Genomic DNA, 57,671 nt, shown 5'->3' with positions numbered 1-57,671 from the left:
ATACTTACAGGTCAGTAAAGCCCGCGGCAACACCGGCGGCCCGGACGGCGCGGCCGCCCACCGCCCGCAGGTACGCCAGCAGTTCCGGCGGCTCGTGCACCTCGAACTCGCAGCCGAGCATGAGCAGCCGCGCGGCCAGCCACTCCAGGGTGTCGGCGTGCCCGTGCAGCTCGCAGCTGTGCCCGTCGACGGGCCGGACGTCGCCCGGAGCGGCGCCGAGCCGCTCGATCGCCTCCTCGGCCGGCAGGCGCAGGGTGGCCCGCACCTCGTAGGTGGGGGCGAGCGAGTAGATCTTGCGGGTGATGAAGGCGGCCGCGTCCGGCTCGGGCGGCTCACGGAGCGCGAACCGGACGCCGGTCGGCCGCGGGGCGCTGAGCCGGTCGACGCGGAAGATCCGCCAGTCGTCGCGGTCGTTGTCGTACGCGAGCAGATACCAGCGGCGCCCGCCGGCCACCAGGCGGTAGGGCTCGACCAGCCGGCTGGACCGGCTCCCGTCGTTCGCCTGGTAGTCGAAGCGCAGGCGTTCGCGGTTGGCGGCCGTCCAGGCGAGCACCGCCAGGTTCTGCGGATCGACGCTCGGCCCGTTCGCGGCCGTCATCGACACCGTGGCGGCCCCGAGCGCGCCGACGCGCTGCCGCAGGCGCGCCGGCAGCACCTGCTCCAGCTTGGCCAGAGCGCGCACGGAGGCCTCCTCCATGCCGTCCACCGGCTGCCCGGCCGCCACGCGCAGGCCCACCGCGATGGCCACCGCCTCCTCGTCGTCCAGCAGCAGCGGCGGCATGGCCTTGCCGGCGATGAGCCGGTAACCGCCCGCCGCCCCCATCGTCGCCTGCACCGGGTAACCGAGCTCGCGCAGGCGGTCGATGTCGCGGCGGACCGTTCGGGGGCTGACCTCCAGCCGTTCGGCCAGCTCGCTGCCGGGCCATTCGCGCGGGGTCTGCAGCAACGACAGCAGCGCGAGCAGCCGTGCGGGGGTGTCGCTCATGACTCCAAGTATGGGCGTCATCTAGGACATGGATCGACCTAGATGGCTCCTACTGTCGGCACGTCATCGCGACCGCAGGAGGACAATCATGGGCACCGAGATCCGCCCTTTTCACATCGACATCCCCCAGGCCGACCTGGACGACCTGAACGACCGGCTGGCCCGTACCCGGTGGTCCCGGCAGCTGCCGGGTGAGGGCTGGAGCCGCGGCGTCCCCGCCGCGCACCTCGAGGAGCTGGCCGCCTACTGGCGGGACGGCTACGACTGGCGCCGGCACGAGGCGCGGCTGAACGGGTTCCCGCAGTTCATGACGGAGATCGACGGTCAGGACATCCATTTCCTGCACGTGCGCTCCGCCGAGCCGGACGCCCTGCCGCTCATCCTCACGCACGGCTGGCCGAACTCCTTCGTGGAGTTCGCCGACCTGATCGAGCTTCTCACCGACCCCCGCGCGCACGGCGGCGACCCCGCCCAGGCGTTCCACGTCGTCGTGCCGTCGCTGCCCGGATTCGGGTTCTCCGCGCCGCCGCGCGAGACGGGCTGGGACGTCACGCGCGTGGCGCGGATCTGGGCGGAGCTGATGCGCCGCCTCGGGTACGACCGCTACGGCACCCAGGGCGGCGATTACGGCGCGTACGTCGCCCCGGAGGTCGCCACGGCCGACCCGGAGCACGTGATCGGCGTCTACGTCATCAGCGGGCTCGGCTTCCCCACCCAGGACGACGTCCCGGAGATGACCGAGGACGAGCGGGCGGCGTTCGCGCGGCTGCAGGAGCAGGACTGGATGAACGGCGTGGACCACCACGGGCTGCTGCGCGCGGCGCCGGCGACCTTCGCCTACGGCTGGCACGACTCCCCGGTGGCGGCGCTGGCCTGGATGACGCAGAAGTTCAAGGAGTTCACCGTCGCGGCCAAGACGCCGGAGGAGGTGATCGACCGCGACCTCTTCCTCACGAACGTGAGCCTCTACTGGCTCACCGGGACCTTCGGCACCTCGTCCTGGCCCTACTACGAGAGCACGGGGCTCGGCTGGCCGAAGGGGCAGACGGTGGTGCCGACCGGCGTCTACAGCGGGCCGCCCGGGATCCGGCGGCTCGCCGAGCGGCACAACACCATCCTGCACTGGCCGGAGGACAACACGGCCGGACACCACTTCGTCGCCATGGAGCAGCCCGGCCGCTTCGCGGCCGACCTGCGCGCGTTCTTCGCCAAGGTCCGCTGACCCTTCCTGGTGCGGCCGCGCCGGTGACGCGGCCGCACCAGGGTCAGAGGAGTTCGACGTACCCCTCGGTACCGTTGACGCGGATGAGCCGGCCGTCCTCGATGCGCCGGGTGGCGTTCTCCACGCCGACGACCGCGGGCAGGCCGTACTCCCTGGCGACCACGGCGCCGTGGGTCATCACCCCGCCGACCTCCATCACGACACCCTTGACCGAGACGAACAGCGGCGACCAGCTCGGGTCGGTGTAGACGGTGACGAGGATGTCACCCTCCTCGACGTCCGCCTCGTCCATGCTCAGCACGATGCGGGCGCGCCCCTCGACGACGCCCGACGACACGGCGATGCCCGCCAGCGCGCCTTCGGGCAGGGCGCCGGTGTCGTACTCGCCGGAGATCACCTCACCCTCGGAGGTGATGACGCGCGGCGGCGTCAGCTTCCGGTCCTCCTCGAACGCCTCCCGCCGCTCGTCGATGAGCGCGGGGTCGATCCTCCCGGTCCGCACGACCTCCCTGAACTCCTCCAGCGACAGGAAGTACACGTCCTGCGGGTCCCTGATCACCCCGCGGGCGACGAGCTCGGCGGCCTCGGCCAGCAGCGCCCGCTTGTACAGCTCGTAGCGCTGGAGCAGGGCGTGCTTGGAGTACTCGCGGTAGCCGATGAAGTGGCGGATGAGGCTCATCTGCCGGGCCGCCTTCTTCGCCTTCCGCTCGCCGCCCGGCAGCGCCCTGAGGCGTTCCAGCAGGCCGGCGATGGTGCTCTCGGCCTCGGCGCGGCCGCGTTCGACCTTGCGGGCGCGCTCGCCGGGCGCGAAGTTGCGGACGTTGCTCAGCAGGAGCGGGACGAGCTGGGTGGGGTCCTCGCTCCACCGGGTCCGGGTGATGTCGATGTCGCCCGAGCAGTGCATCCCGTACGTGCGCAGGTAGCCCTCAAGGGCGCGGCGGGCCTCGGGACCGCCCTCCAGGCCGTCGAGCCCGATGAGGAGCGTGTCCCGGCCGGCGCGTTCGAGGTGCTCGACCACCGCCGGGTACGGGCGGACGGCGTCCGCGACGGCCAGCAGGTCGAGGCCCATGGCGGCCACCACGTTGTGGTCGGCGGACTGGGCGATGGCGTCGGCGGCGTTCTGCACGCCGAGCCAGGCCTTCATGCGCTTGTTGACCCAGTTCACCGCCTGGATGCCGACGAAGGCCGCCGCCACGCTGCGCGGGTCGAAGGTGAGCCGGGCCAGCACGTCGTGGTCGTCCAGGATGTACGCGAACAGCTCGTCCCCAGACTTGCCCGCGATGCCGCGGCGCAGCTCCTCGACCGTCCGCTCGTTCTCGGCGATCAGCTCGGGCACGGCCTCGGTGTCGTCCTTGCCGGACATCTTCAGATATTGGCGGGCCATCGGCAGCAGCCCGCCCTCGCCGAAGTCCAGCATCGAGGTCTTGCCGTGGGCCAGGTCGCGCACGAAGTCCTTCCTGGTCAGGACCTGGCGCAGGGCGTTGGCCATGAGGACGTCCACCTGGCCGAGGCTCTTGAGCGTGACCGCGCGCGCCCACGACGAGGACAGTTCGGGCGAGACGTCCTTGTAGAACCGGCTGCCGGACACCGTTCCCGCCGAGCGGCCCAGCCGGTCGTGCAGGAGCGCGAACAGCGACAGGCCCAGGGGCTTGAAGGCGTCGGTCATCATCTGGCGGTGGCCGTACGACATGAAGACGTGGTTCTTGCCGTCGGCCGTCCCGGGCACCGGGTAGAGGGTGGTGATCGGGCGGCTCTGCAGGATCTGGAACTCGCCGCCGGCCAGGCCCCACTCGATGTCCTGCGGGCGGCCGAAGTGGCTCTCGATGCGGCGGCCGAGGCGTTCGAGGCGGAGGATCTGCTCGTCGCTCAGGGTCTGCACGTGCCGGCGGGCGGGCTCGATCTCCCGCTCCTCCGTGCCGCCGTCCGGGGAGGGGCGCAGCTCGATGTCCTGGGTGACGACGTTGCGCGCGGTGATCTCGCCCGCGCGTACGCGGTAGTTGTCGGCGTTCGCCACGCCCGACACGAACGCCTCCCCGAGGCCGAACCCGGCGTCGATCGAGACCACCTTCCGGTTGCACGTCACCGGGTCGGCGGTGAACATGATGCCCGCCGCCTCGGGGAAGACCATCTGCTGCACGACCACCGACACGCGCACCGCGCGGTGCTCGAAGCCGCTCTTGATCCGGTACGCCACCGCCCGGTCGGTGAACAGCGACGCCCAGCAGCGCCGCACGCTCGCGAGCACCGCCGGGGCTCCCCTGACGTTCAGGTAGGTGTCCTGCTGCCCGGCGAACGAGCTGGACGGCAGGTCCTCGGCGGTGGCGCTGGAGCGCACCGCGCAGGGCACGTCGCCGAGCTCCCCGAGGCGGCGCAGGATGTCGTCCTCGATCTCGGCCGGTACGGGCAGCGTCTCGACGGCCTCCCGGAGGCGGGCGGACGCCTCGGCGATCCCGGCACGGTCGTCCGCGCGCAGCCCGGAGAGCCCGTCGATCAGCGCGGCGATCGTCGCGTCCGACTCGACGACCGCGCGGTAGGCCTCGGTGGTGACGCAGAAGCCCGGCGGCACCCGCACCCCCTCGACGGCGGACAGCTCGCCGAGGTTGGCCCCCTTGCCGCCGACCAGGGGGAGAAGCGTCTTGTCGATGTCGTGGAAGCCGAGCACGTAGGCACCCATGGCGTGTTCCCGTCTGCCTGTCATGGCCAATTAGGATACAGAGCTGACCTGTATCTTAATCCTCCGCGACCGCGGCGGGACCCCCGGGGTGGCTCAGGTACGCGTCGAGCCCGGCGGCGCCGGTCAGCATGGCGCGACCGCGGGCCGTCAGCCGGGTCTGCCAGTCCCGCAGGGTCGCCTCCAGGGGCGCGATCCCCCCGGCGGAGCGCACCTGGGCGAGCAGCGGGGCGATCTGCTCCAGCAGGTAGCCGCCGCGTCTGAGCTGGTGGGCCAGCCGGGCGTCGCGCACGTCGGCGGCCGTGTAGACGCGGTAACCGGTTTGAGGGTCACGGCGCGGATTGACCAGCCCGGCGCGCTCCCACTTGCGCAGCGTCGCGGGCCTGATGCCGAGCCTCCTGGCCAGCGGGCCGATGAAGGTGACGCCACCGGGCCCGGGCCGCTCCACCGGCGCCGGCACTCCGGGCCTCTCCTCCGCCGTCAGGTCGCGCAGCGCCCGCTCCACGGCCTGCAGCGTCCGGCGGTCGTCGAGCAGCTGCGCGTGGCTCTCGTCGACGAGCCGCAGGGCCTCCTCGACCGCGCCTCCGTTCACCTCCCGCATGATCGAGGTGGCCGTCTGGTGGCCGTGGCCGGGGATCAGGGTGAGGAAGGCGCGCAGGGCCTCCCGGTGGACGGGGGTATAGGTGCGGTAGCCGTGGGGAGTGCGCGCGGCCGGCGGGAGGATGCCCGCCTCTTCGTAGTTGCGGATCGCCTGCGTGGACAGGCCGTGCTCGCGCGCCAGATCCACGGGCCGGAGTCGCTCGCGGGGCATGGGCAAAGTTTACACAGAAGGTTCAACGATACGGTTGAAGGCATGGAATCCGCGATCCTTCACTCCGGCTGGCCCTTCGAAGGCGCCGCGATCACGAAGCTGCTCAGATCGTTCCCGGCTCCGCCGCGCCTGCTCGGCCTCGGCGAGCCCACGCACGGCGAGGAGGCGTTCCTCCGGCAGCGCAACGAGGTCTTCCGCCACCTCGTGGAGCACGAGGGCCATCGGTCGATCGCGATCGAGAGCGACTGCCTCGCGGCGCTGGTCGTGGACGCGTACGTCACGGAGGGCGTGGGGACGCTCGACGACGTCATGCGGCGCGGCTTCAGTCACGGGTTCGGCGGCTCGGCCGCCGACCGGGAGCTCGTGAGCTGGATGCGGGAGCACAACCGGCACCGGCCCGCGGCCGAGCGGATCCGGTTCTTCGGCTTCGACGGGCCGCTCGAGCTGGCCGGGCCCGGCAGCCCCCGTCCGGCCCTCGCCGGGCTGCACGGCTATCTCGCCGCCCACCTCGACGTGCCGTCCTTCGACACCGTCGACCGGCTGCTCGGCGCCGACTCCCGGTGGACGAACCCCGACGCCACCATGGACCCCGCGCGGTCCGTCGGCCGCTCGCCCGACGCCGTCGAGCTGCGCCTCATGGCGGACGACCTCGTGGCCCTGCTCACGGCGGAGTCACCGCGCCTGATCGCCGCGACCTCGCGGGAGGCGTGGTGGCGGGCCTGCCTGTTCGGGCGTACGGCCACGGGCCTGCTCCGCTACCACGCGGGGATGGCGGACACGTCGCCGGCCCGGGTCATGCGCCTCATGGGGTTGCGGGACACGATGATGGCCGAGAACCTCCTGGCCCTCGCACCCCGCTACGGCCCGGCGCTGGTCCACGCCCACAACCGGCACCTCCAGCGAGACAGGAGCGTCTGGCAGACGGCGGGCTGGCAGGGCGGCGACCTGCTGCTGGAGTGGTGGAGCGCCGGCTCGATCGTCGCGGCGCAACTGGGCGACGCGTACGCCTTCATCGCCTCGACCTCGGGCGGCGCGGCGACCCCTCCGGACACCCTGGAAGGCGTCCTGCACGCCGCCCTGCCGCACGACGGTTACCTCATCGCCTCCGAACGCCTGGCCGGGGCGCTGGAGGGCATCGAGCTGACTCCCCAGACCGACACGAGCTCCGGCTACTTCGCCCTGGACCCCGGCCAGGTGCACACGACCGACGGCATCCTCTTCCTCAAGAACATCCCACCGACCGGGTAACCCCGCCCCTCCGGGGCCCACCCATGCGCCTGCTCCCAAGGGACCCCAGCCACGCACCCTTTCTCCCGAAAGGACCTCAGCCGAAATACGGCGGGGAGTCACTGCTCCCCCGGCCGCCGTGCCGGGGCAGGGGCGGGCCCGGCGGTGCCATCGGCGAAGCGGGCCGGCCGGAACGGCGCCAGCATCGGCGACTCCTCGCCGTACACCTCCCCCGCCACCTCCCCCATGAGCAGCGGCGCCAGCGTGACCCCGCTGTGCGTGGCCACCGTGTACACGCGCCGCTCCGCGTCCGCGAAGCCCGCCACCGTGAGCCCGTCCCCCGGCATCGCCCGCCGGCCGACCACCGCCCGCTCCACCATGGCCCCGTCCACGGCCCGCAACACGCGCGCCATCAGGGCCAGGATCGAGTCCTGGACGTCGCCGGGCACCGGGACGGCCGGGTCCGCCCGCCCGTCCAGCGGCAGCGACTGCAGCAGCAGCCGCCCGCCGCCATCCGGCCGCAGGTTGAGCCCGTCGGAGTGGAGCACGCGGGACAGGCGGGCGGGCACCGGGGTCGTGGTGACGAGGAAACCGTTGGTGACCGCGCCGGACACGGCCGGGTCGAGCATGGGCACCTCGGCCCCGGCCAGCGCCGCCACCCCCTGCGTCCAGCGCCCGGCGCAGGTGACCACCACGTCGCCGTCGAAGGCCCGCCCGTCGGCCGCCGTCACCGTGACGCCCGATGACGAGGTCTCGATCGCGGTCACCTCGGCCCCGCACGCCAGCGCGGCCCCGGCGTCGCGGGCCTCGCCGAGCAGGCTCCCGAGCAGCCGCAGCGGGTGCACGTGCGCCTCCTCGGGGAAGAACACGTACTCGGCGCCGGGAGGCGGGGGCACCAGGTCGGGCTCCAGGGTCAAGGCGCGGGCGGCGGTGATCCGCTCGACGGGGTAGCCCATGCCGGCCAGCCGCTGTACGCGGGCCTCCAGGCGTTCCTTGTGCTCGTCGGAGGTCGCGCACTCGAGGTTGCCCGTGGGGAAGAACCAGTCGCCGGGGAGCCGGTGGTGCGCCCGGACGGCGGCGTGGTTGAGGTCGAAGTACTCCTTGGGCGTCTTGTCGTTGGCGTTGACCCACGCCAGGGACGTGGAGGTCGTGCCGGATCCCGGAGTACGCGCCTCCAGGACGGTGACCTGCGCGCCGCGCCGGGTGAGTCCCGCCGCGACCGCCGCTCCGACCACCCCCGCACCGATGACGACGACTCGCACGCTGACTCCTTCCGCTTCCGCTTAGAGGTCAATAGTGACCGTCCGTGCTCTCTCAGCCGGCGCGCAGGACCCGAAAGCGATCGGGTTCCGCCGGATCTCGATCGACGACCTGGACCGGCGTCCAGGCCCATTGCCAGACGCTGATGCCCGGCGTGCGGGAGAACCGGATCTGCCCGCGGGTGCCTTCGACTGCGACGCGCGGCCAGGATTCGGCGGTGCGCGCCCGGTCCGCGCCGTGCGAACGCAGCACCTCGGCCAGGACCGTGATCGTGTCGTAGCCCTCGAAGGCGACGAAGGAGGGCGCTTCGGCCAGCCGCTCGCGCAGGGCCGTCTCGACCCGCGTACCGAGGGGGCCGAGACGCTCGGGCAGGTAGCGCAAGAACGGGATCGCGGCGCCGTCGTCGCCCAGCGACCTCGCCCATTCGGCGAACTCCGGTTGCCCGGCCGGAGCACCGATCATGATCCCGGCGAGGCGCCGGTCGCGGCGGACGGACTTGACGATCGGCACTGCCGGCTCCGGGTGGCCGACCAGAAGGAGGAGGGCTGTCGCGCGATTGCCGGCGAGTTCGTCGCACACGGCCGCGGGGGTGAGCGCGCGCATGTCGAGTTCGATGACGGTGCCGCCGCGTGGAGCGAGGTGGTCCCGCAGGATGCGGGTCCCGGATGCCCAGTAGACGCTCGGGTCGGCTGCTACGGCGATGCGGCTGTGGCCCGCGCCGAGGAGGAAGTCCGCGTAGATCCGCCAGCCGTGGGACTGCGCCGGGGCCAGGCGCGCGACCCATCGCGTCGGCTGTTCGGTGAGCGTGTCGAGAACCGCCGACGAGCAGAGGAACGGCAGGCCGAGGGCGTCGGCCCGGGCGGCGGCGGCGCGCGCGACGACGCTGTGATACTCCCCCGCCAAGGCGGCCACGCCCAGGCGCGCCAGTTCGTCCACGGCCGCCGCGGCCTTCCGCGGATCAGCCGCGGTGTCTCGGACCACCAGCTCGAGTGGGCTTCCGGCGATCCCGCCGGCGTCGTTGACCTCGCGAACGGCCAGCTCTAGTCCGGCGAGCAGGTGCCGGCCCGCCTCGACCCAGCCCGGCCGGGTCAGCGGAACGAGAGCGCCGATCTGGACGGGTGATCCGCCGGCCCGCTCCGCTCCAGGTGGCGATGGTGGCGTATTCATGCGTCGGCGTCTCCCGCGTGGTGATCTTCGGTTGCAGTATGCCCGGGCGGCTGGTGGCGGCGTTCACACGGTCACAGGCCGATGTCGGCCTTGGCGCCCATGTAGGAGCCGGTCGGTCAGTGGCACGAACCGGACGGCGGTGGGCCGCTGGTCATGCGGGGCCCACGCCGAACATCGCGTGCTCGGCGTGGTCGAGCGCCAGCCGTACCGCCCCGAGCGCGACGGACTCGCCGCCCAGCTCCGAGCTCTCCACACGGACGGGGAACAGGCAGAGCTCGGCGAGTTCCTCGCGCAGGGGCGCGGCCAGCAGTTCGCCCGCGCCCGACAGGCCGCCGCCCAGGACGACCAGTTCCGGGTCCATCGTGAGCACGGCGGCGCCGACGCCCTTGGCGAGGTCGCGGGCGAAGGCGCGGACGATGGCCGCGGCCTCCGCGTCGCCCTCCCGCACGGCCTCGAACACCCGCTTGGCCGCCTCCCCGGAGGGGGCGTCCCCGCCGTAGGCGAGGAATCGGTCGAACGCGGTGTACCACCCGAAGGCGCGCATGACGCCGATCTCCCCCGCCGCGCCGTTGCGGCCCGCGTGCAGCTTGCCGCCGATGAGCAGGCCCGCCGCGACGCTGCGCCCGGCCAGCAGGCAGATCACGTCCTTCGCGCCGACGGCGGCGCCGCACCAGTGCTCGGCCAGCGCGGCCAGGTTGGTGTCGTTGCCCACCAGGACCGGGCCGTCCGCGAGGCCGTCGAGCGCGGCGGGCAGGTCGACGCCCGCCCAGCCGGACAGCCGGTCGCTGATCAGTATCCGGCCGTCGGCGGGGTCGACCACGCCCGTCGTGGCCACCCCCAGCGCGCGTACCTGGCCGGGCTCGACGCCGACCGCGCGGAGCGTCCTGCGCACCACCGACCTGGCCGCCGCGATCCTGTCGGCGGTGCCGGTCTCGGGGGTGACGACCGTGCGCCTGCGGTCGACGATGCGCCCCTTGAGGTCGGCGGTGAGCGCCAGGACCTTGTGCGGGCCGATGTCGAGGCCGACGACGTGGCCGGCGTCCGCGCGGAAGCGGTAGCGCTTGGCCGGCCGGCCGACCGGGCGCGGATCCCCGACCTTGATGCCGACCTCCTCGACGAGTTCGTCGAGCCCGGCGATGACGTCCTCGACGGTCGCCCGGGAGATGGAGGTGGTCTTCACGAGCTGCGTCAGGGTCAGCTCGTCCGCGGCGTGCAGCGTGCGCAGCACGGCGGCGGCGTTGAGGCGGCGCAGGAGCGCCGGATCCTGTCCGGTCAAGGTCACGATCCGATGGTAGGGCATTGCGAATTATTTGAGGAACTACTAAAAATAAGACCCACCCGCGGCGCGGTGCCGCCGGTCGGCCACCCCCTAGAGAGGACCCCAGGTGAACAAGGCCATCGTGCTGGCCACCGCTGCCCTGACACTCGCCGCGTGCGCGCCGGCGGGGTCACAGCAGCCAGTGGCGAACGGCAAGAAGGAGATCTCCTTCCTGGTGTTCGAGACGCCCAACCTGACGCCGGAGTACTGGGACGCGGCCATCAAGCGCGTCACCGACAAGCACCCCGACATCGCGGTGAAGAAGCTCGTGGCGCCGAGCGCGGGCGAGCGCAACGCGTACGCCAAGCAACTGCTCGCCTCGGGTCAGCTGCCCGACGTCATGCAGGCCATCGCGCCCAGCGGGCTCGCGGAGAGCGGCAACCTGTACGCCTGGAGCAAGGAGGAGCTGAAGAACTACGCCCACCCGCGCTCCAACCCGCTGGGCGGCAAGATCTACCAGCTCCCCTACAACTCCCAGCCGACCCCGCTGGTCTACTACAACAAGAAGCTCTTCGCCGAGGCCGGCGTCGACGCGCCGCCGAAGACCTACGCGGAGCTGCTCGACGTCTCGGCCAGGCTCAAGGCCAAGGGAATCAACCCGTTCGTGGTGGGCGGCGGCGGCAAGGACGCGTTCGCGGCCGGCTACATCTGGATCGCGCTCGTCGGTGCCGACGTCTACGCCCGGCAACCGGACTTCCTCGTCAAGCGGCGCGCCGGGCAGGTCAGGTTCGGCGACCCGGCCTTCGTCAAGGCGACCCAGAAGTTCGCCGACCTGGTCGGGAAGGGGTACGTCGACAAGGCCGGGCTGTCGCGCGACTACCCGTCGACCGAGAAGGCGTTCCTGGACGGCAAGGGCGCGATGTACCCGATGGGGTCCTGGTTCGCCGCCGCAGCCGACGCAGGGGCCGACGCAGGGAAGCCGCCCTTCGAGATCGGCGTCTTCGCCTGGCCCACCGACGACGGCCAGGTGGTGGTGCCCTCGTACACGGGCGGCGGCCCCATCGTGAACGCCCGATCCAGGAACCTCGAGGCGGCCAGGACGTTCGCGCTGGAGTTCAATCAGGACGCCGCCAACAACGACGTGCTCGTCCAGAGCGACGCGGCCATCATCGCGATCAACGGCTATCGGCCGCCGCCGATGGGCCCGGTCTACAACGCCACGCTCGAGGTGTTCAAGGCGGGCAAGGCGGTCAACGCCTTCACGGTCGAGACCGGCGACGACTCCCTGCTGCCGGGTGTGGGCGACAAGGTGTTCGCGCTGGCCCAGGAGATCATCGCGGGCAAGACCGACGGCGCCGCGGCGGCGAAGGCGCTGGACGCGGAATGGGTCAAGGCGGGCGGCCGGTAGATGTTCCTCGACAAGCGGGCCGCCGCGCGCACCGCGGCCGTCCCCTTGCAGCGGCTGACGTACCTGCTGAGCTTCGTCGCCCCGGGCGTGCTGGTCTACGCCTGCTTCGTGCTCGCGCCGATCCTGCTCAGCTTCGGCTACAGCCTCACCGATGCCAGCCTGTTCGCCACGCGGACGCGCTTCGTCGGGCCGGACAACTACCTGCGCTTGCTGGCCGACCCGTCCTTCCTGACCTCGTTGAAGGTCACCACGATCCTGACGCTGATCATCGTGATCGTGCCCAACGTGGCCGGCGTCGGCGTGGCCGTGCTGCTCGACCGCGCGGGCTGGCTCTACCGGGCGCTGCGCAGCGTCTTCTTCGTCCCCGTCGTGCTGAGCTCGGTGGTGGTGAGCGTGGTGTGGATGGCCATGCTGCAGGACGAGGGCCTGATCAACCGGCTGCTCGGGATACGCGTCGGCTGGCTGTCGGACCCCGACCTGGCGCTGTACTCCATCGGCTTCATCATCAGCTGGCAGATGCTCGGCTTCTGCTCGGTGGTCTACCTGGCCGCGCTGCAGGGCGTGCCCCAGTCGCTGCACGAGGCGGCGGCGATCGACGGCGCGGGCTCCTGGACCCGCTTCCGCAAGGTCACCTGGCCGCTCCTGGCGCCCGCGCTGACCACGAACACGGTGATGCTGCTGATCACCGGGTTCAAGGCGTACGACCACATCCAGGTGCTGACGGCGGGCGGTCCGGGGCTGGGCACCACGGCGACCGTGGCCTTCAACGTCATCCAGGTCGGCTTCACCGCCAACCGCACGGGCGAGTCCTCGGCGATGGCGATCCTCATGCTCGTGATCGTCGCGACGGTCTCCGCCGTCGCGCTGCGCCTGCTCAACCGCAGGGAGGTGGACCTGTGAAGTGGCTGCGCCCGCTGGTCTCGATCGTGGTGGCCGGCGCGTTCTTCCTGCCGCTCTACCTGGTCGTGGCCAACGTCTTCAAGCACGGGCCGGACATCACCGCCTCCCCGGCGGCGCCGCCGATCCCGCCGACGCTGGACAACCTCACGCAGGCGCTGACGCGCCCCGACCACCTGTTCTGGAACGGGCTGATCAACAGCGTCTCCGTGACCCTGCTGTCGATCGTGATCCTCACGGTCGTGTCGGCCATGCTGGGCCACTACATCTGCCGCACCCCGTCGCGCTTCGCGCGGATCACGCTGCTGGTGCTGCTGGCCGGGCTGATGATCCCGCCGCAGGTGATCCTGGTGCCGGTCACGCAGGTGCTCAACCTGACCGGCCTGATGGGCACGATCAGCGGGCTGGTGCTGTTCAACGTCGGTTACTACGTGCCGTTCGGGGTGTTCGTCTTCTCCGGTTTCATCCGGGCCATCCCGGTCGAGCTGGAGCAGGCCGCCTCGATCGACGGGGCGGGCCCGTTCGGCACGTTCTGGCGGGTGGTCTTCCCGCTGCTGCGCCCGGCCACGGCCAGCGTGCTGATCTTCCTGGGCGTGTGGATCTGGAACGACTTCCTCAACCCGCTCATCATCCTCGGCCCGGCCGGCGGCACCACCGTGACCGTGGGCGTCTACCGCGCGCTCGGCCAGTTCCAGCGGGACTACGGCGACATGTTCGGCCTGATGGTGCTGTCGGCCCTGCCCATCCTCATCTTCTACTTCGCACTGCAGAAGCACTTCGTCAAGGGACTCACCGGGGGAGCGATCAAAGGATGATCAATTTGAGGGACCACATCGGGGAGGCCCTCGACCGGCCGATCACCCTGGCGGTGGTGGGCGCGGGCGCGCGCGGCACGGCCTACGCCGAGCTGGCCGCGCGCCGGCCGGACCGGGCGCGGGTCGTGGCGGTGGCGGAGCCGCGCGCGGCCGCCCGGCAGGAGTTCGCGGTACGCCACGCGCTCCCGCCCGAGCGGGTCTTCCGCGACTGGAAGGAGCTGGCCGGCCTCGGCAGGATCGCCGACGCGGTGATCGTGGCCACGCTGGACGCCGATCACCTGGCGCCGGCCGAGGTCTTCGCCGAGCAGGGCTACGACATCCTGCTGGAGAAGCCCATCGCCCCCACCGAGGCGGACACGGTGGCCATCGGCGAGGCGGCCGCCCGTACCGGCGCCCTGATCGCGATCTGCCACGTCATGCGCTACACCCCCTACACGCGCAGGTTCCGCGAGGTGCTCCCCCGGATCGGCGACGTCGTGAGCGTGGAGCACCTGGAGCCGGTCGGGTGGTACCACTTCGCGCACTCGTTCGTCCGCGGCAACTGGCGGCGCGCGGACGAGGCCACGTTCGCGCTGCTGGCCAAGTCGTGTCACGACATCGACTGGCTGGGCCACGTCGTGGGGCGCAGGGCCGAGCGCGTGTCCTCCTTCGGCGGGCTGCGCCACTTCCGCGCCGAACGGCGGCCTCCGGGCGCCGCCGACCGGTGCCTGGAGTGCCCGATCGAGCCGGAGTGCCCGTACTCGGCCGTGCGGCTCTACCGCGACGGGCTGCGCGACGGCGGCACCAAGCAGTACTTCACCCGGGTCATGACCGGCGGCCCGCTCACCGAGGAGGCGGTCACCGCGGCGCTGGCCGAGGGCCCCTACGGGCGCTGCGTGTACGCCAGCGACAACGACGTGGTGGACCACCAGGTGGTGACCATCGAGTACGAGGGCGGGGTCACCGCGTCGTTCACGATGACCGCGTTCACGCCGCTGGAGAACCGGCACACCAAGCTGTTCGGCACCGCGGGCCAGCTGACCGGCGACGGCCGCTTTATCCGCATTTATGACTTTTTGTCGGAAGAAACGACGATCATCGACACCTCGCTGGACGGCTCCAGCGCGGCGGAAGGTCACGCCGGCGGCGACGCCGCCCTGATCGAGTCGTTCGTCACCGCCCTGCACGAGGGGCGGCCCGAGCTGATCCTGTCCGGGATCCAGGAGAGCGTCGACAGCCACCGCGTGGTCTTCGCCGCCGAACGGGCCCGCCGTACCGCGACCGTACAAACCCTCTTGAACGGAGAGCACCCCCTATGAGGCACCGCGCCCTGCTCGCCCTCGCCGTGCTGACCACCTCGGTGGTCGGCCTCACCCCGGCGCCCGCCCAGGCCGGCGCGTCGGAGTGGCAGGACATCCGCAAACTCCTGTCGGCCATCGACGACGCCTACACCGCTCCCCCGGCCCTCAACGCCGTGCAGACCGCCCGCTACACCGCCGGCCTGCTCCTGGGCAACGGCGACCTGCACGTCACGTCCGACGCCCGCGACCAGCGGCAGACGTACTACCTGTCCAAGTCCGACTTCTGGCACAGCGGCAACGGGCAGCTGCCGTTCGGCACGATCTCCATCGGCCCCGCGCACGCCGCGGCCACCCCCGCCGCCAAGGACACCCTCGAGTGCACCGCCGCCTGCGTGATCGACGGAGACCCCGAGACCCGCTGGGTGTCGCGGACCGGCGCGAGCGCGTCCGACCCGCAATGGGTCACCGTCGACCTGGGCGAGGTGAAGACGGTCGACCGCTGGGTGGTCAGGCACAACGGCTACCAGGGCAGGGCCGCCAACTTCCAGGCGCTCAACACCCGGAGCTTCGCCCTGCAGAAGAGCGACGACGGCGTCACCTGGACCGACGTGGACACGGTCACGGGCAACACGGCCGAGCTGACCGACCGGACCGTGCCCGCCTTCACCGCCCGCCACGTGCGCCTGCTGGTCACGGGTGCGGTGCGCGACCCCGCCGACCCGAACCAGAAGGCCTTCGTCCGCGACCTGCAGTTGTTCGAGGGCCAGAGGAACGTCCTCACCGGCGCGCTCGGCGACGACCCGGCCTACCGCCAGCGGCAGGACATCCTCAACGGGGAGGTCCGCGGCTCCCAGACGGTTGACGGCCGGGTGCTGAGCACCCGCACCTGGACCGCTGACGGCGAGAACCTGCTGGTCACCGAGTTGTCGATCCCCGACGGCGCACAGCCGCTGCCGCTCCAGGTCGACCTGACCGTGCCCGCCGGCACGACGGGCGTCGCCGGCGACGGTCAGGTGTGGATCACCCGCACGACCGGCGCGGACGGCGAGAGCGGCTGGGTGTCCAAGGCGGCCGCGTCGGCCAGGGTCATCGGCTCGCGCACCCCGGTCACCGCGAGCACGCCGTCGGGCAACCTCGCCCGTCTCGCCTTCGAGCTGGCCCCCGGCCGGCCCGTGCGGCTGGTCACCACGCTGCACGGCAACGGCGGCTACGCCAACCCCACGCCGCTGAACGACTTCGTCACCGAGGCGGTGGACCGGGTGCACGGCCTCGACGGCCGAGACCTCGACCGGGCCCGGTCCGCGCATCGCGAGTGGTGGAAGCGGTTCTGGCTGAAGTCGTACGTCGACACCGGCGACCCGACCCTCAACAAGTACTACTACGGCGCCCTGTACGCGATGGGCGCCGCCAGCCGCGCGGGCTCGTTCCTGCCCGGCACCTATTCGCCGTGGCGCACCATCGACCAGACCGGCGGCTCCAACCGCTACTGGCTGAACTACAACACCCAGGCCCCGTTCTACGGCGTCTACTCCGCCAACCGGCCCGAGCTGGCGGCCCCCTACTACAAGACGGTGGTGGCCGAGCTTCCCTACCAGCGGAACACCACGCATGCCGCCGGGTACAAGGGGCTGACCTTCAGCCGGACCATCTACCCGTACAACCAGACCCGTCCCGCCCCCGCCGAGGTCCCGGTGACCGGCCCCAAGTCGCCGAAGAAGCTCGCCGACCAGAAGACCAACGGCACGTTCGCCGCCATCCCGTTCCTGTGGAACTGGGAGTACACCCGGGACGAGGAGTTCCTGCGCACCACGGCCTACCCGTTCCTGAAGGAACTGGGTGAGTTCTGGATGGATTACGTGGTCAAGGGCGACGACGGCAGGTACCACGTCCTGAACAGCGCCGTGAACGAGGGCGGCGACGACGTCGACTCGACCTACGACCTCGGCTACATCCGGCGGACGCTGACCGCGCTGATCGAGTACAGCCGGGTGCTCGGGGTGGACGCGGAGCTGCGGCCGGTCTGGCAGGGCTACCTGGACGACCTGGCGCCGTACCCGACGGCGACCATGGACGGCCTGGACGTCATCCTGCTCGCCACCAAGATCGAGAACCCGATCAAGGGCAACGCGCTGCTCAACAAGAACGACCAGCCCATCAACCTGGAGGGCGTCGTCCACCCGAGCGACAACCTGGCCATCGGCGGCGACCCGGAACAGCTGCGGAAGGTCCGGAACACCCTGGAGTGGGTGGATCCGTTCCTGCCGGGATCGCGCGGTTCCTCCATCAACGGGTTCCCGAAGACGTTCACCATCGCGGCCCGCGCGGGCTGGGATCCCGAGGACCTCATCGGCAGGTTCACGGCCGTGATCAAGCTGTTGTGGCGGCCGAACCTGACCGTGGCGCAGTCGGGCGGCGGCCTGGAGACCTCGGGCTCGCTCGAAACCGTGAACTCGATGTTCCTGCAGACGTTCGAGGACGTGATCCGGGTCTTCCCGGACTGGCCCGCCGGCCGTGACGGCAGGTTCGTACGGCTGCGCGCCAAGGGCGCGTTCCTGCTCTCCGCCGAGCGGCGGGCCGGGCGCGAGGTCTCGTCCATCACGCTGACCAGCGAGAAGGGCGGACGGGCGACCCTGGCGACCCCGTGGCGCTCGGGCCGCCCGGTCGTGGTGGACGCCGCCACGCACCGGCCCGTGCCGCTCACCTTGGGCCGCGCCGCGAACACCGGCGAGACGACCTTCGCCTTCGACACCCGGCCGGGCCACACCTATACGGCCTCCGCCCGCTGACCACGCCCGGCGCGGGCCCGTTCGCGGGCCCGCGACGTCTCCCGCGACGGAACATTCGTCCAAGACACCCTGGCCCCGCGCCTGTGATGCTCGATCTCGCGTCCGGCACGGCTCCACGTGCGACGGCCGCGGAATTCCGAGCGACAGGAGAGCTGATGACGAACACCGTGGACAGCGCGCCAGGGGTTCAGGTGGCGAGTGGCCGGCTGCGGGGCCGGATGGACCGGGGAGTGGCGGCGTTCCTCGGGATCCCGTACGCCGCCCCGCCCTTCGGGACGCGCCGCATGCGGCCTCCGGAGCCACCCGCGCGGTGGGACGGCGAGCGCCGCGCCGCCGATTACGGGCCGACCTGCCCGAAGGGCGACGACGGCCTGGAGAGCGCGGCGCTGTTCCCGGAGGTCGTGATCCCCGGCGAGGAATGCCTGAACCTCAACGTGTGGACCCCCGATCCCGGAGGATCCGGCTTACCGGTGCTGGTCTGGATCCACGGCGGCATGTTCACGCAGGGGTCCGGGTCCGTCGCCGGCTACCGCGGCACGTCCTTCGCCCGCGACGGGGTCGTGTGCGTCACGATCAACTACCGGCTCGGCGCCGAGGGCTTCCTCCACCTCGATGACGGCACCGCCAACCTGGGACTGCTGGACCAGATCGCCGCGCTCGAGTGGGTCCAGCGCAACGTCGCCGCGTTCGGCGGCGATCCGGGGCGGGTGACCGTCGCCGGCCAGTCCGCCGGGGCCATGAGCGTCGTCACTCTCATGGCCATGCCCCGCGCCCGAGGACTGTTCCGCCAGGCGGTCACCCAGAGCGGGGCGGTGGCCCAGACGCTCACGGCCGAGGCCGCCGCGGGTGTCGCCTCAAGGCTGGCCGAGTCGCTCGGGGTCCCCCCGACCCGCGAGGCCTTCGGCGACGTGCCGGTCGAACAGCTCGGGCGGGCGGCGTCCGCCCTCCTCAAGGAGGTCCAGGCCGCCTCGGATCCCTCCAGGTGGGCGAGCCTCCCCTTCGCCCCGGTCGTCGACGGCGACACCCTCCCGGATCACCCGCTCGACGCGTTGAGAAAGGGCGCCGGCAACGGCGTACGGCTCCTGGCCGGGTGGAACCGGGACGACACCCGGATCGGCCTCGTCCCCACCGGCATGATCGACATCGTCGACGAGCCCATCCTGGCCGCGGTCGTGGGCGCTCTCGGCGCGCCCGGGGGGACGGTCGAGCGCTACCGGGCAGCGCGGCCGGGTGCGAGCGACGGGGACCTGCTCGCCGCCGTGACCACCGACTGCTTCGTCCGAGTTCCGGCGATCCGGGTCGCCGAGGCACGCCTCGACGCCGGCGAGGCCGACACCTGGATGTACCGCTTCGACCACGAATCGCCGAGCTTCGCCGGCCGCCTCGGCGCCGCCCACGCGGTGGAGCTCCCGTACGTGTTCGACCTCCTCGACGAGGAGTCGAACCACGCCCTCACCGGCGACGAACCACCACAGGTCGTCGCCGATACGGCCCACGGCGCCTGGGTCCGCTTCGTCGCCGACGGCGACCCGGGCTGGCCCCGATACGACCTGGCCGGCCGGTCCACCGCGCTGATCGACGAAGGGATCACCGTCGTCGACGACCCCGACGGTGCCGAGCGCGACGTGTGGACCGGCCGGCTCTGATCGGGACTTGTCATCCGGTGGTCGGCCGTGCGGCTCGCCGCTGACGAGGATTGTCGCGTTGTGGACACCGCGAACTACCATGTCGGCGTGCGACCAGCCGAGCCGGTCCGCGCCGGAGCGCCTCGATGGCAGATCACGGTCCCGTCGCGTCCGGGCCGGCTGCCGGGGGTCGTGATGGCGGGGTTCAGCGACCGGGCGAACGAGTTCCGCGACGTCGCGCTGGTCCCGCACCCCGCGGTCACGGTGATCTTCGACCTCGGCGACCAGCCGTTCGTCGTCGAGGACGGCCGTGGTGCGCGGCAGCGAGAACGCGTCGTCGCCGGACTCGCGCCCAACGGGGCTCGAGGACGGGGGATGGCCAGAAGTTCCGAGTGCCTCCAGTTGCGGCTTTCGCCGATGGTCGCGCACGCGATCCTGGGCGCCTCCTCGGAGCTGGGCGGGACGGTGGTCGCCCTCGATGACCTCTGGGGACGAGAGGCCGTACGAATCCAGGAGCGATTGCGTGCCGCCGGGTCGTGGGAGGAGCGATTCGCGATCGCGGAGGCCGCGCTGGCCCGGCGGGAGGACGCGGGCCGAGCCGTCGACCCGGAAGTCGCCTTCTCCTGGGGACAGATGGTGGCCACCCGAGGGCGGATCCGGGTCGAACGACTGGTCACCGAGACCGGATGGAGCCGTAAGCGCCTCTGGTCCCGGTTCCGCGCCCAGGTCGGCCTCACCCCCAAGCGGGTCGCCCAGCTCATCCGCTTCGACCACGCGGCCCACCGTCTCGCCGCCGGTCACACCGCCGCCTCGGTGGCGGCGGAAAGCGGCTACGCCGACCAGTCCCACCTTCACAGAGACGTCGTGGCCTTCGCCGGGATGACGCCGACCACGGTCGCGCTCTCGCCGTTCCTCGCACTCGACGACGTCGCGTGGCCCCCTGCCTCTGGCGGTACCGCACTGATCAGCCGGGAATGATGCCCTTACCGGTGGTTCGTGGATCACCGGCATATAGCCCATCCCACCAGCGGACACCGCCATCGATGAACTCCTGCAGGGGCACCTCCTCACCAGCGCCGCGACACACGCGAAGTTCACGGAACCACACCCGTAGATCCAGGTGGCGCGGGCTGCCGCTGCTGCGCTCTTGGAAGAGATCCAGAACATGGGGTGCGGGATCTTCGGACAGGTTGGCGTCGAGGCTGAGTCGCTCACGCCAATCGGCCCAGATCTCCTCTGGCGGGTTGATGAACTCCCAGCCGTAGATCGAGTTGCCGCCAAAGTCACGAACAGCGGTGTCAAGGTCTGGCAGGGACAACACCTCGACGGTCGCTTCAGCATCGTTCCACCACCCATTCCGCAGCGACGCGGCAACTCGGCTGACTCCATCGAGAAGCAAGACGATCTTCGTCTCGTCAGGAGCGGGGCCTTCGGCGGGGAGAGTCAGCACGTCCAACAGGACCGTGGCTCGCATGCTCTCGACGTCGACGTCGATCCCGAGCCAGGCCGCTTCGTTCAACGCCACATTGAGACCCTCAACTTGCTCCGTCGTCAGTTTCACGAGCCCAAATTACGGCGGCCTTCCTTGGCCAGGTACCGCCGCAAGCTACTTCGAGGCCGGTGGCACGGGCCCGAGCAGGCCGCTGCCCAGCGGGGTCAGCAGGTTGAGCACGGCGGGGCCCCGGCGCACGCTCCTGATCAGGCCCGCCTCCCGCAGCACTTTCGCGTGCCGGCTGGCCGCCGCCAGCGACACGCCCGCCCGCCGCGCCAGCTCCGTGGTGGTGGCCCCGCCGTCGGCGGCCTGCAGGACGGCGGCGCGGGCGGCGCCGAGCAGCGCCTCCACCGAGCCCGGCGTCCGCTCGCCCGGCTGCCACCGGAACGCGGCGTCGATGGGATAGATCAGCACCGGCGGCAGTTCGGGGTCGGCCAGCGAGACCGGCACGCGGCGGCAGAAGAAGGACGGCACCAGCGTCAGCCCCCGGCCGCGCAGGTGCAGGTCGCGGTTCAGGCTGTAGTCGACCTCCAGCACCGGCGAGCGCCAGCGCATCATCGGCTTCATGCTGCTCAGCAGGCCCTCCACGCCGGAGTTGAGCAGGTGGCCGGCACGCCAGGCCCGGTCGGCCTGCACCGCGGGCTGGATGAGGTCGTGGTACGGGGCGATGGCCGCCGCGTGGTAGCCGGCCAGGGCGGTGGCCAGCTCGGCCACGGGCGCGGACGGGCGGTCGGCGAGCGCGCCCAGCCAGGCGGGGATGGGCACGTGCCGGGCGAGCAGCTCCAGCTCGTGGCGGAACCGGCGGCTCGGGGTGGCACGTAACGCGTCGAGCCCGGCCTGCAGACCGTCGCGGGCCGCCGCCGGCGTGAGGAAGTCGGGGAAGTACGGCGCCTCGGGCGCCAGCGCGGTCAGCCAGCGCAGCCCGGAGGCCATCCTGGAAAGCCTGGCCGGGCTCTCGCGCAGGGCTCGCTCCCAGGGCCGGAAGGCCGGCGCCTTGTCCTTGTCCTGCAGCCGGAACCTGCTGAGCACGACCTCCCACAACGGGTCCGCGCACGCGGCCACTGTCGTGCGCGCCACGTCGTCCGCCGTGAAATGAATGCGCAGCAGCCCCACGAACCCTCTTCTCGGACACCGGCGAGCAGCTTGTTTTCACTAGGCTGCAAAGGGTCTGGCCGAGGCATCGTACCAACGACCACCATGTGACCAACGATGATCGACAATCCCCCCGAGTCCCTGTTGTCCGAGCGCTACCGGCTGATCCGGGCGCTCGGCCGAGGCGGCATGGGCACCGTCTGGCTCGCCCGTGACGAGACCCTCGACCGCGAGGTCGCGGTCAAGGAGGTGCTGCTCTCGCCCGACATCGCGGCGGAGGAGCGCGCCGAGCTGTGCGAGCGCACGGTGCGGGAGGCGTACGCGGCGGCGCGGCTGAGCCATCCGGGCATCGCCACCGTCCACGACGTGTTCTCCGAGGACGGCCGCCCGTGGATCGTCATGGAGCTGCTGCGCGGGCGCACGCTGCAGGACTCGATCCGCGACGACGGCCCGTGGGCGCCGCAGCGGGTCGCCCGGCTCGGCGCCGACCTGCTGACGGCCCTGTCGGTCGCGCACCGGCAGGGCATCCAGCACCGCGACGTCAAGCCCGGCAACGTGTTCCTGTGCGACGACGGCCGGGCGGTGCTGACGGACTTCGGCATCGCCAGGATCGACGGCCAGGTCACCATCACGCAGTCGGGGCTGCTGATCGGCTCGCCGGGGTTCATCGCGCCGGAGCGGTTGCGGGGCGAGCGCGGCGGGCCGCAGTCGGACCTGTGGTCGCTGGCCGCCACGCTGTACACGGCGGTGGAGGGCACCTCGCCGTTCCACACCGCGTCACCGCTGGCGACGCTGCACCGGGTGCTCACCGAGGATCCGCGGCCGTCCGCGCGGGCGGGCGCGGCGCTGGGGCCGGTGCTGCTGCGCATGTTGTCGCGCGAGGCCGCCGACCGCCCGGACCCCGCGCCGGCGGGCCGGTGGCTGGAGGCCGCCGCCTCCGGCGTACCGGCTCCCATGGACCGTCCCCGGCGTCCGCGCCCGCACCTCGGCAGGGCCGTCCCGGTGGCCGCCGTCGTCGCCGGGCTCGCCGTCGTCGGGACCCTCGCCTGGTACGGCGTCGCCCGCGACACCCCTGACCCGCCGCCGCCCCGCGCGGCCGCCCCACCCGGGTCCGCCGCCGCTCCCCCGAGCGCTGGCCCGTCATCGAAAGAGCCGGCTAAGGGCAGGTTCACGGTGCCGGTCGACTTCTGCACGCTGCTCACCGGCGCGCAGATCAAGGAGACGGCGTACGGGCGCGAGCTGAAGCGCGACCACGAGGAGGACGGCTGCGCCTGGACGAAACGGAAGGTCGGGCTCTCCGTCGAGCCCACCAAGGCCCAGAACAAGGACTACTGGGAAGCCCTCCCCGTGGAGGCGCACGAGGAGTTCCTCAACAAGCGGACCATCAACGGCGACGGGTCCAGCGGCGGGGTGTGGCAGTGGGGCGCCGTCGGGATGCAGTGGCCGATCGGCACCACGTCCACCGCCGCCGCCCCGGTCGCCGGGGTCGGTGAGGAGGCGTTCCAGTACGACGTCTCCGAACGGAAGTCGGGGACCATGGTGAGGTCCAACGTCGTGTTCCGGGTCAGCAACATGGTGGTGGAGGTCGAGTACGTCGACTTCGACGGCACGGAGGCGGCGCGGGTGCGCTCGGCCGCGCTGCGGGCCGCCAAGCTGACGGCCGCCGCGCTGAGCAGGCGGGGGTGACATGACGTCGCTGATCGGAGGCAGATACCGGCTCATCGAGCCCGTCGGCGAGGGCGGCATGGGCGTCGTCTGGCGCGCCCGCGACGAGAGCCTCGGGCGGGAGGTGGCGGTCAAGCGGGTGCGGCTGGCCCCCGGGCTGGACGCCGCGTCGCGGGCCGCGCTGTGCGACCGTGCGCTGGCCGAGGCGAGGACGGCCGCCGCGCTGCGGCATCCCTCGATCGTGGCCGTGCACGACCTGATCGTCGAGGACGGGGATCCGGCGATCGTGATGGAGCTGGTCCACGGGCCGTCCCTGGAGCAGGTCCTCCGCGAGAACGGGCCGCTGCCCGCGCGCCGCGCGGCCGAGATCGGGCTGCGGGTGCTGTCCGCGCTGGCGGCCACCCACGCGGCGGGGGTGCTGCATCGGGACGTCAAGCCGGCCAACGTGCTGCTGGCGGGGGACGGGCGCGTGGTGCTGACGGACTTCGGCATCGCCACCCTGGTCGGCGGCCTGCCCGGCACACCGGTCGGCACCCCGGGCTACACGGCCCCCGAATGCCTGCACACCCCCAGCACAGGCCACACCCTGGTTCAGCTCACCGATCCAACTGGTGCGGGTCCTGCGGATCGGACCGCCATCCAGCCGACCGGCCCGACGTCGCCACGAGCCGCCGGGTCCGGCTCGGATGCCTGGTCAGGGGCCGCGGAGCCGGCCTCGGATCTGTGGTCGCTGGCCGCCACCCTCTACACCGCCGTCGAAGGGCGCGGCCCGTTCGCCAGGGACAGCGCCGTCGCCACGCTGAGCGCCGTCCTCACCGAGCCACCCACCCCCTCGGAGAGCGTGCTGTGGCCGGTGCTGGCCGCCGCGCTGGACAAGGATCCACACAAGCGTCCCGGTGCGGAACGGCTCCGGGGCTGGCTGGAGGCGGTCGTGCAGGGGCCGGCCGCTACAGCCGTAATTCCCGAACCGCCGCGGGCCACCCCGCCCGGGGTGCGGCTGCCGGTCGTGTTCGGTGCCCTGGCCGTCGCGGCCCTGGTGGGCGCGGGCGCGGTCGTCGTACCCCAGCTCGGGAGAACCTCCGCGGCGGACCCCGCGTCCGTCGCCGCCGCACCGTCGGCGACGGACGGGGCGGGGCGGTTCGCCGCCCTGCCGCGCGCCTGCGGCCTCCTCACCCCGGAGCAGGCCGCCAAGGCCGTCCCGAAGGCGTTGATCATGCCGAGGGAGAACGCCGAGTGCTCCTGGCATCAGAGCCTGGCCAAGGAATCCCGGTCGCTGCGGCTCGAACTGGAGACGCAGGAGCCGACCGACACCCACGCGGAGATCGCGCTGGCCGCCGACGACTTCGACTCGCGGCGGGACGAGGCCGAACGGAGCAGGAAATACTCCTCCCTGGGCAAGACCTCCGAGATCACCGACCTCAAGGGGCTCGGCGACGAGGCGATGACGTGGACCGTCACCGACGATCGCCGGCCGCAGACCGAGGTCGCGATCGTCTTCCGGGTGAGCAACCTGGTGGCCAAGCTGACGCTGCGGCGTGAGGTCGCCAAGGACCCCACTCTGCCCGAGCAGGCGGGTGCCGCGGCCCGTTCGGTCGTCGAGGCGCTGACGCGATGAGGGGCACCGTGCTGGCGGGACGCTACACCCTGGTCGAGCCGCTCGGCCCAGGTGGCGGCACCTGGCTGGCCAGGGACGAGGTCCTGCACCGCGACGTGGCCGTCAAGCGGATCCCCCTCACCACCGCCCGCCCGGGCTCGGGGGCGGGTGAGCGGGAGCGGGTGCTGGCCGAGGCCAGGTTCGCGGCGTCGCTGAGCCATCCCGGGCTCGTCACCGTGCACGACGTCCTCGCCTCCGGCCCTCAGCCCTGGGTCGTCATGGACCTCATCAGGGGCGGGCTCGCTCGACCGGATCACCGCCGCCGAGGGGCCGCTGGAGCCGGGCCGGGTCTCCGCGATGGGGCTGCGGCTGCTCGACGCGCTGGCCGTCGTCCACGCGCACGGGCACGTGCACGGCGCGGTCACGCCGGGCAACGTCCTCATCGCCGCGACCGGCGAAACCGTCCTCGCAGGCCTCGGCACCACCACGCCGGACGCCGCCCCCGCCGTCGATGTGCGCATGCTCGTCACCACCCTCATGTTCGCCCTGGACGGGGGCTCCACGCCCCACCCGGGCGACGCGGCCGCCTCCCCAGCGCTCCTTCCCCAGCTGCGGGAGGCGGCCGCGTTCCGGGCCGCGCTCGCCCGGGCGCGCGACGGGGCGGAGGTCCGTGCCGTCCTCGCCGAGGCGGCGGCCCGCGCGGCGGCCGTCGCGGCCGAGGTGCGGACCGTGCCCACCGAGGTCAGGTCCGCGAGCGGGCGCCGTACGCTCTGGGTGTCGGTCACCGCCGCGACCGCGCTCGTGGCCACCGTGGCGGCCCTCGCCGTCGCCAGACCCGGCACCGCGACCCGCGACTCGACCGCCGCCACCACCCCCGCCACCACCCCCGCCACTCCGCCCGCGACCCCGAGCCGGTCCCGGACCGCGGCGGCGGCCCCCTCCCCCGACCCGTGCGCGGTGGTCGTCCCCACGGACCGGGTGCTGCCGAGCAGGTCGTCCACGTGCTCCGTCACCGTGGACGGCGCCGGCGTCACGATCAAGACCCAGCCGAACGTGGACACCGCGCGCAAGGTGTTCGACGCCCTCCGCAAACGCCGGCAGTCGCAGACCGGCACCTCGAAGGTGGAGCGCGCGGTCACCACCCCCGTCAAGAACGTGCCCGGCCTCGGCGACGAGTGCTTCTCCCAGGACACCACCGTGGGCATCCTGTCCAGCGTGAGCAGCAACGTCTGGCTGCGTATCCGCACGATGGTGATCGAGGTGTCCGTGATGGGGAACGGCTCCGCGGTCACCTCCGAGATGCGGGACACCGCCATGCGCGCGGCACGCACCACCGCGGCCAGACTCCAGGGAACCTCATGACCGGCGACCGCTTCCACCCGATCGGCCCCCTCGCCCGGGGCGCGCCCGGCCGCGCTCTGCGGGTGTTCGACCGCCGCACCGGTATGGAGGTGGCGGCCAAGCGCCTGCCGCTCCCGGAGGGCCGGGCCGACTTCGACGAGGTACGCCGGCAGGCCATGGCCGCGGGGAGCCAGCGGCACCCGTCGATCCACCCCGTCCACGAGGTCGTCGGTGCCGGCAACGAGGTGTGGATCCTCTCCCCGGTCGTCAACGGCTGGTCCCTGCGCGCCGAACTCCACCAGCGCGCCGCCCTCGGCCCGGCCGCGGCCGCCGCGATCGGCCTGCGCGCGCTGGACGCGCTGGCGTACGCGCACCGGCACGGCGTCACCCACGGCAACCTGCACCCGGGCAACGTCCTGCTGGCCCCGGGCGGCCACGTGGTGCTGAACGACTTCGCCATCCCGGCCCTCGCCGCCGAAACGGCCGCCAGGCTGCCCGGCTTCACCGCACCGGAGCTCACCCCCGACGACGGTGACGGGGGCGTGCCGGGGCCTGCCGCCGACCTTTGGGCGCTCGGCGCGATCCTCTACACGGCGGCGCTCGGCAGGCCGCCCTTCGTCCGGGCCACACCCGCCGCCACCGCGGAGGCCGTCCGGCAGGGGATCGCGATCGAGGCGAAGGACCCGTTCACCACCCTCCTGCGCGACCTCCTCGACCCCGACCCGGCCCGCCGCCCGGACGCGGCCGCCGTCCACGCGGTCCTGCGGGGCGCCGCCGCGCGGCCCGCCTTCGAGGTCGCGACCGTCACGGTCGGCGGTGTCGAGATCGTCGGCCGGCCCATCCCCGCCGACGCCCCCGCCCCTCCCCCGGCCCCGGTCAAGGGCTCGACGCGCCTCAAGCCGGCCGCCCTCGTCCCCGCCGTGGCCGTCGCCGCGGTCCTGGGCGCGGGCCTCGCGCTGCTCGTCCCCGTCGGTACCACCGCGGCACCCCCGGCCGCCGCCTCCGGCACGGGTCCGGCCGCCGCGCCCGTGCCGGACGAGATCCCCCCGTTCACCAAACCCCCCGAACCGTGCAAGCTGGTCTCCGACGACCTCGTACGGGAGCTCGCCCCCTCGGCGGGCAAACCGTTCACGTACGTCAAGGGCGACTTCACCTCGTGCTCCTGGAAGAGCGACTACGCGATCCCGGAGGCCAGGCGCGGCGAGCTGTCCATCACGCTGACCACGCTGGACAGCGAGGCGATGTCGGACGCCACGTTCGACCTCTCGAAGCGGGTCGCGTCCCGGCTGCACACGAACTACCGCGAGGTCGACGGCCTGGCCCACGACGCGTTCACCTACACCGACGCCGCGACGAGCAGCCTCCGACGGTACAAGGTGACGTACGAGTTCCGGCTGAGCAACCTCCACGGAACGGTCGAGTACGGCCGCTCGGTGGGCGTCGACCCGGACGGCTCCATCGCCGGGAACGCCGAGAAGCTCACCCGCCTGGTCATCGGCCGCCTGCTGAAACGCCCCAACTGAAACCGGCGGCCGGTGACCTTAGGCTGGCCTCATGGACATCGCCTCGGCGCACGAGCTCTGGGACGCCGCCCCCGGCTGGCTCAACACCGCCTCCTACGGCCTGCCCCCTCGCCACGCCTTCGAAGAGCTCCAAGCCGTCCTCACCGAGTGGCGGCACGGCAGCGGCGACTGGCAACCATGGGACGCCTCGGTGGGCCGTTCCCGCGCCGCCTTCGCCCGGCTCGTCGGCGCGCCCGTCGCCGACGTCACCGTCAGCTCCACCGCCTCCCAGATCATGTCCACGGTCGCCACCGCGCTGCCGCCGGGCGCGCGCGTCGTGGTGCCGGAGATCGAGTTCACCAGCAACCTGTTCCCGTGGGCGGTGGCCGCCGAGGTCGAGACCGTGCCCGCCGACCGGCTGGCCGACGCCGTCACCGGCGCCACCGACGCCGTCGCCTTCAGCCTCGTCCAGTCCGCCACCGGGTACGTCGCCCCGCTCCAGGACATCGTGGCCGCCGCCCGGGCCCATGACGCGCTGGTCATCGCCGACGCCTCCCAGGCCTGCGGCTGGCTGCCGTTCCGGGTCGAGGGCATCGACGCGCTGGCCTGCGCCGCGTACAAGTGGCTGATGGCGCCGCGCGGGGCCGCGTTCGGCTACCTGTCGCCCCGCCTGCGCGAGCGCATGCGCCCGCTGGCCGCCAACTGGTACGCCGGGGCCGACGAGGGCGGCTCCTACTACGGCCCGCCGCTGCGGCTGGCGCCGGACGCCCGCGCGTTCGACCTGTCGCCGGCCTGGTTCTCCTACGTCGGCGCCGCCCCGGCCATCGAGCTGCTCGACGAGCTCGGCGTCGAGCGGATCCGCGACCACAACGTCGCCCTCGCCAACCGTTTCAGGGCCGGGCTCGGCCTCGAACCGTCCGACTCGGCCATCGTCTCCGTGGACGCCCCAGGCGAGCGCCTGGAGGCGGCCGGCATCCGCGCGGCCGTGCGGGCGGGCAAGGTGCGGGCCAGCTTCCACGTCTACACCACCGCCGACGACGTCGACCGCGCGCTGGACGCCCTCACCTGACCCGGGCATGACTCAGCCGTGACAACAGACCCTTGCGAGCGCGAGACGGGGCCGCTTTAATACGCCGGGCCGCGGACGCGGCGGCCCCGTTTGCCGACGAGGAGACATTGTGGCCATTTCCGCAGGTCTGACATTCGTCCCTGACATCCGCGGTCCCGGCCTGCGTCCGTTAACGCTAACACCCCGATGAAACTTTCTTTTTCGCCCATCGGGAAAGCGCTTACCAAGAAGGGAACCGAGCGAATGCGCTTACGACTGGCCGGCGCGATGGCAGTCCTCGCCCTGACCACGGTGATCAACGGCGTCCCCGCCCAGGCCGCCCCGCCCACGAAGCAGATGGAGGACCTCGACCGCGGCCTGACCAGCGTCCGGTCCGGTTCGGGCAACCTCGTGTCCTGGCGGCTGCTCGGCACCGACCCCGACGGCGTGGCCTTCAACGTGTACCGGGGCTCGACCAGGGTCGCCACGAACCTCACCGCCTCCACCAACTACCTCGACAACGGCGCCGACGCCGACGCCTCGTACACGGTCAGGGCGGTGGTCGGCGGGGCCGAGCAGGCCGCCTCGCCCGCCTCGCTCCGCTTCACCGGCGGCTCGTACCTCGACGTGCCGATCCAGCCGCCGTCGGGCGGCACGACGCCGGACGGGGTCGCCTACACCTACAACGCCAACGACGCCGGCGTGGGCGACGTGGACGGCGACGGCCGGTACGAGATCGTGCTCAAGTGGGACCCGACCAACGCCAAGGACAACTCCCAGTCGGGCTACACCGGCAACGTGTACGTGGACGCGTACCGGCTGGACGGCACCCGCCTGTGGCGCATCGACCTGGGCCGCAACATCCGCGCGGGCGCCCACTACACCCAGTTCCAGGTGTACGACTACGACGGCGACGGCCGGGCCGAGGTCGCGATGAAGACCGCCGACGGCACCAGGGACGGCGTGGGCACCGTCATCGGCAACGCGTCGGCCGACTACCGCAACTCCAGCGGCTACGTCCTGTCCGGCCCCGAGTTCCTGACGATGTTCGACGGTCAGACCGGCGCCGCCAGGTCCACGGTCTCCTACGACCCGCCTCGCGGCACCGTGTCGAGCTGGGGCGACTCATACGGCAACCGGGTGGACCGCTTCCTGGCCGGCACCGCGTACCTGGACGGCGAACGCCCCTCGCTGATCATGGCCCGCGGCTACTACACCCGTTCCGTCATCGCCGCCTGGGACTTCCGCAACGGCACGCTCACCAAGCGCTGGACGTTCGACAGCAACTCGGCGGGCTCGCAGTGGACCGGCCAGGGCAGCCACAGCCTGTCCGTCGGGGACGTCGACCAGGACGGCAGGGACGAGATCGTGTACGGCGCCATGGCCGTCAACGACAACGGCACCGGCATGTGGACCACGGGCACCGGCCACGGCGACGCCCAGCACCTGGGCGACTTCGACCCGGGCAGGGCGGGCCTGGAGTACTTCAAGGTGAGCGAGTCGGGCTCCCAGCCGTCCTCGCTCTACATCGACCCGCGCACCGGCCAGATCCTCTGGTCCACCCCCGCCAACGGCGACAACGGCCGCGGCGTGGCCGGCGACATCTCGACGGTCAGGATCGCCAGTGAGTTCTGGTCCGCCGCCGACGGCAACCTGCGCAGCGTCACCGGCAACAACGCCGGCCGCAAGCCGTCCTCGGTCAACTTCCTCGTCTGGTGGGACGCCGACCCGCTCCGGGAGTTGCTCGACCAGACCAGGATCGACAAGTACGGCACCAGCGCCGACACCCGCCTGCTGACCGCCTCCGGCGTGCACTCCAACAACGGCACCAAGGCCACCCCGTCGCTGTCGGCGGACCTGTTCGGCGACTGGCGCGAAGAGGTCATCTGGCCCACCGGCGACAACCGCGCCCTGCGGATCTACGCCACGACCACGCCCACCGACCGCCGCATCTACACCCTGATGCACGACCCGCTCTACCGGGTGTCGGTCGCGTGGCAGAACACCGCCTACAACCAGCCGCCGCACACGAGCTTCTTCATCGGCGACGGCATGCCCACCCCGCCCAGGCCGAACATCTACGTCCGCTGACGCACTACTGGTCGGTACGGGGAAGGGTGGGTCGGGTGACGGCCGCGGCGTGGGCGGCGCCCCGGCCGTGGGCGCGGGCGACGATCCGGCCCGCCTGGACGCGTACCGCGGCCTCGGTGGCGTCGTCCGCGTCCGGGATCCCGGCGGCCGAGGCTAGGGCGGCGTGCTCGTCGAGGACGAGGTGCAGGCCCGGCCGGGGATCCGGGCCGAACACCCGGCGCAGGCTACCGGCGAGGTCGCCGATCCTGAGCCGTACGAGCCGCCCCAGTTCGGCGGGATCGCCGGTCACCACGGCGACGGTGACCCGATCCTCCGGGCGGGCGGCGCGGACGGCCTCCTCGGCCGCCTCCAGCCGGCCGGTCCCCAGGACGGCGATGACACCGTCGGCGTCGAACCCCGTCCGGCGGCCGGTGAGCTCGTCCGGTAGCTCCGCGGGCGGCTCCCAGACATCCCGGACGGCTCGCGCGGGGGTGACGTAGGGCAGGTGGGGCGGGTCCCACGTGTCGGCGAGGTCGAGGCCGGCCAGGTGCCGGCAGGCGCGGGCCACGTCGAACGGGTCGCCGAAGCCGGGCGTCGTCCCGGCCAGGTGAGCGGCTCCGCTCAGCAGCGTCAGGACCAGCTCGGCCAGCCGTACCCGCCGTGCGTGGCCCGGCGCGCGCGGCTCCAGCGCGAGGGCGAGCAGCAGGGCCTCCAGCCTGCCGAGCTGCCCCAGGGCGGCGCGGCCGGGTTCGTCGTCGAACACCCCGGCCAGCGAGCGCGACTGCAGCCTGCCCGCGGCGGACGTGTCGCCGGTCAGGGGCAGCCGTTCGAGCCACACGCGGGCGAACGCGCCCAGCGCCTCGGCCACGCCGGACGGCGGCGGGCCCTCCTCGGCCGCCGCGGGCCCGATCGAGCCGACCAGGACCGCCAGGTAGAGGGCGCGCTTGCTCGGGAAGTTCGAGTAGACCGCGCCGCGGGTCAGCTCGGCCCGTTCAGCGATCCGGTCGACCTTGGCCTCGGCGTATCCGCGCTCGGCGAACTCCTCCCTCGCCGCCGCCAGCACGGCCGCTCGGGTGCGTTCCTGCTGCTGCGCCCGGGTCAGCCTGACCATCGAGCCACACTCCCAACATTCAGATGTTCACATCATCTGAATAATAGCGCTCTTGACATCGACGCGTACCGGAGGCGACTCTGACTACGTAGTCATGACCCAGGAGCCGCACGTGTCCGACGCCAGGCGAAGGCCCCCGAGCAGCACCGACGTCGCCGCCCTCGCGGGCGTGTCGCAGAAGACGGTCTCGCGGGTGCTCAACGGCGAGCCGTACGTCACCGAGGAGGTCCGCGAGCGGGTGCTGGCCGCGGCGCGCGAGCTCGGCTACCGCCGCAACACCGCGGCCAGGGCGCTCCACCTGGGCCGCTTCCACCGCATCGGGGTCGCCTCGATCGGCAGCTCGCTCTACGGCCCGGCATCGCTGCTCGTCGCCCTGGAGCGGCAGGCCAGACAGATCGGGTACGCGTTCGCGGTCGCCTACGCGGGCGAGGGCGCCGGCGTCACGAGCGCGGTCGAGTCGCTGCTGGCCCAGGGCGTGGACGCCGTCGTGATCTCCGACCCGATCGACGGGGACCGAGACCTGCGCGTCGATGCCGACGTGCCCGTGCTGAGCTTCCGGCCGATCCCCGGGCTCGACGGGCCGCGCGTGGTGGTCGCCGGCCCGTCCGGCGTGGAGGCGGGCAGGCAGGCGACCGAGCACCTGCTCGGCCTGGGGCACGCCACCGTCTGGCACGTCGCGGGGCCGCACCGGTGGCCGGCGGCGCGTGACCGGGCGCGCGGCTGGCGGGAGGCGCTGGCCGCCGCCGGGGCTCCCGAGCCGCCGGCGCCGGAGGGCGACTGGTCCCCGGCCTCCGGGTACACGGCGGGCCGGGCGCTGGCGGCGGACCCGCGGGTCACGGCGGTGTTCGCGGCCAACGACGACATGGCGATCGGCGTGCTGCGCGCCCTGGCCGAGGCCGGTCGCGCGGTGCCGGACGACGTGAGCGTGGTCGGCATGGACGACATCCCGGCGGCGGCGTACCTGTCGCCACCGCTGACCACCATCCGCCAGGACTTCGAGGCGATCGCCCGCCACGGCCTCGCGCTGCTCGCCGCCGAGATCGAACGATCGCCCGGCGAGCCCGGCGAGCCCGCCGACCTGCCCGCGCACCTCGTGGTGCGCCGATCGACCGCACCGCCCGCAAAGTGAGGAAGGGAACCCCTGTGCCGCGAGTACTCTTCGGCGCCGCCTACTACCCCGAATACCACCCCGCCGACCTGCTGAAGACCGACCTGGACCTGATGGCCGACGCGCGCTTCTCGGTGATCCGGGTCGGCGAGTCGGTCTGGTCCACCTGGGAGCCCGAGAACGGCCGCTTCGACCTCGACTGGCTGCAACCGGCGCTGGACGGCGCGCACGAACGCGGCATCGGGGTCATCCTGGGCACGCCGACGTACGCGGTGCCGCCGTGGCTGGCCCGGCTCTACCCGGAGATCGCCGGGGAGCGGGCCACCGGGCAGCGCATCGGGTGGGGCGCCCGGCAGGAGATGGACTTCACGCACCCGGCGTTCCGCTTCCACGCCGAGCGGATCACCCGCAAGGTCGTCGAGCGGTACGCCGGCCACCCGTCGGTCATCGGCTTCCAGGTCGACAACGAGCCGGGCCTGCACCTGCTGCACAACCACGGCGTGTTCCAGCGGTTCGTCGACTGGCTGCGCGAGCGCTACGGCGACGTGGAGACGCTGAACCGGGAGTGGGGCCTGGTCTACTGGTCGCACCGGCTGTCGGACTGGGCCGACCTGTGGCGGCCGGACGGCAACGCCCAGCCGCAGTACACGCAGGCGTGGCGGCGCTTCCAGGCCGATCAGGTGACCGAGTTCATCGGCCGGCAGGCGGACATCGTGCGCGAGTACGCCCGGCCGGAGCAGTTCGTGACCACGTGCATCGCCTACGACCGGCCGGGGGTGGCCGACGACGAGCTGACCCGGCGGCTCGACGTCACCGCGGGCAATCCGTACTACACGATGCAGGACGGCCTCGCGCATCCCGCGCCGCAGGACGCGCCGCAGAGCTGGATGACCAGGAGCACCTGGGCGCTCTACCTCAGCGCGGACCGGATGTTCTCCTCCCGCCAGGAACCGTTCCTGGTGACCGAGACGAACGCGCAGGCCATCGGGCCGTCCTGGGTGAACCAGCCCGCCTACGACGGCCAGTGGCGGCAGGCCGCGTGGGCGCTCGTCTCCCGCGGCGCCTCCATGATCGAGTACTGGCAGTGGCGGACGCTGGTGTCCGGCACGGAGACGTACTGGGGCGGCGTGCTGCCGCACAGCGGGCGGCCGGGGCGCACGTACCGGGAGATCGCCCGGATCGGGGCCGAGCTGGAGACGGCGGGAGAGCTGGTCGAGGGGCTGGTCCCGGACGCGGACGTCGCGATGCTCTACTCCACGCCGAGCAAGTGGGCGCTGAGCGCCCAGCCCGCGCTCGGGCGGCCGGACGGCGGGCCGGACGAGCGCTCCTACCAGGGCATCTTCGAGCCGTTCTACCGTGGCGCGTTCGACGCCGGCTGCCAGGTGCGGGTGGTGCACGCCGCCCAGGCCGTCGCCGAGGAGCCGGCCGCGCTGGCCGCCCGGCATCCGGTGCTGGTGGCCGCCGGGCTGTACGTGGCCGACGACGCCACGCTGGACTGGCTGACGGCGTACGCGGCGGCCGGCGGGCACCTGGTGGTCGGCCCGCGCACCGGCTACGCCGACGCCGAGGCCCGGGCCCGCAGGGACGTCCAGCCGGGCAGGCTGGCCGACGCCGCGGGCGCCTGGTACGACGAGTTCAGCAACCTGTCCGAGGACGTGCCGGTCAGGGGTGCGGCGTTCCCGGAGGACGCGGCGGGCACCCGGTGGGCGGACGGCCTGCAGGCGGACGGGGCGGAGGTGCTGGCCGGCTACGAACACCCGCACTTCGGGCGGTTCGCGGCGATCACCACCCGCGCGCACAGGCGGGGGCGGATCACCTATGTCGGCACCGTGCCCAACGCGGCCCTGGCCGAGGCTCTGTTCCGCCGGCTGGTGCCGTCGCCCGGCCCCTGGTCGGAGCTGCCGCCCGGGGTCACCTCGACCGGCGCCACCGCGCGCGACGGGCAGCGGGTTCGTTTCCTGCACAACTGGGCGTGGGAGCCCGCGTCGGTGCGGGTACCGGTCCCGGTACGAGATGTGCTCGACGGCTCCGCCCACGAGGCCGGCGCCGAGTTGCCGCTGGGGCCGTGGGACGTGCGGGTGCTGTCGGAGACGGCAGGCGGCGACGTACGCTGATCTTGCGCCCGTACGGCCAGGAAGGAAACGCATGGCGGTCAACGTCACTGTCTGGAGCGAGAACTATCACGAGCCGCGCGAGGAGGCGGTACGCCGCATCTATCCCGACGGCATGCACGGCGCCATCGCGGAGGGGCTGACCGAGCTGCTGGGTGAGCGCGTGAGCACGCGTACCGCCGTGCTCGACGAGCCCGAGCACGGCCTGACCGACGCGGTCCTGGCCGGCACCGACGTGCTGACCTGGTGGGGCCACATGGCGCACGAGGAGGTCGACGACAAGGTCGTGGAACGCGTGCGTCGGCGCGTGCTGGGCGGCATGGGCCTGCTGGTGCTGCACTCGGCCCACTACTCCAAGATCTTCCGTGCGCTGATGGGCTCCACCTGCACGATCAACTGGCGCGACGCCGGCGAGCGCGAGCTGGTCTGGACGGTCGCGCCCGGCCACCCGATCGCGCAGGGCGTGCCCCGTCCGCTGGTCATCGAGCAGCAGGAGACGTACGGCGAGCCGTTCGGCATCCCGGAGCCCGACGAGCTGGTGTTCATCAGCAACTTCAGCGGCGGCGAGGTGTTCCGCAGCGGCTGCTGCTTCCGCAGGGGCCTGGGCAAGATCTTCTACTTCAGCCCCGGCGACCAGGAATATCCCGTCTACCACCACCCCGGCGTGCGGCGGGTGCTCGCCAACGCCGTCCTGTGGGCCGCGCCGGCGGACGGCGTGGGCGAGCCGCTCCAGAACGCCCACACCCCCATCCAGTGGTAGGAGGCCCGGTGGTAGAAGGCCCGGTGACCTTCGACATCGTCAAGGAGGACCGGCCGCTGCGCGGCGTGGTGGTCGGCGCGGGCTACATCGGCGGCCAGTGGGCGCCCGAGCTGCTCGCCCACCCCGGCACCGAGCTGGTGGGCTGGGTGGACGTGGTGGAGGAGCGCGCCCGGGCCGCCGGGGCCGAGCTCGGACTCGACGACCTGCCCGTCAGCGACTCGCTGACCGCCGTGCTCGACGGCGAGGAGCCCGACTTCATCGTCAACTGCACCGTCCCCCAGGCCCACCACGACGTGACGGTCACGGCGCTGCGGCGCGGGGTGTCGGTGCTGAGCGAGAAGCCCATGGCGGTCACCCTGGACGAGGCCCGCTCGATGGTCCGGGCGGCCGACGAGGCGGGGCGGCTGTTCGCGGTCAACCAGAACCGCCGGTTCATGCAGACAATGGTGGCCTTCCGGCGAACGGTGGCCGACCTGGGGCCGCTGGGGGTGCTGACCTCGGAGTTCTTCATGCCCTACCGTGGGCCGGAGTTCCTGGGGACGCTGGAGCATCCGCTGTTACAGGACATGGCGATCCATCTGTTCGACGCGGCGCGGGCGGTGTCGGGTACGGATCCCGTGTCCGTCTACTGCGAGTCGTTCCGGCCGTCGTGGACGTGGTATCCGGGGGCGTGCTCGGCGACCGCGATCTTCGAGATGACCGGCGGGCTGCGCTACACGTTCGCCGGGAGCTGGTCGGCGCCGGGCCAGGCGACGTCCTGGACGGGCAGCTGGCGGGCTGCCGGTCCCCGGGGGACGGCGCGCTGGGACGGCAAGGGTGATCCGACGGCCGAGGCGGCCGAGGGGCACGTGGTGCGGCCGCACCCGCCGGAGGCCGACGCCTTCCCCGGCCGGCGGCGTTTCCAGGGGCTGGCCGAGGGGCTGGAGGAGTTCGTGACGGGGCTGCGTACGGGGCAGGCGCCGCAGGGCGAGTGCCACGACAACATCCGCAGCCTGGCCATGGTCACCGCGGCCCTGGAGTCGGCCCGCACGGGTGCGCGGGTGCCGATCACGCTCTGACGCCCGGGGGGCCGCGCCTCGGCGCGGCCCCCGCTAGGATGGGAGGGCGTTGCCGGGCGCGTCCAGTCCGCGGGGAAGGGATCATCCCACTGGCGGCACACTCCATGTGGTCGACGGACCTCGGCCCGAGTACGCGGACCCGGGCAGCCGGAGGTTCGCCGTGTCCGATCTTCCCCAGCGCCCTTCGCTGGAGCATCTGCGCAAGCAGGCCAAACACCGCAAGCGTGCCCGAGGCGTCCCGCTGAGCCGGGCGCAGTTCGAGCTGGCCCGCGAGTACGGCTTCCCGAGCTGGCCGAAGCTGGTCGAGCACGTACGCGTCGCCGCCCTGGAGGGCGTCGAGCGGGCGCTCGTCCTGGCCGATCCGGCCGCGCTGGCGGCGTTCCTCCCGGCCGGTGAGCCGGTCGGCGGCCTCCCGCCGCTGCTGGTGCTGCTGCGGCGGGCCGTCGCCCCCGCCGAGCAGGTACGCGAGTGCGCCCGGCTCCTGCTGGACGCCGGCGCCGACCCCGGCAGCCACACCGTGGAGTGGGGCGGCGAGGGCAGGCGGACGGCGCTGTTCGACGCCGTGGAGCGGGGTGACCTGGCCCTGGCCCGGCTCCTCGTCGAGCGTGGCGCGCCCGCGGACGAGGACGCCTTCTACCACGCGTGCGAGCAGTCGGACCCGGCCTTCCTCGATCTCCTCCACCGGCCCGGCTTCGAGCGCATGGTGGCGCACAAGCTGGACTTCGAGGACGCAGTGGGGCTGCGCTGGTTCCTCGACCGCGGCGCCGACGTGAACGCCTGCGGCGCCCTGCACCACGCCATCGCCCGCGGCCGGGGCGCCACCATCCTGACGATGCTCCTCGATGCCGGGGCCGACGTGAACCTGCCGTGGGACCGCTGGGACGTCGGCCGCCGCCCCCTCGCGCTGGCCGCCCGCTGCGGCCACCTGGCCGCGTACGAGCTGCTGGCCGCGCGGGGCGCGACGGCCGACCTGGACCCGGTGGACGCCGCCGTCCTGGCGGTGGCCCGGGGCGAGTCGGCACGCCTGCCCGCCGCGCCGCCGCCGGCTCTCGGCAACCCGGCGGACACCGGGGACTACGGCTGGGCGCTGGGCCAGTTCGCCCTGCTGGGCCGTACCGACGTGGTGAGGGCCCTGCTGGACGCCGGGATGGCGGTGGACACGCGCGGCTGGAGCAACTTCACGCCGCTCGACCAGGCCGCCATGCACGGCCGCACGGCGACCGTGCGGCTGCTCATCGAGCGCGGCGCCGATCTGGACGACCGCGCCTTCGACGACGAGGGCCCGACCCCGCTGGACTGCGCGCTGTGGGGGCTGCGCCACAACCGCGCGGAGGACGGCGACTACCTCGGCACCGTGGAGGCCCTCCTGGAGGCGGGCGCCCCCACCCGCCTGGGCCCGCCCACGGGCGACCCGGCCATCGACTCCCTCTTTCCAACAGGGTCAGCCCAGCTTGAGCAGTAGCTCGGCGAGCTCGACCGGCATGGTGATCATGCAGTCGTGGCCGGTCGCCAGTTCCCACACCTGCGCCGGGGTGCCGTTGGGCTGCGTCTCGGGGACGGGCCGGCGGGTGATGCCGTCCGGCTTGCCGACGGTGCAGTGGATGTGGGTCCGCGGGATCGCGTTCACGGCCGGGTTGTCCAGCCGGACCGGCTGCCGGAGGGAGCGCACCGGCTGATCCGACAGCATCGTGCGCAGCCAGGCGACGTCCGCGGGGTCGGTGACCCCGAACAGCCCCGCGGGCGGCGGCAGCTCGGGCAGCGGCGGAACCCGCCAGCCGCTGCCGGACTGCGCGGCCCGGTCGATCAGGGCCCGGGTCATGGGTTGGACGTCGGCCGCGCTCTCACCGTCCTCCGGGACCATCGCGTCGAGGTAGACCAGGTGTGCGATCCGATCGGGGACCTGGTTGGCGGCGGACGAGATGACCAGCCCCGCGTAGCTGTGTCCCACGAGTATCACCTCGGTGAGGTCCTCCTCGAGGATCAGCCCGACGATGTCGCCGACGTGCGTGTCCAGCCCGACCTCGGGGCTGAGCAGATGCGCCTGGTCGCCGTGGCCGGTCAACGACGGCGCGGCCACCCGGTGTCCGGCCGACTCCAGCAACGGGACGACCCGCTCCCAGCACTGTCCGCTGTGCCAGGCACCGTGTACCAGCAAATATGTTGTCATGGTCCGCCAGGCTGCCGACCAGGCCCGGACGGAGCCAGAGCCCCCGCGATCCTGGGGGTGACAGGACCAGGCAGGCAGGCGGTCGCGCGGAATACAGTGCGGAGATGAGCGAATCGAACCTGCTGGGTGATTACGTGCGCGCGCGCCGCGAGCTCGTCACTCCCGAACAGGTCGGCATCTCCGTTTCGGGGGTGCGGCGTGTGCCGGGCCTGCGCCGGGAAGAGGTCGCGATGCTCGCCGGCATCAGCGCCGACTACTACCTGCGCCTGGAGCAGGGCCGCGACCGCAACCCCTCCGCGCAGGTCCTCGAGGCCCTCGCCCGCGTGCTGCGGCTCGACGACGACGCGACGGCGTACCTGCTGCGCCTCGGCGCCGGCCAACCCCGGCGGCGCCGGCGGCGGCCCAGGAAGGAGACCGTCCCTCCGGGCGTCGCCCGGCTCGTCGCCATGCTGCCGCTGCCCGCGTACGTCGAGGGCCGCTACTTCGACGTCCTCGCCGCCAACGCGCTGGCCACCGCTCTGTCGCCGCGCCTCGTGGCGGGCGCCAACCGCCTGCGGGACTTGTTCCTCGACCCCGCCGAGCAGGCGCTCTACCCGGACTGGGAGAACGCCGCCGCGGGCATGGTCGCCGGCTTCCGTGAGTCCGTCGGCACCGACACGGACGACCCCCGATGCATCGAGCTCGTCGGCGAGCTCTCCCTCGCCAGCCCCCGCTTCAGCCGGCTCTGGGCCCGGCACGACGTGGAGGCGTGCGAAGGCGCGGCCAAGCACATCGATCACCCGCAGGTCGGTGGCCTGCGGCTGAACCGGGAGCGGCTGGGCGTCGGCGGCGCTCCAGGCCAGACGCTCGTCGTCTACCACCCGGACCCCGGCACTGACAACGCCGACAAACTCGCCCTTCTCGCCTCGGCCACCCCCATACGAACGGGGAGAGCAATCGATTTCCCTGAAGATCCGCTCGCCGCGCGAGGGGTGAAAGATACTGCAAAGAACCATATGAGGTGACGAATCCCACGGCCCCCAGCACGTAGAGTGACGATTCTGGAGAGGGGTCTGGGGCGAGGCACGATCGGGATGGTGTGGGACGACGCGCCGTACCCGATGCTGACGGTCGATAGCGCCGGCATCATCGAGCGGGCGAACGAGGCGGCCCGGCTGCTTCTCGCCGGCGCGGCCGTCGGCGTGCCGCTGGCGCGGGTGGCCCCGGCCTGGCTGTCGCAGGCCCATCGTGAGGTCTGCGCCGGGCGCCATGTCGATCAGCGGGCAGGTCAGCGGGCGCGCGGGCCGGTGGGCGGGCCGGTGTTCGAGGCGCATCCGGTGCACACCGACCGCGATCGGGTCACGTGGTGGCTGGTCGACGTGGACGATCACCAGCGGGCCGTCGAGGAGCTGCGCGCCGAGCGGGAGTGGACCGCGTTCATGGTGGAGGCGTCCGTCGAGCTGCTGTCGTCGCTGAACATGGAGCGTTGCCTGGAGGCGACCGCGCGCCTGGCCGCCCGGCGGCTCGCCGACGCCGCGCTGGTCGTCATGCCGCTGGCCCCGCGCCAGTACACGATCGTCTACTGCGATCCGGAGGGCGAGGTGTCCCGCGAGCGCGCGTCCGTCGATCCCCGTACGCTCCCGGGGCTCGCCGAGGCGCTGCAGGGCTTTCCTCCGGCGCCCGTCCGGTGGGTCGAGCCGGCCGAGGCGCCCGGCTGGGTGCTGCGCGACCGGGGCGGCGAGGTGGGCTCCGTGGCGGTGACCGCGCTGCCGGGCCATGGCCTGGCAGCGGGCGCGCTGGTGCTGCTGCGGCGTACCCCTCAGGCCGGTTTCTCGGACGCCGAGGAGGTGTTCGCGCCGCTGTTCACCGCGTGGGCCGGCGCGGCGATCTCGGTCGCGCGGCTGTACGCCGAGCAGGCGGCCATCGCCGAGACCCTGATGGCCGACCTGCTGCCGCCCACGGCGCCGCCGCTCGAGGGCGTGGAGCTGGCGGCCCGCTACCGGCCCGCGGGCGACAGCGAACGCGTCGGCGGCGACTTCTACGACGTGCATCCCGTCGGCGGCTCCGGCCGGGAGTCGCTGGTGGTGCTCGGCGACGTGTCCGGCAAGGGCCTGGAGGCCGCCGTGCTCACCGGCAGGATCCGCAACATCCTGCGCGCCCTGGTGCCGCTGGCCGACGACCACCATCGGGTGCTCGAACTGCTGAACGGCGCGCTGCTCACCCACGGGGATCCGACGAGCTTCGTCACGCTCGTCCTGGCCTCGATCTCGCGCCGCGCGAACCAGGTCGTGGTGCGGCTGACCAGCGCCGGGCATCCGCCGCCGCTGATCCTGCGCAACGACGGCCGCGTGGAGCCGGTCCACGCCGCCGGCACGCTGATCGGCCTGGTGGACCACATCACCAGCGTCACCGAGCCGGTGCTGCTGGAGCCCGGCGAGACGTGCCTGCTCTACAGCGACGGCATCGTCGAGGCCAGGGGCGGCCCGCTTGGCGACGAGTTCTTCGGCGAGGAGCGGCTGTGCGAGCAGCTCCGGCAGTGCGCCGGCATGCCCCCCGAAGCCCTGGCCGACCGCGTCCAGATGCTGGCCTGCCAGTGGGTCGGCGCCGGCGAGCACGACGACATGGCGGTCGTCGCCATCACCGCGCCCCGCGAGCCCTCTCACGGCGCGCCGCCATGACCCACGACGTCGAGGAATGTGTCGAGACGTTGTGGGCGGCGGCGACGGCCGGGGACGAGTTCGCCGCCGCCGACGCGGCGCTGGCCGCGCTCGACGCCGGGATGCCGATGGAGACCCTGCTGCTGGACGTCGTCGCCGCGGTGCAGTCGCGCGTCGGCCTGGAATGGGTGGCCGACCGCCTCACGGTCGCCCAGGAGCACACCGTCACGGCCGTCAACGAGCGCGTTCTCGCGACGCTGGCCCATCTGCCCTCCGCACCGCGGAGTCAGGAGCCGGGCAGGGGCCGCATCACGGTGGCCTGCGTCCACGGCGAGTGGCACGCGTTCCCGGCGCGGCTGCTGGCCGAGGTGCTGCGCCTGCGCGGCTGGCACGTCGACTACCTGGGCGCGCAGGTGCCCACGCCGCACCTGGTCGCGCACCTGCACCGGACGAATCCGGACGCGGTGGCGCTGTCCGGCTCGCTCGCGCCCCGGCTGCCCCCCGCCCACGCGGCCATCACGTCGTGCCAGGCGGTGGGTACGCCGGTGCTGGCCGGCGGCGCCGCCTTCGGCCCGGACGGTCGCTATGCCCGGCTGCTCGGAGCCGACGCCTGGGCTCCCGACGCGTGTGCCGCCGCCGACCTCCTGGCCGGCGGTCCGCCGCCGTGCCGCCCCGCGTCCGGCCGGAGCGCCGAGGGCCGACCGCACCTGGCCGGGCCCGAGTACGCCGACCTCACCGGGTCCGCCGCGGATCTGGTGAGAGGCGTCGCGGAAGAGCTGACCCGGCGCCTCCCCGAGCTGGCGCCGGCCTACGCGGAGCGCAGGCTCGGACATCCCGCCGAGGACGTCGCGTCCATCATCGACCACCTGCGGGCCGCCCTGTACGTCGACGACCCCGAGCTGTTCTCCTCCTTCGCGGGCTGGATGGCGGACGTCCTCACGGCGCGGGGCATCCCGGCGCGGGTGCTGCTCCCCGTCCTGGAGGCGCTGGCCGAGCGCCTTCCCGGCTCCCCCCGCGCCCTCGTCATGCTGGAGGGGGCGCGCGACGTGGCGCGTCGGTAGCGCCGTCCGGGAGGAATGACGGGGCTTCGTCCCTAGTTCTTGATGCCCGTCAGGGTGACCCCCTCGATGAAGTAGCGCTGCATGAAGAAGAACAGCGCGATGATCGGCGCGATGATGGCCGCCGAGGCCGCCATGAGGTAGCCCCACTGGGTGATGTACATGCTCTGGAACGACGCCAGCCCCAGCGACAGCGTGTAGTTCTCCTCGTTCTGCAGGTACAGCAGCGGCCCGAGGAAGTCGTTCCAGGTGCCGATGAACGTGAAGATGGTCACCACGATGATCGCGGGTTTGGACAGCGGCATGATGATCGTCCAGAACACCCGCCACGGCGAGGCCCCGTCGATGTAGGCGGCCTCGTCCAGCTCGAACGGGATCGTCAGGAAGAACTGCCGCAGCAGGAAGATGTTGAACACTCCCCCGCCCGCCCCGGCGAACCAGCTCGGGACCGTGAGCGGCGCGATGGTGTCGATCGCGTCCAGCTGCTGCCACATGACGAACGTCGGGATGAGCGTCACCGCGTACGGCAGCATCACGCCGCTGAGCAGCAGCGCGAACACCACGTTGCGCCCCCGCCAGCGCAGCCTGGAGAAGCTGAAGGCCGCCACCGCGCAGGTCAGCACGGTGCCCAGGACGCTGATGACGGCGATGACCACCGTGTTGAGGAAGTAGCGGGCGAACGGCTGGGTGGTGAGGGACTCGCTGAAGTTCGACCACTGGAACGGCGAGGGGATCCACTGGGGCGGCGAGACGAACATCTGCGCGTCCTGCATGAGCGCGCTGCGCACCAGCCAGACGAACGGCAGCAGGGTCGGGATCGACCCCGCCACCAGCGCCACGTAGAGCAGGATCCGGCCGTACCTGCGCGGTTTGCGCAGCCCCTGGGTCGGGGCCACGCCGCGCACGGTGGTCTTGTCCGGTGTCGCCAGGGCGGTCATCGCGCGCCTGCCATCTCGTAGTAGACCCAGCGGCGGGCGTTTCTGAACATGAGGAACGTGACCACCATAATGATCATGAACAGGGTCCAGGCGAGGGCGCTGGCGTAGCCCATCTCGCTCTCGGTGAACGCCTTGCGGAACAGGTAGTAGACGTAGAAGAGCGTGGCGTGGTTGGGACCGCCCTCGGTCATCACGTACGCCTGGTTGAACACCTGGAAGGTGCCGACCACGCCGACCACCAGGTTGTAGAAGATGGTCGGCGTCATCATCGGCAGCGTCACGTGCCAGAAACGCCGCCACGCGCCGCCGCCGTCGATCGAGACGGCCTCGTACAGGTGCCTCGGCACGCCCTGCAGCCCCGCCAGGAAGATCACCATGGTGTTGCCGAAGCCCCACGTGCTCATGATGATCATCGAGGGCACCGCGGTCGACTCGGCGTAGATCCACTGCGAACCCGGCAGGCCTCCCTGCCGGAGCAGGGAGTTCAGCAGGCCGAAGTCCGGGTTGAAGATCCAGATCCACAGGACGACGTTGGCGATGGCGGGGACGAGCGTCGGCAGGTAGAAGATCGTCCGCCAGACGGCCAGGCCGCGCACCTTCTGGTTGAGCAGCATGGCCACGGCGAAGCTGACGATCAGCACCAGCGGCACCGCGCCGAGCGTGTAGTACGTGGTGGTGGACAGCGACTTCCAGAACAGCTCGTCCTGGACCATGGTGGCGTAGTTGTCCAGGCCGACGAAGTTCGGGCTGGCGCCGATCGTCCAGTCGGTCAGGCTGAAGTACGCCGACGCCACCATGGGCCCGATCGTGAAGATGACGAACCCGAGGATGGCGGGCAGCGCCATCAGGATGCCCCATCGTGTTTCGAGGCGGCGCATCACAGCTCCTGGGAGTGCTGCCAGCCCTGGAGCATGCTGGAGATCTTCGGCGCGACGGCCTTGAGGATCTCGGCGGCCGGGCGCTTGCCGGTCTCGAGCTCCTGGAGGGCGGGGGTGAGCACGTCGCTGGAGATGGTGGACATGTTCTTGACGCGGTTGCCGAACGTGGGCACGCCGTGGTCGCGCGCGTAGTCCACCACGGCCGTGCGGAACTCCGGCGGGTGGAGCTCGTTCTTGGTCCAGGAGTCGATGGAGGCCTGGTCCTCGTAGTACTTCTTCTCCTGGGGCATCCACAGGCCCTTGGCGAACAGGTCGACGTAGCGCGGGTCGTTGTGGAAGGCGAACAGCTCGACCGCCTCCTGCTCGTGCTTGGACCCCGCGAACACCGCCGAGGCGCCCGCCACCTGGGAGGAGGTGAACGGCTCCTTGTACTTGGGCAGCACGCCGATGCCGTAGTCGACCTTGCTCTCGTTCATGTCGAGCAGGCTCCAGTGACCGTCCACCACCATCGCCACCCGCTTGGTCTTGAGCAGGATGTTGGTGCCGGGCACGTCGTCGCCGGTCGCGGCCAGCTGGCCCGGGCCGGGGGCGACGCGGTGCTTGTAGATGAGGTCCTGCAGGTTCTGGAACACCTGGATCGCCTCAGGGGTGTCGAGCAGGCACTTCTTGCCGGCCTCGTCGGCGAAGTCGACGCCGTTGCTGCGCAGGAACCCGTACCAGGCGGCGCCGTAGGTGATGCTGCTGGAGATGCCGAACTGCTTGATCTGCTTGGGGTCGAAGCCCGACTCGTCCGGGTGCTTGCCGTTCTGGTCGATCGTCAGCTTGTAGGCGTTCTCGACGAGCTGGTCCCACGTCCACGCGGAGGCGGCGTCGGCGGGCGGCGTCACCCCGGCGGCGGCGACGGCGGACTTGCTGTACCACAGCAGCTCGATCTCGTTCGCGGTCGCGACACCGTGCAGGTTGTCCTGGCCGCTCCACAGGTACGCGTCCGGCAGGTATCCGGCCAGCTGCGGATATTTCTTCAAATAGGGGAACAGGTTGACCAGCTTGCCCTGCTGGCCCAGCCGGTACGACATCGCCAGCGGCACGTACCCGGCGTCCGGGAGCCGGTTACTGGCCACGAGCGTGTTGAGCTTCACGTCGTACTCGTCGGGCGTGTAGAGCGGCTTGACCGTCACCCCCGCGTGCTTCTGCTCGTACTGCTTGAGCATCCGCTCGACAGCCGCCTTCTCGAACGTCGAACCCCAGTACATGAACTGGAGCTGCACGTTCTTGCCGCCCGAGCCGGAGCCCGAGCCGCCGCCGCAGGCCGCGGCCGCGGTGCCGAGGGCGGCGAGCCCGCCCAGCTTCAACAGGTCGCGTCTTCTCATCCGCGTCTTTCCTTACGCGAGGGGGATCCAGACCCGCATCGGGCCGCCGTCCCGGTTGTCCCACTGGAAGTAGGGGACGGCGGTCGCGGTCACGCTGGTGCTGGTCGCCAGGGTTTTCGTGGTGTACGGCAGTCCGCCGCGCGGCTGGTCCACGGCGGCGGCGTCGGTTTCGATCAGTACGGTGCGACCGACGCCCGGGAGGTCGTCCACGGGCTTCGGACGCAGGGGTGCCTGCGGGCTCAGGGCGAGGTCGTCCACCTCGACGCCCTCGGGCTGGTCGGTCTGCTCGAAGCAGTAGACGAGCGGTCCGCGCTCCAGGGCCACGCTGCCCCGCAACGCGTCGATCCTGCGGTGGGGGTGCACGATCCTGGGCGTCATGTCGAGCCGGAGCTCGACCGTGTCGCCCCGGCGCCACTGACGACGGATACGGAAATATCCGTCGTCGGCGGCTTGGGCGGGGCTGTCATCGATGGTGGTGTTCTCGCTCCAGGCGGGGATGCGCAGCGCGAGCTCCCATTCGCCCTCGTCCTCGATCGTGATGCGGACGAGCCCGTCCCACGGGTAGTCGGTCTCGATCCGGACCCGGCCGTTCACGGTGCCGGGGACGTACTGGTGCAGCTGGAGGCCGGCGTCGGTGGTCGTGGCCAGGTAGGAGCCGAGCGAGGCCACCAGGCGCATGATGTTCGGCGGGCAGCAGGCGCACGCGAACCACTCCCTGCGCCGCCCGAGATAGGCGTCCTCGACGAGGTCGGAGCGGCGCTGCAGCGGGTTGACGTAGAAGAAGCGCACGCCGTCGGCCGACGTGGAGGCGGCGAAGGCGTTGTAGAGCGTGCGCTCGATCAGGTCGGCGTGGCGGCCGTGGCCGGTGGCCAGGAGCAGCCGCCAGTTCCAGTGGATGCTCGCGATGGCGGCGCAGCTCTCGCTGTAGGAGCGGTCGGACGGCAGCTCGTACCGCTCGCCGAACGCCTCGCCGTCGTGGCGCGAGCCGTGGCCGCCCGTGATGTACGTCTTGGTGGCGACCATGTCCTCCCAGCGGCGCAGCGAGCACTCCAGCAGCGACTCGTCACCGGTCTCCAGGTAGACGTCCACGATGCCGGCCTCCAGGTAGAGCTGGCGCACGGCGTGCCCGACCGCGGTGTCGGCCTCGCGGACCGGCAGGTGGTCCTGGGCGTACAGCATGCCCATGCCGCTGTCCTTGATGAGACCCTTGCCGCGGTTGTCGATCAGCTTGGACGCCAGCTCCAGGTACGTGCGCTCGCCGGTCAGCCGGTACAGCTCGACCAGCGCGGTCTCGACCTCGGCGTGGCCGTCGATGCCGTCGTTCCCGCCGGTCAGGAACTCCTCCACCAGGTGGTCGGCGAAGCGCCTGGCGACCTCGACCACCCCCTCGCCGATCCCGGCGCGGGCGGCGGCCACCGCCGCCTGGAACAGGTGGCCGGCGCAGTACATCTCGTGGCTGTACTCGAGCTCGGCGTAGATCTTGTCCGGCTTGACGACCTGGTAGTGCGAGTTGAGGTAGCCGTTGTCCCGCTGGGCCTTCTTCAGCACGGCCGCGGCCTGGTCGGCGAACTCGGCGTACCCTGGCTCAGGGGCGCGGACGTACTCCCACGCGATCGCCTCCAACTGCTTGTAGAGGTCGGAGTCCTGGAAGCGGTAGCCCTGGAAGGGCCCTTCGCCCTCACCTCCGGCGCGGCGGAGGTTGGGCAGCACGCCCGAACGCTCCATCTGCTCCAGGCCCAGCGGGATGCTGTCCTCATGATTGATCCGCTGCCATCGGGCGAACGGGCCGCCGGTGATGACGACGTCATTGATGCCGATCGGCCGCCACAGTGCCCGACTGGACGGAACGACAGGACTCTGGTGCATCAAGCTCCTCAACCTCAACTCGGGGCCTCGCTGAGAAAACCTTGGGAATAGGTTTTCTCAAACGGAGGGTAAGGTGTGATACATCACAGGTCAAGAGCAGATGCTTGTGCGCGAAAGGGGACTCGGTTGATCAGTCCTTCGGATGGGACGGCGAAGACCATCACGATCAGGGACGTCGCGGCCGCGGCCGACGTGTCGATCGGCACCGCGTCCAAGGCGCTCAACGGCCGCGGCCGGATGCGCGACGAGACCCGCGACCGGGTGCTCGCCGCCGCCGAACGGCTCGGCTTCCGGCCCAATCCGCTGGCCCAGGGACTGCTGGCGGGCCGCACGTACACGGTGGGCCTGGTCACGGGCGACAGCTTCGGCCGCTTCAGCATCCCGGTGATGCTGGGCGCCGAGGACGCGCTCGGCGCCGGGCAGATCTCGGTGTTCATGTGCGACACGCGCGACGACCCGATCAGGGAGCGGCACTACGTCGAGCGCCTGCTGGCCAGGCGCGTCGAGGGCATCATCGTCACGGGGCGGCGCACCGAGCCGCGTGCCGGCATCGGCCATGACCTGCCCGTTCCCGTCGTGTACGCGATGACGCAGTCGACCGACGACTCGGACGTGTCGATCATCCCGGACGACGAGGGCGGCGGGGCGCTGGCCGCCCGCCACCTCATGGCGACGGGCCGCACCCGCATCGGCCACGTCACCGGGCCGCAGCGCTTCCAGGCCGCGCGGCGGCGCGCCCAGGGCCTGACCACCGCCCTCGCCTCGGCCGGGCTGTCACCGGCGGGCGAGATCCTGTACGGGCAGTGGAGCGAGGAATGGGGGCGGCAGGGGGCCGACGTGCTGCTGCACGCCGCGCCCGACGTGGACGCCATCTTCTGCGGGAGCGACCAGATCGCCCGCGGGGTCGCCGAGACGCTGCGCGAGCGGGGGCGGCGGGTTCCCGAGGACGTGGCGCTGGTCGGGTTCGACAACTGGGAGCCGATGGCGCTGGGGTGCCGGCCGCCGCTGACGACCGTGGACATGAACCTGGGGGAGATCGGCCGGATGGCGGCCCGGCACCTGCTGGACGTCATCGCGGGCAAGCCCGCCACCGGCGGCGTCACGATCGTCCCGGCCAGCCTGGTCCTGCGCGAGTCCACCCGCCGCGCCGCCCCGTAGCGGGGGGCGCTGCAAGGCGCTGCAAGGGCGGCGGATGGGGTTGACCGGTGCTGTGTAACACCTTACTGTGCGCCAGGGAAAACCTATTCCCATCCTTAAAGGAGTCCGGATGGACCGAGGATGCCGCAGCGCCCCGAAAGCCGCCAGGGGCGCCAGGCGAATCACCGTGGCGGCAGTCGTACTCGCCTCCTTACTCACCGGCGTGTCGCAGCCCGCGCACGCCGCCGCGCCGACCGCGACGGTCGTCGACATGTTCGGCAGGACCGTCAACGACTACGGCGTCAAGCTCGTCGACTGGCAGGGCTACCTGGCCAACCCGTACGTCGAGCTCACCGTCAAACCCCCGACCGGCGTCCAGTACCCCGTCACGATCGACCTCAAGGCCGAGGGCACCTCCAGGCTCATGATGGACCTGCCCAGCCAGCTCACCGCCACCGGCGCCACCAAGACGCTGACGTTCGCGAGCGCGAGTGACCAGAAGGTGTTCCGTCTCGCGATCCACTCCAAGCGGGGCCCCGGCCAGGATGAAAGTTACACGCTCAAGCTGAACATCCGGGACGGGTCCGGCACGACGACCCTGCAGCAGATGCCGATCCGGGTGCAGCAGGACGAGAAGACCGCGCTGCAGCCCAGCCTGCCCATCAACTTCGACTACCGCTACGACAACATCACCGGCTACTTCAACGAGCCGAACTTCCGGAACGCCGCCGAGGAGGCGGTGAAGGACTGGTTCAGGTTCTTCGACATGCAGCCGTTCGACACCGTGGCGTCCGGGGCGGAGAACAACCACCTGCCGGGCAACGACTGGCAGAACACCATCAACGTCACCAACAACGCCGCCTACAACGGCATGTACGTGTTCTTCCGCGGCATCCAGACCCCGTACTCGACCGGCTACCCCGCCGCCAACGGCAAGTACAGCACCCGGGGCGGCCAGCAGCTCGCGGGCCCGCTGCACCGCTCGACCGCGATGATCTTCGAGTACGACGAGGCCGGCAAGCAGCTGTTCACCTCCCTGGCCGACGAGGACTGGTACAAGACGGAGATCGCGGGCTCGGTGCTCGACGTGCACGGCCTGGTCATGCACGAGTACGGCCACGCCGTCGCCTATCACAGCGACTGGGCCGGGATGCGCTCCTACGTGGCTTCCGGGGGCAATGACCCCGATGTCGTCGCCTACGAGGGCTACCCCGTCCCCCTGGACAGCAGCTACCACATCCCCGGCGACCAGAAGTACTGGGACCGGCTCAGCGGCCAGAACGGCGGCTGGACCCACATGTTCCCCACCCGCCGGTGGATGCTGACCAAGCTGGCGCTGCTGGTCGCGGAGAACGCCGGGTGGAAGCTCAACCGCAACCTCACCCCGTTCCTGCCGCCGTCCATCGTCACCACCTCCCTGCCGTCGGCCACGCCGGGCACGGCCTACAGCCAGACCCTTCAGGCCAAGGGCGGCGTGCCGTTCTACGACTGGCAGGTCACCGGCGGCTCCCTTCCCGCGGGGCTCACGCTCGACCGGTTCACCGGCGCGATCAGCGGCACCCCCACCACGGCGGGGACGGCCGGCTTCACCGTCCAGCTGCGTGACTACGACAAGCTCAGCACGCCGCAGACCAGGACCTTCCAGCTGACGGTCGGCACCGGCGGCGGCACCTCCACCAACGTGGCCGGCAGCGCGACCCCGTCGGCGTCGTACACCTCTCCGTGGGAGAGCGTGGCGGCCATCAACGACGGCATCGACCCGCCCAGCTCGAACGACACCGTCAACCGCCGCTGGGGCACCTGGCCCAACACCGGCAGCCAGTGGGCCGAGCTCACCTGGCCGTCCGCCCAGACCCTCAAGTCCGCCGACGTCTACTTCTTCGACGACGCCGACGGCGTGCGCCTGCCCGCCTCCTGGAAGCTCCAGTACTGGAACGGCAGCGCCTACGTCGACGTCCCCGGCACGTACCCGATCGCCATCAACGCCTACAACAAGGTCACGTTCAACCCGATCAGCACCACACGACTACGCGTGGTCCTGCAGAGCGGCCAAGCCTCGGTGGGACTGCTCGAAGTGAAGGCCTACACCTAGAAGGGTTCAATGCGGAAGATCGCCATCTTCAGCGCGCTGGCTGCCCTGGCCGGCGCGCTGTCGGTCCCCTCTCCCAGCCTCGCCGCACGTCAGCCCGCTCCCGCGCTGGACGTGTTCGACATCTTCTACCGCAAGGTCAACGACTACGGCGTCCAGCTCGTGGACTGGCAGGGTTACCTCGCCAACCCCTACATCGAGCTGACCGTGCGCGCGCCGAAGGTTCCCGGCATCCAGTATCCGCTGAAGGTGGATCTGCAGGCCAAGGGCACGTCCCGGCTGATGTTCAACATGCCGAGCGAGCTGACGGCCGCCGGGGCGACCAAGTCCTTCACGCTCACCGGCCCCGCCGACCGCGAGGTCGTACGGCTGGCCATCCACTCCAAGCAGAGCGGCGGCCAGGACGAGCAGCACCAGTGGATCATGAAGACCACGGACGCGAGCGGCGCCACCGGCACCCAGACCATGCCGATCCGGGTGCAGCAGGACGAGAAGACCCCGCTCAAGCCGACGATCCCCATCGACTTCGACTACCGCTACGACGACATCACCGGCTACTTCAAGGACCCCGGCGTCCGCAAGGCCGCCGAGGCCGCGGTGCGGAACTGGTTCGCGTTCTTCGACCTGCAGCCGTTCGACACGGTCCCGGCGGGCGACGAGGTGAACCGGCTGCCGGGCGATGACTGGCAGAACGAGGTCGAGGTCTCCAACGCCAAGCCGTACAACGGCATGTACGTCTTCTTCCGCGGCATCCAGACCCCGTACTCGACCGGTTACCCCACCATCAACGGCAAGTTCCACACCCAGAACGGCAAGCCCACCCCCTACCACCGCTCGACCAGCATGATCCTCGAGTACGACGAGCAGCTGATGAAGCTGTTCACCTCGCTCAAGGACGAGGACTGGTGGAAGACCGACCTCGGCCAGGTGATCGACATCGAGGGCCTGGTCATGCACGAGTACGGTCACGCGGTCGCCTTCCACAGCGACTGGCAGGGCATGGCCGACTACGTGGCCTCCAAGGGCAAGGACGACCAGGAGGTCATCGACTACCAGGGCTACCCCGTACCGCTCGACACCAGCTACCACGTGCCCGGCGACGACCCGTACTGGGACCGGATCAGCGGGCAGAGCGGCGGCTGGCGGCACGTCTTCCCGACCCGCAGGTGGGAGCTGACCAAGCTGTCGCTGCTGATCGCGGAGAACGCCGGCTGGAAGCTCAACCGCAAGCTGACCCCGTTCCTCAAGCCCTCGATCGAGACCGCCACCGTGCCCGCCGCCACGGTCGGCGCCGCCTACCAGCACAAGCTCGCCGCCAAGGGCGGCGTCCCGTTCTACGACTGGCAGATCACCGGCGGCTCGCTGCCGGAAGGGCTCACCCTCGACAGGTTCACCGGAGCCGTCACCGGCAAGCCCGCCAAGGCCGGGTCGTACGAGTTCACCGTCCAGCTCAGGGACTACGACAAGCTGAGCGCCCCCGTCACGCGTGACTACAAGCTCACCGTCGGATAGCACGAAGGAGGGCGGCGGAGACCCCGCCGCCCTCCCCCTTTCGTCGTTCGTCTTTCGTCAGAGGCCGTAGCGGCTCTTCAGGTGCCGCCACCAGTCCCGGAACATCCACTTGTCGAACTCCGTGATCTGCGCCGCGCTGCCCGCCTTCATCAGGAAGCAGCACTGGCCCGTCGGAGTCCAGTCGTAGAAGTCGTCCAGGCCGAACGAGTGGCCCATCTCATGCAGCAGGATGTGGATGTTGTCGGCGTTGAGGTTCGACATGTAGTACTCGCTGCCGATCCGCTGCCCCCAGTCGCCCCCTGCTCCCCCGCCGAACCCGGCGGTCAGCCAGAGCGACATGTCGTAGTGGTGCGAGGCGCCGCCGGGGCAGTTGGGGTACTGGCCGCTCTGGTTGAAGAACCGGCCGCAGGGCTCGGAGCACTGGGGCGCGTTCTCGCGGATGTTGTTGACGTAGATGTCCACGGAGTTGTCGCTCCACTGCAGCTGCGCCCGGTCCCGTACGGCCCAGCCCACGACCTTGACCGGCACGTTCGCGTAGGGCCAGCCGTTGTGGCCGGCCATGACGTCCATCCACTTCTTGAACTGGCGGGCCAGCACCGCGTGGATCTGGTCACGCTGCGCCGCGGTCACCGTGGCGGTGGTGTCCCAGCGTACGCAGTAGTTGATCGAGCCGCCGTTGGCCATGATCTGGTCCCAGCCGTAGTTGCGGAACCCGTACAGGTTGGGGTACGTGCTCTCGACGTGCTGCCAGACCTCGTTGAGCGGGGTGACCAGGTTGGCGGGCGGGTTCCAGTTCGAGGTGCCGCCGCCGGAGTCGGGGGCCCACGCCTTGACCTCCAGCAGGCCGACCGAGCCCGCGCCGCTCTGCAGCTGGACGCGCAGGCGCGTGGTGCTGACCTGCGTGAAGGTCACCTTGTTGTAGGCGTTGACCGCGATCGGGTACGAGGCGGAGATGTCGACGTAGGCGCTGCCGTTCCAGTACTGGAGCTTCCAGGAGGCGGGGACGCGGACGCCGCCGCCGTCGTCGAAGAAGTACACGTCGGCGCCCTTGAGGTTCTGGGTCGAGCTCCAGGTGAGCTCGGCCCACTGGGTGCCGGTGTTGGGCCAGGTGCCCCAGCGGCGGTTGACGGTGTCGTTCGAGCTGGGCGGGTCGATGCCGTCGTTGATGGCCGCCACGCTCTCCCACGAGGAGGTGTAGGAGGCGGACGGGGTCGCGGTGCCGGCCACGTTCGTGTCGGCGAGGGCGTTCTGGATGGGTAAGAAGAACGTGATGATCAGGAGGAGGGGCAGGACGGCCAGTCGTTTCATTCGGGCCTCTCTGGTTGTGGTAGCGCTAACATTCGAGGGCTCACCGGTAGGTGATGTCGGATGAAGAGTAGATGCAGTTCACGCCGTCGGCCCCGGATCCGATTTTCACCGGCTCCTGGCCCTTGGGGACGCCCCGGTACTTCTCGCAGATGGTGGCGCTGCCGTACACGGTGATCCGGCTGAACCTGGCCGTGTCGCCCCAGTTCGTGTTGATCCCGGCCAGAACCTTGGTGGTGCGGACGGTGACGCCGTCCATGACCACGTTCCGCCGGTAGGAGGTGGAGCAGTTGCCGCAGGCGCGGTAGAGCTTGCCCGAGCCGTGCACCTGGAAGTTCCTGATGGTCAGCGTGCCGGCGCCGTTGTGCTGGAACACCTTGTCGGAGGCGGACTTGGCGCCGCCGCCGTCCACCAGGTAGGTCGCCGACGAGCTGGACGACTTGAACGTCGCGGCGTCCTCGCCCACGTCGTTCCACCACACGTTGCGGATGGTGCACGAACCTTCGCAATGGATGCCGTCGCCGGCCGGGGCGTCGATGATGACGTTCTGGATGGTGCCGCCGTTGGCCACGACGAACATCGGGTCCTGGCTCTCGCCCTGGCCGCCGTCGCCGATGCCGTAGTAGCGCTTCATGCCGCCGTCGAAGAACGTGCCGGCGTTGCGGGTCGAGGTGAGGTGCACGCTGCCGGTGTCCGAGGGCCAGGGGCCGCTGCCGTCGGTCGGGGCGGCCTGCGCGGGTGGCGCCGCGGTGACGGCGGCCAGCAGTCCGGCGGCCATCGCTGTGGCCACCACAGTGGAACGGGATCGGAATGTCAAGGTCGCCCTCCCTTTCGGTAAGCGCTTTCCCAGCGAGACTGAACCGCGCCTGCTTTGATCGCACGGGCACGGGGCCACGTCAAACCGGGGACGGGGCGGTCGCCGCCGACCTGCGGGTTCGGGCTGAAAGTTTCATCTTTCCGGGGCCCTGAATTGTCGGCCCGGCCGCGTAGGGTGCCCGCATGGCGATGCTCATCGGGAGGGAGCGACCCGCAGCCGTGCTCCGCGGCGAGGTCGAGCGCACGCTCGTCAGCCACGGCGCGCTGGTGCTCGTCACCGGCGAGGCGGGCATCGGCAAGAGCGCCCTGGTGGCGGGCGCGGCGGCGGAGGCCGTGCGCGCGGGCGCCCGGCTGCTCGGCGGTGCCTGCTGGGAGGGCGAGGGCGCACCGGGCTACTGGCCGTGGGTCCAGGTGGTCCGCCGCCTCACGCCAGGGGCGACGCTGCAGAGCCCTTTTCTGGGCCTGGCCGGCTCCGACGGGTTCGAGCTGTACGACGCGGTGACCGGCCTGCTGGTGGACGCCTCCCGCGAGCGGCCGGTGGTGGTCGTGCTCGAAGACCTCCATTGGGCGGACGCGGCCTCGCTGCGGCTGCTGGAGTTCGTGGTGCGGCACGCCTGGTTCGAGCGGCTGCTGGTGATCGGCACCTATCGTGACGCCGAGGTCGACGGGCCGCTGAGCCTGCCCCTGGAGGCCAAGGCCACCGTCCTGACGCTGACGGGGCTGGACCGGGAGGAGGTGGGCCGGCTGGTGGCCCACACCACGGGCGTGGACGCCGGCGAGGAGCTGGTGACGGAGATTCACCGTCGCACGGGCGGCAACCCGTTCTTCGTGGAGCAGACCGCCCGCCTGTGGCAGGGCGGGACCTCGCTCGCGACGATCCCACCGGGGGTGGGGGCGGCCGTGCGCCGGCGGTTGTCGCGGCTGCCGGAGGGGGTGCTCGAGGTGCTGCGCATGGCGGCGGTCCTGGGCCGCGACTTCACCGAACCCACCCTCCACACCGCCCTCACTCCCCCGCTCGCCCCCTCTCCACCCCACGGCCCTGCACCCCACGGCCCTACACCCCACGCCACCTCATGCGACGGCCTCTCATCCCACGGCACCTCCCACGGGACCTCGTTCCACGGCATCTCATGCAACGGCACCTGTCTCGACCGCTCCTCATCCGACGGGGCCGCGCCCGATGACTTCTCTCCCGCCGCCCCTCCGCATGACGAGCCCGCACCGACCGAGCCTGCGCCCGACGGCCCCTCACCCAACGAGCCCTCGCTGGGCAGGCCCGCGCCCAACGAGCCCTCGCTTGACCAGCCTCCACCTGACCAGCCCCTATCTGACGGGCCCGCACCCGACGGCCCCTCACCCGACGACTCTCGACCTGACGGGCCCCCGCCCTGCCGAGGATCCGGTTCCTCCCCCGCTCGCGGCGCCTCTCCGGCCGGGCAGTCGCTCCTGGCGACCGAGCTCTCGGTGCGGCGGGCCCTCGACCAGGCCGTGTCGGCCAAGCTCATCACCTGTCTGGGCTCCGGCCACCATGCCTTCATCCACGACCTCGTACGCGAGACCCTCTACGCCGAGCTGAACGAGCACGAAGTCCGTGCCCGTCACGCGGCCGCCCTCCGCGCCCTCGACCCGGCAGCACCCGCGATCCGCGCCCACCACGCGTACCTCGCCGCCACACCCGAAGCCCCCGCCCTCCTCCTCACGGCGGCCAGGGACGCCGAGGCACGGATGGCGAACGAGGAAGCAGTCAGCCACTACAGGCGGGCCCTGGAGCTGACCCCCGCAGGGGAGGTTCGCAAATGGGCCACAATCGGCCTGGACCTCGGCGTGGCGCAGCACCGGGTGGGCGACACCGCCACCGGCGCCCGCACGCTGGAGGCCGCCGTCGCCATCGTCCGTCGCCTCGAAGACCCCGACCTGCTGGCCCTGGCCGCCCTGAAGCTGCACGACCTCGGCCACACCGACCACGGCCGCTGGACCGACTTCGTCCACGAGACCCACCACCGCCTGGTCCCCCCACCCACCCCCACTGCCAACACGCCGGCCCACAAGATCGCCGTCCCCGTACGGGGCGAATCCGCATACGGGCGACCCGGGGCTCAGAGCGCGCCGGATCAGGGCAGGCCCAGCCCAGCAAGCGCAATGGGCCCGGCACGCAACCACACCCCAACGACACGCCGACGCGACGACATCGCGCAGATGTCCGCCTACGTCTCCTCCGAGACGAGCGACACCACACGCGAAAGCGAAACCACCCGCCAGGACCACACCACCCGTGTGGGCACCGCCAAGAGACGCCATCACGGCGACACCACGGGCGGGCGCAACACCGCAGGCTCGCGCGACATCACGGACAACCGGCGCGGTGGCATCGCGCACACGACCACCGACACCTCCCACGAGACAGCCGACACCGCAAGTCAGCACGGCACCACACGGGACCGCAGTGCTCTGCACGAACGCAACGCCCCGCGCGAGATCGACCACCTGCACGAGGACGATGCCCAGCTCGGAGGCGACGCCCAGCTCGGAGGCGAC

General features: G+C 71.8%; 43 protein-coding genes. 27 read left to right on the top strand and 16 right to left on the bottom strand.

Annotated elements, in window-relative coordinates; all coding sequences use genetic code 11:
• Positions 1 to 4: 4 nt before the first annotated feature.
• Positions 5 to 985 carry a YafY family protein gene (locus AB0L65_RS42875; RefSeq protein WP_364258295.1) on the bottom strand — a complete coding sequence of 327 codons (981 nt, stop codon included), beginning with the start codon at positions 983 to 985 and terminating at the stop codon, positions 5 to 7.
• Between the two features lie 88 nt (positions 986 to 1,073).
• Between AB0L65_RS42875 and AB0L65_RS42870 the strand changes: the two genes are divergently transcribed.
• Positions 1,074 to 2,207, top strand: a complete 1,134-nt coding sequence (locus AB0L65_RS42870; protein WP_364258292.1) for an epoxide hydrolase — start codon at positions 1,074 to 1,076, stop codon at positions 2,205 to 2,207.
• Positions 2,208 to 2,250: 43 nt separating this feature from the next.
• Here AB0L65_RS42870 and rph read toward each other — a convergent pair whose 3' ends face one another.
• Both rph and AB0L65_RS42860 read right to left on the bottom strand, forming a co-directional pair.
• Complete coding sequence (rph, locus tag AB0L65_RS42865) at positions 2,251 to 4,905, bottom strand: rifamycin-inactivating phosphotransferase (RefSeq protein WP_364258289.1); 2,655 nt, start codon at positions 4,903 to 4,905, stop codon at positions 2,251 to 2,253.
• Between the two features lie 31 nt (positions 4,906 to 4,936).
• Positions 4,937 to 5,689: a TioE family transcriptional regulator gene (locus tag AB0L65_RS42860; protein WP_364258286.1), complete on the bottom strand. Its 753-nt coding sequence runs from the start codon at positions 5,687 to 5,689 to the stop codon at positions 4,937 to 4,939.
• 42 nt (positions 5,690 to 5,731) lie between these two features.
• Between AB0L65_RS42860 and AB0L65_RS42855 the strand changes: the two genes are divergently transcribed.
• A complete protein-coding gene (locus tag AB0L65_RS42855; protein ID WP_364258283.1) occupies positions 5,732 to 6,937 on the top strand; it encodes an erythromycin esterase family protein in 1,206 nt (401 codons plus the stop codon).
• A 98-nt stretch (positions 6,938 to 7,035) separates the two neighbouring features.
• Here AB0L65_RS42855 and AB0L65_RS42850 read toward each other — a convergent pair whose 3' ends face one another.
• From AB0L65_RS42850 to AB0L65_RS42840, 3 genes are all read right to left on the bottom strand, one after another.
• Entirely contained in the window at positions 7,036 to 8,178 is a 1,143-nt protein-coding gene (locus tag AB0L65_RS42850) for an FAD-dependent oxidoreductase (RefSeq protein WP_364258281.1), read from the bottom strand.
• Between the two features lie 52 nt (positions 8,179 to 8,230).
• Entirely contained in the window at positions 8,231 to 9,343 is a 1,113-nt protein-coding gene (locus tag AB0L65_RS42845; RefSeq protein ID WP_364258278.1) for an ABC transporter substrate-binding protein, read from the bottom strand.
• Between the two features lie 151 nt (positions 9,344 to 9,494).
• The gene (locus AB0L65_RS42840) at positions 9,495 to 10,625 is read right to left on the bottom strand and encodes an ROK family protein (RefSeq protein WP_364258275.1); all 1,131 of its coding nucleotides are present in this window, start codon (positions 10,623 to 10,625) and stop codon (positions 9,495 to 9,497) included.
• A 103-nt stretch (positions 10,626 to 10,728) separates the two neighbouring features.
• On the opposite strand from AB0L65_RS42840, the gene AB0L65_RS42835 reads away from it, so the two are divergent.
• The 7 genes from AB0L65_RS42835 (at position 10,729) to AB0L65_RS42805 (ending at position 20,390) form a co-directional block, all read left to right on the top strand.
• Positions 10,729 to 12,009: an extracellular solute-binding protein gene (locus AB0L65_RS42835; protein WP_364258272.1), complete on the top strand. Its 1,281-nt coding sequence runs from the start codon at positions 10,729 to 10,731 to the stop codon at positions 12,007 to 12,009.
• On the top strand, positions 12,010 to 12,909 hold the full coding sequence (locus tag AB0L65_RS42830; RefSeq protein WP_364258269.1) for a sugar ABC transporter permease: 900 nt from the start codon (positions 12,010 to 12,012) through the stop codon (positions 12,907 to 12,909). It abuts the gene before it with no gap.
• The gene (locus AB0L65_RS42825) at positions 12,906 to 13,721 is read left to right on the top strand and encodes a carbohydrate ABC transporter permease (RefSeq protein WP_364258266.1); all 816 of its coding nucleotides are present in this window, start codon (positions 12,906 to 12,908) and stop codon (positions 13,719 to 13,721) included. Before AB0L65_RS42830 ends, AB0L65_RS42825 begins: the two co-directional genes overlap by 4 nt.
• Positions 13,722 to 13,726: 5 nt before the next feature.
• Positions 13,727 to 15,019 carry a Gfo/Idh/MocA family oxidoreductase gene (locus AB0L65_RS42820; protein WP_364258263.1) on the top strand — a complete coding sequence of 431 codons (1,293 nt, stop codon included), beginning with the start codon at positions 13,727 to 13,729 and terminating at the stop codon, positions 15,017 to 15,019.
• Positions 15,016 to 17,787 carry a discoidin domain-containing protein gene (locus AB0L65_RS42815; protein ID WP_364258260.1) on the top strand — a complete coding sequence of 924 codons (2,772 nt, stop codon included), beginning with the start codon at positions 15,016 to 15,018 and terminating at the stop codon, positions 17,785 to 17,787. The genes AB0L65_RS42820 and AB0L65_RS42815 overlap by 4 nt, the downstream gene beginning before the upstream one ends.
• Before the next feature lie 155 nt (positions 17,788 to 17,942).
• Positions 17,943 to 19,433 carry a carboxylesterase family protein gene (locus tag AB0L65_RS42810; protein ID WP_364258257.1) on the top strand — a complete coding sequence of 497 codons (1,491 nt, stop codon included), beginning with the start codon at positions 17,943 to 17,945 and terminating at the stop codon, positions 19,431 to 19,433.
• A gap of 87 nt (positions 19,434 to 19,520) precedes the next feature.
• Positions 19,521 to 20,390: a helix-turn-helix domain-containing protein gene (locus AB0L65_RS42805; protein WP_364258254.1), complete on the top strand. Its 870-nt coding sequence runs from the start codon at positions 19,521 to 19,523 to the stop codon at positions 20,388 to 20,390.
• Here the strand turns inward: AB0L65_RS42805 and AB0L65_RS42800 are convergent.
• Together AB0L65_RS42800 and AB0L65_RS42795 are read right to left on the bottom strand one after the other, a co-directional pair.
• Positions 20,377 to 20,973 carry a hypothetical protein gene (locus AB0L65_RS42800; protein ID WP_364258251.1) on the bottom strand — a complete coding sequence of 199 codons (597 nt, stop codon included), beginning with the start codon at positions 20,971 to 20,973 and terminating at the stop codon, positions 20,377 to 20,379. The two genes, AB0L65_RS42805 and AB0L65_RS42800, sit on opposite strands and share 14 nt — an antisense overlap.
• Positions 20,974 to 21,018: 45 nt before the next feature.
• Complete coding sequence (locus AB0L65_RS42795) at positions 21,019 to 22,017, bottom strand: winged helix-turn-helix domain-containing protein (protein WP_364258248.1); 999 nt, start codon at positions 22,015 to 22,017, stop codon at positions 21,019 to 21,021.
• 96 nt (positions 22,018 to 22,113) lie between these two features.
• On the opposite strand from AB0L65_RS42795, the gene AB0L65_RS42790 reads away from it, so the two are divergent.
• The 6 genes from AB0L65_RS42790 (at position 22,114) to AB0L65_RS42765 (ending at position 31,237) form a co-directional block, all read left to right on the top strand.
• The gene (locus tag AB0L65_RS42790) at positions 22,114 to 23,682 is read left to right on the top strand and encodes a serine/threonine-protein kinase (RefSeq protein ID WP_364258245.1); all 1,569 of its coding nucleotides are present in this window, start codon (positions 22,114 to 22,116) and stop codon (positions 23,680 to 23,682) included.
• A 1-nt stretch (position 23,683) separates the two neighbouring features.
• On the top strand, positions 23,684 to 25,276 hold the full coding sequence (locus AB0L65_RS42785; protein ID WP_364258242.1) for a serine/threonine-protein kinase: 1,593 nt from the start codon (positions 23,684 to 23,686) through the stop codon (positions 25,274 to 25,276).
• Between the two features lie 336 nt (positions 25,277 to 25,612).
• Positions 25,613 to 26,617, top strand: a complete 1,005-nt coding sequence (locus AB0L65_RS42780; RefSeq protein ID WP_364258239.1) for a hypothetical protein — start codon at positions 25,613 to 25,615, stop codon at positions 26,615 to 26,617.
• Positions 26,614 to 28,119: a serine/threonine-protein kinase gene (locus AB0L65_RS42775; RefSeq protein ID WP_364258236.1), complete on the top strand. Its 1,506-nt coding sequence runs from the start codon at positions 26,614 to 26,616 to the stop codon at positions 28,117 to 28,119. The genes AB0L65_RS42780 and AB0L65_RS42775 overlap by 4 nt, the downstream gene beginning before the upstream one ends.
• Before the next feature lie 31 nt (positions 28,120 to 28,150).
• Positions 28,151 to 29,167, top strand: a complete 1,017-nt coding sequence (locus AB0L65_RS42770) for an aminotransferase class V-fold PLP-dependent enzyme (protein WP_364258233.1) — start codon at positions 28,151 to 28,153, stop codon at positions 29,165 to 29,167.
• A 243-nt stretch (positions 29,168 to 29,410) separates the two neighbouring features.
• Positions 29,411 to 31,237 carry a rhamnogalacturonan lyase gene (locus tag AB0L65_RS42765; protein WP_364258230.1) on the top strand — a complete coding sequence of 609 codons (1,827 nt, stop codon included), beginning with the start codon at positions 29,411 to 29,413 and terminating at the stop codon, positions 31,235 to 31,237.
• Positions 31,238 to 31,241: 4 nt separating this feature from the next.
• On the opposite strand, the gene AB0L65_RS42760 is transcribed toward AB0L65_RS42765, so the two are convergent.
• Entirely contained in the window at positions 31,242 to 32,327 is a 1,086-nt protein-coding gene (locus AB0L65_RS42760) for a helix-turn-helix domain-containing protein (RefSeq protein WP_364258227.1), read from the bottom strand.
• Between the two features lie 94 nt (positions 32,328 to 32,421).
• Here AB0L65_RS42760 and AB0L65_RS42755 point away from each other — a divergent pair, with 94 nt between their 5' ends.
• The 5 genes from AB0L65_RS42755 (at position 32,422) to AB0L65_RS42735 (ending at position 38,826) form a co-directional block, all read left to right on the top strand.
• Entirely contained in the window at positions 32,422 to 33,456 is a 1,035-nt protein-coding gene (locus tag AB0L65_RS42755) for a LacI family DNA-binding transcriptional regulator (RefSeq protein WP_364258224.1), read from the top strand.
• A 14-nt stretch (positions 33,457 to 33,470) separates the two neighbouring features.
• A complete protein-coding gene (locus AB0L65_RS42750) occupies positions 33,471 to 35,549 on the top strand; it encodes a beta-galactosidase (protein WP_364258221.1) in 2,079 nt (692 codons plus the stop codon).
• A gap of 31 nt (positions 35,550 to 35,580) precedes the next feature.
• Positions 35,581 to 36,306, top strand: a complete 726-nt coding sequence (locus AB0L65_RS42745) for a ThuA domain-containing protein (protein ID WP_350736561.1) — start codon at positions 35,581 to 35,583, stop codon at positions 36,304 to 36,306.
• Positions 36,307 to 36,329: 23 nt separating this feature from the next.
• Positions 36,330 to 37,364, top strand: coding sequence for a Gfo/Idh/MocA family oxidoreductase (locus AB0L65_RS42740; RefSeq protein ID WP_364258218.1), 1,035 nt, complete (start codon positions 36,330 to 36,332; stop codon positions 37,362 to 37,364).
• Between the two features lie 160 nt (positions 37,365 to 37,524).
• Positions 37,525 to 38,826 carry an ankyrin repeat domain-containing protein gene (locus tag AB0L65_RS42735; RefSeq protein ID WP_364258215.1) on the top strand — a complete coding sequence of 434 codons (1,302 nt, stop codon included), beginning with the start codon at positions 37,525 to 37,527 and terminating at the stop codon, positions 38,824 to 38,826.
• Here AB0L65_RS42735 and AB0L65_RS42730 read toward each other — a convergent pair.
• A complete protein-coding gene (locus tag AB0L65_RS42730) occupies positions 38,806 to 39,531 on the bottom strand; it encodes an alpha/beta hydrolase (protein ID WP_364258212.1) in 726 nt (241 codons plus the stop codon). The genes AB0L65_RS42735 and AB0L65_RS42730 overlap by 21 nt on opposite strands.
• 104 nt (positions 39,532 to 39,635) lie before the next feature.
• Here AB0L65_RS42730 and AB0L65_RS42725 point away from each other — a divergent pair, with 104 nt between their 5' ends.
• From AB0L65_RS42725 to AB0L65_RS42715, 3 genes are read left to right on the top strand one after another with little or no spacing between them, the layout of a single operon-like run.
• On the top strand, positions 39,636 to 40,535 hold the full coding sequence (locus tag AB0L65_RS42725) for a helix-turn-helix transcriptional regulator (protein ID WP_364258210.1): 900 nt from the start codon (positions 39,636 to 39,638) through the stop codon (positions 40,533 to 40,535).
• Between the two features lie 27 nt (positions 40,536 to 40,562).
• The gene (locus AB0L65_RS42720; RefSeq protein ID WP_364258207.1) at positions 40,563 to 42,188 is read left to right on the top strand and encodes a PP2C family protein-serine/threonine phosphatase; all 1,626 of its coding nucleotides are present in this window, start codon (positions 40,563 to 40,565) and stop codon (positions 42,186 to 42,188) included.
• A complete protein-coding gene (locus tag AB0L65_RS42715) occupies positions 42,185 to 43,228 on the top strand; it encodes a cobalamin-dependent protein (RefSeq protein ID WP_364258204.1) in 1,044 nt (347 codons plus the stop codon). Before AB0L65_RS42720 ends, AB0L65_RS42715 begins: the two co-directional genes overlap by 4 nt.
• 32 nt (positions 43,229 to 43,260) lie before the next feature.
• Here the strand turns inward: AB0L65_RS42715 and AB0L65_RS42710 are convergent, their stop codons facing one another.
• The 4 genes from AB0L65_RS42710 to AB0L65_RS42695 are packed head-to-tail and all read right to left on the bottom strand — an operon-like array spanning position 43,261 to position 48,277.
• On the bottom strand, positions 43,261 to 44,163 hold the full coding sequence (locus AB0L65_RS42710) for a carbohydrate ABC transporter permease (RefSeq protein WP_364258201.1): 903 nt from the start codon (positions 44,161 to 44,163) through the stop codon (positions 43,261 to 43,263).
• Complete coding sequence (locus AB0L65_RS42705) at positions 44,160 to 45,041, bottom strand: sugar ABC transporter permease (RefSeq protein ID WP_363980023.1); 882 nt, start codon at positions 45,039 to 45,041, stop codon at positions 44,160 to 44,162. Before AB0L65_RS42705 ends, AB0L65_RS42710 begins: the two co-directional genes overlap by 4 nt.
• Entirely contained in the window at positions 45,041 to 46,411 is a 1,371-nt protein-coding gene (locus AB0L65_RS42700; protein WP_355210488.1) for an extracellular solute-binding protein, read from the bottom strand. The genes AB0L65_RS42705 and AB0L65_RS42700 overlap by 1 nt, the downstream gene beginning before the upstream one ends.
• Before the next feature lie 12 nt (positions 46,412 to 46,423).
• Positions 46,424 to 48,277: a beta-L-arabinofuranosidase domain-containing protein gene (locus AB0L65_RS42695; protein ID WP_364258198.1), complete on the bottom strand. Its 1,854-nt coding sequence runs from the start codon at positions 48,275 to 48,277 to the stop codon at positions 46,424 to 46,426.
• Between the two features lie 126 nt (positions 48,278 to 48,403).
• Here AB0L65_RS42695 and AB0L65_RS42690 point away from each other — a divergent pair, with 126 nt between their 5' ends.
• From AB0L65_RS42690 to AB0L65_RS42680, 3 genes are all read left to right on the top strand, one after another.
• Positions 48,404 to 49,435 carry a LacI family DNA-binding transcriptional regulator gene (locus AB0L65_RS42690; protein ID WP_350736589.1) on the top strand — a complete coding sequence of 344 codons (1,032 nt, stop codon included), beginning with the start codon at positions 48,404 to 48,406 and terminating at the stop codon, positions 49,433 to 49,435.
• A gap of 109 nt (positions 49,436 to 49,544) precedes the next feature.
• Entirely contained in the window at positions 49,545 to 51,506 is a 1,962-nt protein-coding gene (locus tag AB0L65_RS42685) for an Ig domain-containing protein (protein WP_364258195.1), read from the top strand.
• Between the two features lie 9 nt (positions 51,507 to 51,515).
• On the top strand, positions 51,516 to 53,015 hold the full coding sequence (locus tag AB0L65_RS42680) for an Ig domain-containing protein (protein WP_363980010.1): 1,500 nt from the start codon (positions 51,516 to 51,518) through the stop codon (positions 53,013 to 53,015).
• A 57-nt stretch (positions 53,016 to 53,072) separates the two neighbouring features.
• Here AB0L65_RS42680 and AB0L65_RS42675 read toward each other — a convergent pair whose 3' ends face one another.
• Positions 53,073 to 54,323: a hypothetical protein gene (locus AB0L65_RS42675; protein WP_364258192.1), complete on the bottom strand. Its 1,251-nt coding sequence runs from the start codon at positions 54,321 to 54,323 to the stop codon at positions 53,073 to 53,075.
• A gap of 40 nt (positions 54,324 to 54,363) precedes the next feature.
• The gene (locus tag AB0L65_RS42670) at positions 54,364 to 55,137 is read right to left on the bottom strand and encodes a pectate lyase (RefSeq protein ID WP_364258189.1); all 774 of its coding nucleotides are present in this window, start codon (positions 55,135 to 55,137) and stop codon (positions 54,364 to 54,366) included.
• A gap of 182 nt (positions 55,138 to 55,319) precedes the next feature.
• On the opposite strand from AB0L65_RS42670, the gene AB0L65_RS42665 reads away from it, so the two are divergent.
• On the top strand, positions 55,320 to 57,671 hold a 2,352-nt coding region (locus AB0L65_RS42665; protein ID WP_364258186.1), incomplete at its 3' end, for an AAA family ATPase.

It is taken from the genome of Nonomuraea sp. NPDC052116, assembly GCF_040680035.1.
In the GTDB taxonomy this organism is placed as follows: domain Bacteria; phylum Actinomycetota; class Actinomycetes; order Streptosporangiales; family Streptosporangiaceae; genus Nonomuraea; species Nonomuraea angiospora_A.
The sequence above is the reverse complement of the archived record's forward strand: the minus strand, read 5'-3'. Positions and strand labels throughout refer to the sequence as shown.

Coding starts and splice junctions, on each gene's coding strand:
- AB0L65_RS42875 (WP_364258295.1), bottom strand. CDS start 985: ATGAGCGACACCCCCGCACGGCTGCTCGCGCTGCTGTCGTTGCTGCAG.
- AB0L65_RS42870 (WP_364258292.1), top strand. CDS start 1,074: ATGGGCACCGAGATCCGCCCTTTTCACATCGACATCCCCCAGGCCGAC.
- rph (WP_364258289.1), bottom strand. CDS start 4,905: ATGACAGGCAGACGGGAACACGCCATGGGTGCCTACGTGCTCGGCTTC.
- AB0L65_RS42860 (WP_364258286.1), bottom strand. CDS start 5,689: ATGCCCCGCGAGCGACTCCGGCCCGTGGATCTGGCGCGCGAGCACGGC.
- AB0L65_RS42855 (WP_364258283.1), top strand. CDS start 5,732: ATGGAATCCGCGATCCTTCACTCCGGCTGGCCCTTCGAAGGCGCCGCG.
- AB0L65_RS42845 (WP_364258278.1), bottom strand. CDS start 9,343: ATGAATACGCCACCATCGCCACCTGGAGCGGAGCGGGCCGGCGGATCA.
- AB0L65_RS42830 (WP_364258269.1), top strand. CDS start 12,010: ATGTTCCTCGACAAGCGGGCCGCCGCGCGCACCGCGGCCGTCCCCTTG.
- AB0L65_RS42815 (WP_364258260.1), top strand. CDS start 15,016: ATGAGGCACCGCGCCCTGCTCGCCCTCGCCGTGCTGACCACCTCGGTG.
- AB0L65_RS42810 (WP_364258257.1), top strand. CDS start 17,943: ATGACGAACACCGTGGACAGCGCGCCAGGGGTTCAGGTGGCGAGTGGC.
- AB0L65_RS42790 (WP_364258245.1), top strand. CDS start 22,114: ATGATCGACAATCCCCCCGAGTCCCTGTTGTCCGAGCGCTACCGGCTG.
- AB0L65_RS42785 (WP_364258242.1), top strand. CDS start 23,684: ATGACGTCGCTGATCGGAGGCAGATACCGGCTCATCGAGCCCGTCGGC.
- AB0L65_RS42780 (WP_364258239.1), top strand. CDS start 25,613: ATGGGGCTGCGGCTGCTCGACGCGCTGGCCGTCGTCCACGCGCACGGG.
- AB0L65_RS42775 (WP_364258236.1), top strand. CDS start 26,614: ATGACCGGCGACCGCTTCCACCCGATCGGCCCCCTCGCCCGGGGCGCG.
- AB0L65_RS42770 (WP_364258233.1), top strand. CDS start 28,151: ATGGACATCGCCTCGGCGCACGAGCTCTGGGACGCCGCCCCCGGCTGG.
- AB0L65_RS42765 (WP_364258230.1), top strand. CDS start 29,411: ATGCGCTTACGACTGGCCGGCGCGATGGCAGTCCTCGCCCTGACCACG.
- AB0L65_RS42760 (WP_364258227.1), bottom strand. CDS start 32,327: ATGGTCAGGCTGACCCGGGCGCAGCAGCAGGAACGCACCCGAGCGGCC.
- AB0L65_RS42755 (WP_364258224.1), top strand. CDS start 32,422: ATGACCCAGGAGCCGCACGTGTCCGACGCCAGGCGAAGGCCCCCGAGC.
- AB0L65_RS42745 (WP_350736561.1), top strand. CDS start 35,581: ATGGCGGTCAACGTCACTGTCTGGAGCGAGAACTATCACGAGCCGCGC.
- AB0L65_RS42730 (WP_364258212.1), bottom strand. CDS start 39,531: ATGACAACATATTTGCTGGTACACGGTGCCTGGCACAGCGGACAGTGC.
- AB0L65_RS42725 (WP_364258210.1), top strand. CDS start 39,636: ATGAGCGAATCGAACCTGCTGGGTGATTACGTGCGCGCGCGCCGCGAG.
- AB0L65_RS42715 (WP_364258204.1), top strand. CDS start 42,185: ATGACCCACGACGTCGAGGAATGTGTCGAGACGTTGTGGGCGGCGGCG.
- AB0L65_RS42710 (WP_364258201.1), bottom strand. CDS start 44,163: ATGACCGCCCTGGCGACACCGGACAAGACCACCGTGCGCGGCGTGGCC.
- AB0L65_RS42705 (WP_363980023.1), bottom strand. CDS start 45,041: ATGCGCCGCCTCGAAACACGATGGGGCATCCTGATGGCGCTGCCCGCC.
- AB0L65_RS42700 (WP_355210488.1), bottom strand. CDS start 46,411: ATGAGAAGACGCGACCTGTTGAAGCTGGGCGGGCTCGCCGCCCTCGGC.
- AB0L65_RS42695 (WP_364258198.1), bottom strand. CDS start 48,277: ATGCACCAGAGTCCTGTCGTTCCGTCCAGTCGGGCACTGTGGCGGCCG.
- AB0L65_RS42685 (WP_364258195.1), top strand. CDS start 49,545: ATGGACCGAGGATGCCGCAGCGCCCCGAAAGCCGCCAGGGGCGCCAGG.
- AB0L65_RS42680 (WP_363980010.1), top strand. CDS start 51,516: ATGCGGAAGATCGCCATCTTCAGCGCGCTGGCTGCCCTGGCCGGCGCG.
- AB0L65_RS42675 (WP_364258192.1), bottom strand. CDS start 54,323: ATGAAACGACTGGCCGTCCTGCCCCTCCTCCTGATCATCACGTTCTTC.